This is a genomic window from Mesorhizobium koreense, assembly GCF_031656215.1.
Taxonomy (GTDB): domain Bacteria; phylum Pseudomonadota; class Alphaproteobacteria; order Rhizobiales; family Rhizobiaceae; genus Mesorhizobium_L; species Mesorhizobium_L koreense.
Genome location: NZ_CP134228.1, coordinates 3,566,012 through 3,623,682, shown reverse-complemented (window position 1 = coordinate 3,623,682; position 57,671 = coordinate 3,566,012). Strand labels below are relative to the sequence as shown.

Here is a 57,671-nt window from a genome sequence, read left to right as displayed (position 1 = left end):
GTGGAACCGCAACGTGACAACGACAGGAAATGAGCAGGAGGATGATCTGATGAGTGCGAAAGACAATCTGCGCAAGCTGATATCGGAAGAACTTCCGGAAGTGTCGCAGATAGAGGACGAGACGCTCCGTCGACAGGTGATCGATGCGTGGGAACTGGCGTTGCAGCGAAGCAGCTTCAATTCAATCCGCGAGATCCAGCCGGCCGGGAATCCAAACTCCATGGTTCTGATAAGGGGCGATCAGACGGACCATATCCGTGGTGTCACCCGTTTAGCGATTGTCATGGCCGACGAGATTATCGCCTCGAACCCGGATATAAAGGTCCGGCGCGACATCGTCGTCGCTGGCGGCCTGTGTCATGATATCGGCAAGGCCTGGGAATTCGATCCCGTCAACCAGAAGCGCTGGAGAGAGCAGCCTCGTGCCACCGGCTTGCCGTCATTGCGCCATAGCGTATACGGCGCGCATATATGCCTGACCGCCGGCCTGCCGGAAGAAGTGGCGCACATCGCCGCGGCCCATTCAGGGGAGGGCGAATTGCTGGTGCGAAGCCTGGAAAACACGATCGTCCATTTTGCCGATATAGGCTACTGGAGCATTATGCTCGCCGGCGGTGTAATCGACCCGGCCACGGTTGCCGGGAAATACAAGCGACCGATTTCCCTGTGAGACTCGACTTGCATCCATTCAGGGGACGCGATCGTGTCAGGCCCTCGGAGAAATTTCGGGCGAGCGATGGCTGTTCGGTGTCCTTGACGAAGACAGTTCTCGAAGAAATGTGTCCTCCTCGATCATCGGAAGGCATCTATTGGGTGTCCTTAATCGTCGTTCCACTTGGCATGGGATTTGCGACGGTCGAGGCAGCTTGAGAGGAGGGGTGGTTGCGTGGGAGAAGAGAGTGCAGCAACTGACCGCCAACCTGCGTGAAACCCGGACCAATTAAGTGTTGCGCCTCACCTAGTTCTGTATACAGTATCCAGGATTGGGAAGGCGCGGAGCCGCTGGGAGCTTGGCCGGGGCGGTCCGAAAATCGAAGCTGGCCAACAACGGGAGAGAGACATGAAATTGGCATTGATGAGAGAAAGCGCCATTGCGCTGGTTCTGGCGGCGTCGACCATTTGTGCGACCGTATCGGTCGCCAGCGCAGAGGTTGACCAGATCCGCATCGCTCAACAATACGGGCTCGGCTTTTTGCCTCTGATGATAATGAAGGCCAATAGCCTCTTCGAGAAGCATGCCAAGGAAGAAAATCTGAATTCAAAGGCGGAATGGCTGACGCTCGGTGGCCCGGCGGCGGCAAACGACGCTCTGCTCTCCGGCAATGTCGACGTCATCTCGAATGGTCCGCCCTCTTTCATCATCATGTGGGGCAGGACGCACAATACGCCTCTGTCGGTAAGCGGGATTGGTCCCGTGTCCATGCTGCCGATGTGGCTCAACACGAAGGACCCGAACGTCCATTCCCTTGAGGACTTCACCGACAAGGACCGCATTGCCGTCACGGCGGTGAAGACTTCCATTCCTGCCATCATCATGCAGATGTGGGCAGCTAAGAAGTGGGGTGAGGACAACTACGGCAAGCTTGATCCGCTCACGACGTCGCTTCCGCATCCCGACGGCATGGCCGCTTTGCTTTCAGGCACCGAGATCACCGCTCACTTCACCTCTCCGCCCTACCAGTATCTCGAAGTGAAGCACGAGGGCATTCATAGGGTCGCAACGTCTTATGAACTGATGGGGCAGCCGGCGACTTTCACGCTTCTATTCGGGAAGGATTCCTTCATCAAGGATAATCCCAAGACGGTTAAAGCACTTCGCGCGGCACTCAAGGACGCGCAAGACTTCATCAAGAAGAATCCGGAAGAAGCTGCCGATATATACATGAAGCTCGGCAGTGAAGGCGGTGTGACGAAACAGGATGTCCTCGATATTCTGAAGGATCCGGACGTCCAGTTCACCGATGCTCCGGCTGGCCTCATGGCATATGTCAAGTTCCTCGCGGGAGTCGGCACTATAAAAAACGTCCCGAAGGACTGGAAAGAACTCTTTGTGGAGGATGTGCATGGCCTCTCGGGAAACTAGGCCAGGCGTCGGCCCCGGCGCGTCGCTACTGAATGTCAATGGCGTCACTCTACGGTACAAGACGCCTGAGCATCTGGTGACGGCGACCTATCGGGTCAGCTTCGAGGTTTACGAGGCCGAGCGCTTCGTAATCCTCGGCCCTTCCGGCTGCGGGAAGTCGACGATGCTGAAAGCCATCGGCGGCTTTCTTCCTGCCGTCGAAGGCGAGATCCGGCTGCGCGACAAGGTCGTGCGCGCGCCCGGGCCCGACCGGATGATGGTCTTCCAGGAGTTCGAACAGCTCATGCCTTGGAAGACCGTTCTTCAGAACGTCACCTTCCCGATGAGGGTCACCAAGCGCTTCGGCAAGAAGGAAGCGAGGGAAAGAGCGCTGTCGGCCCTGGACAAGGTCAACCTTTCCAAGTTCGCGGACGTCTATCCGCACATGTTGTCCGGCGGCATGAAAATGCGTGTCGCGATCGCCCGCGCGATGGCAATGGAGCCGGAGGTGCTTTTGATGGACGAGCCCTTTGCGGCCCTCGACGCGTTGACGCGCCGCAAGATGCAGGAGGAACTCCTTGGCCTTTGGGAACAGCTGCGCTTCACGGTGCTGTTCGTGACCCATTCGATCGAGGAAGCCATCATCGTCGGTTCCCGCATCCTCGTGCTTTCTCCCCATCCGGGTCGGGTGAGGGCCGAACTGAATTCGAGCGCCACGCTTGACGGGCCAAGCCGCGACGCCTTGTCCGACCGCATCCATCACCTGCTCTTCGAGGAAGCGGTGGAACCTGAACCCGAGAAAGCGCTCGCATGATACAGGCCGTAGAAGCAGGCGGGCGGGTTCCCCCGGTACGCCCGGAAATAGATCAGGAGCCGGTGAACACCAGCGGCATCGGCGTCGTCGAGCGACCGCTCGGCATCGGCGAGCGTTTGATGGCCAGTGATGCTTTCCGTCGCGCCGTCATCCTCGTTGTTCTTGCCCTCCTGTGGGAAGGATACGCCCGCTTCATCCACAATCCGCTGCTCTTTCCGTCGTTTCTCGATACGATCTCCGCGTTCTGGACGGATCTGGCGAATGGCACGCTAATTCAGCGCACCTACACGTCTCTTCAGGTTCTGCTCCTCGGTTACGGGATCGGCCTCGTTGCCGCGGCGGTGTTCACGACATTGGCCGTTTCCACCAGGATCGGCACCGACATTCTCACGACCCTGACGGCGATGTTCAACCCGCTTCCCGCGATCGCGATGCTGCCTCTTGCATTGCTGTGGTTCGGTCTCGGCGTCTCTTCGATCGCCTTCGTTATCGTGCACTCCGTGTTGTGGGCCGTGTCGCTGAATATCCTTACCGGTTTCCGCTCGGTCCCGGAGACATTGCGTATGTCGGGACGAAACTACGGCCTGACCGGCATCCGTTACGTCACGAAGATCCTGATGCCCGCCGCCTTCCCCTCGATACTGGCCGGTTTGAAGATCGGCTGGGCCTTCGCATGGCGTACTTTGATCGCGGCGGAACTCGTCTTCGGCGTGTCGTCGCGTGCCGGCGGCCTGGGCTGGTACATTTTCGAAGCGCGTGCCGAACTCTACACCTCGAAGGTGTTCGCGGGTCTCCTGGCGGTGATCATCATCGGTCTGGTCGTCGAATCGGTGATCTTCAGGCTTATCGAGATCCGTACCGTTCAGCGATGGGGCATGCAGCGCTAGTGCGGTGATGCCATGAACCTGATGCACAAAACCACTCGGAAGAGATCGCCGATGAGCGGCAATGCGCGATATGTCGTCTCGTCGACAGGTGAATCGTTCGGCACTGAAGAAGCGATGTGGTGTGCGCCGGATGGAGCCCACCTCAACCTTTCGCCCGGCCAGGGTCTTGATCGTGCCTCCATCGTTCGGGACGACCGCTCCCTCTGGCGCTACCGCTCGGCGATCCGTGTGGACGCTGATAATCGCATCTCTCTCGGCGAAGGGTGGACGCCGCTCGTCCAACGTTCCTGGAACGGCTCCGAAATAGAGTTCAAGCTGGAATATCTGGCTCCGACCGGTTCCTTTAAGGATCGGGGCATGGCGGTCATGATCACCTACCTGCACAATGTGGGGCTCAAGGCGATCCTCGAAGATTCGTCCGGCAATGCCGGCGCCTCGATGTCGGCCTATTCGGCGGCGGCCGGTATTTCATGCCGGATCCTGGTTCCGGCGGCGGCGCCCAGGGGAAAGATCGTCCAGATTGCTTCGATGGGCGCAGATGTCTCGCTGGTGCCGGGCACGCGTCAGGATGTTGCGGACCAGGCGCTGAAAGAAGCGAAGAAAATATTCTACGCCAGTCACAACTGGCAGCCCTTCTTCCTCGAAGGCACGAAGACCCTGGCGTTCGAAATCTGGGAGCAACAGGGATTCAGCGTGCCGGACGCGGTTGTTGTTCCACTGGGCTACGGGAGCAACGTCCTCGGTCTCTGGCTCGGCTTCCACGAATTGATGAGCACCGGGGAGGTTGAAAGGCTGCCGCGCATCTATGCGGTGCAGGCCGCAAACTGCGCCCCTTTCGCCGCCGCCTTGCGACAAGGCGCGGATCATGCCGTACCGTTCACTCCGTCCCCGACCGTCGCCGATGGGATCGCCTCCGTCCACCCAGTCCGGGTCAAGGAGGTTCTCTCCGCGATATCCGAGAGCGGCGGCGCTCTGGTCACCGTCTCGGAGGAAGAAATCAAGGATGGGTTGCGAGGGCTTTTGTCGAACGGATTATTCGTCGAGCCGACCTCGGCGAGCGTCGGCGCGGCCTTGACGAAGCTGCAAGCCGGAGGAGCGCTTACGGCGGGCGAGCGTATCATCGCGGTCCTGACCGGCAGCGGGCTCAAGGCTGCGGACCGGATCGGCGAACTGGTCGGAAACGCCCAGGGAAACGACTAGATCGGAACGGGTAGACAGGGACATTGAAATGAACGTGCGAGCCACCACCGAAGCGGTCGATTTCGAAGAACTCAAAGGGATCAGCCGTCGTTTCTGCGAGGCGGTGGCCGGGATTCGGTACGAGGACATACCCGACGATGTGATCCTGACTGTGAAGCTGTTCATCATCGATACGCTGGGTGTGATCGGCGGCGCCGCGCGGGCACCAGGTATCGCTGAAATCGGAGCCCAGCTTTCCAGGTGGGAGAAGGATGGGTCGGCGACGAGCCTGGTGACGAAGAAACGCCTGTCGCCTCCTCACGCCGCGATGATCAATGGCGCGGCCGCGCATGGGCTCGATTTCGACGATATGCACGACTCGGCGCGCATCCATAGCTTCTGCGTCGTCTTGCCGGCCCTTCTTGCCGCCGCCGAAGACATCGGGAATGTCGACGGGCGGAAGTTTCTCCTCGCGCTGACTGTCGCGGCGGAGATGCACGCGCGGCTTGGCTTCACCTGCTACAATTCGCTTGGAAAAGGATGGCATCCGACGATGACGCTCGGCGTTCTCGCCGCCTCGCTCGGGATAGGCAGGCTCCTCGACCAGGATGCCGAAACCCTGCTGAACACTTTCGGTCTGGCCTCCCACCAGGCCTGCGGCAGCGCGCAGAGCATGCTGGACGGTGTGTTGAGCAAGCGGCTTGGTGCGGGCTTCGCCGCTCGCGGAGCGGTAACGGCCGCATTCCTCGCCACGGGCGGGATAACCGGGCCGTTCCAGCCGCTCGAAGGCAATGCCGGGCTCTTCAAACTGCAGGAGCGCGGCGAAGTGCGCCCCGACGAGTTGATGGAGGGGATGGGAAAGGAGTGGCGGACACGAGGCTACTCCTTCAAGCCCTATCCGTGCTGCCGCTGCAACCACACCAGCATCTCGCTTGCGATCCGGCTGCGCGAACAGGGATTGCGGCCGGAAAATGTGGAGGCGGTCGAGATAAGACTGCCACAGGTGAACTATCAGACCGTCGGCCAGCCATACGATGTGACACGGGATTCCATCGTCCATGCCCAGTTCAACGCCGCCTATAGCTTTGCCCGCGCATTGACCGACGGCCATGTGGATCTGCGCACCTACACAAGGCCGAACATAACGGATCCCGACGTCGCGGCGCTGGCCGCCCGTATCGTGGTCAAGCCCGATCCGAATGAATCTCCCACCGCAATGGGGCCGTCCCATATCGCGGTGAAGCTCAAGGACGGATCGGCTACTGAAATCCATGAAACCATGACGCCCGGCAGCCCTGAATTGCCGATGACCGAGGAAGAGGTCTTCGCGAAGTTCCGATTGTGCATGGATTTTGGCCTGGGTCTGAGCGCCGAACAGGTGGAGCCCGTCATCCAGACCATCCTGCGTCTGGAAGAACTCGGCGACATCCGGGAACTGGTTGCGCTGATGCCGTCGGCCGACCTCTGATCTTCAACTTCGGCGCATCGAGATCGGCGCCGGACCAACACGCAAGGGAGACTTAAGAATGTACGGATGGCGAGGAAGGATCGGCCTGCTTGTTCCATCGATCAACACGACGATGGAGACTGAATTCTGGGGCATCGCGCCCAAGGGTGTTTCCGTGCACACAGCCCGTATCGCCGGCGGTCGCCATGGGACACCGGAGGAACTGCGCAACATGGAAAAGGAAGCCCGCGCGGCGGCCTCGCGCGTGGCCAATGTCGAGCCTGACGTGGTGGTCTATGGATGCACTTCCGGCAGCTTCTTCGAGGGGCCGGCATGGAACAAGATGATCTGCGACGAACTGACGAAGATCACCGGTGCTCCGACCGTCACCACGGCGGGCGGCATGGCGGAATGCCTCACGCGCAACGGTCATCGCAGGGTCGACGTCGTCACGCCCTATGTCGACCTGACCAATGAGCGCCTCAAGCAGTTCCTGCGGGAGCATGATGTCGAAGTCGGAAAGCTAGGGACCTTCGACATGCTCGACATGTTCAACCACGCCAAGATCCAGCCGGAGGAAATCTACGCGAAGGTGAAGGAAGCGGCGACCAAGGAATCCACGGCCGTGTTCGTCGCCTGCACGCAACTGCGGGCGCTGGAAGTTCTGGACCTGCTCGAGCGGGATCTGGGCAAGCCCGTCTATTCCGCCGTCCAGGCTTCGGCGTGGCTGACCTACGAGGCGCTTGGGATCGATCCGGAGATCACCAATTGCGGCAGCCTTCTTCGCTCGCTGAGCGACAGGCCCCAGACTGGAGCCAGAACACTCCGTAAGAGCGCGTAGAACGGACAATCGGCCGGGGCGATATGTCCCCGGCCACTTTATCGGGCTTCTAGCGAAAAGTCCAGGATAACTGATTGAATCCATTGGCCTACCGGCCATTCGGACTGATGGGGTCACATAGGTGTCGGCGGCTTGTCGCTGCCCAAATTCAGGTATGCACCGTCGAAGCCAGCGAACCTCTTCAGGCGCTCGACGTTATGAACGAAGACCTTGCCGCCCTTTACGGTCACCAGGTTGGCTTCACGAAGTTCCCTAAGGCTCCGGTTGACATGGATCGAAGTGAGGCCGAGCGTATCCCCGAGGTCCTGCTGCGTGAGCGGCAACTCATAGGTGCTGCTTTCGACGAATCCGACGCGCTCCAGTCGAACCATCAACTCGCACAAGAGATGCGCCAGGCGCTCATCGGACTTGCGTAGAGCCAAATTGACGATCCACTCACGCAACACCACTTCGACAGCGAGGGACTGCCACCACAATGCCTTTGCGACCGCGTGATGCTCCTCGATGACAGAGAGAAGGGCTTGCGGCCGCATGTCGGCAACTATGCAATCCGTGAGGGCGACGATGTCATAGTCCATCCGCCGTGCGATAAAGACGTTGAGGCCCGCAACATCGCCGGGAAGTAGATATCCAAATATCTGCCGATCCCCGGATGACAAAACCCGAGAGCGACAAAGAAACCCGTTTAGTATGACGTGAACGGTATTGGATACGTCGCCTTCACGGAGGAGATAAGAGCGGCGCTGCACTGGCCTTTTATTCACAATAAGCGCATCGAGAGCGGCCTTCTCCTCGGCGCTAAACTGCACGAACCGTTCAAGCTTGGTTCTAAGAGCGTTATGCATAGGGCGAAATGGTAATGCGGGAGTTTTGCGCTTGTGGTAACAAGTCCGTGATCATTCCCCGTCTGCCCAAGTCACCCTCCGGACTATCTTCATTTTAACCAGTCGGCGCACCTTCACGCGCTCCCTATCCATCCCCGTCAATGACACATAAGCGGCCTCGGCGGACAACGTAGCGGCACTTCTGGCACCGCATGGCTGCCGCCAAGTCGCCCGTGCCCGACATCCCCGAACGACATCAACGACGATCTTGAACACAACGACATGCAGGGCATCGAAAGAGGCCTTCAAGGCATCGTGTTTTCCAGCCGAATCCCGGAAATATGAATGAATCGCTCGCCCCTTTTTGAGGAGAGGCACTAAGTCAATAGGTGTAAATGGCAATTATTCTAGAATCGTTGGCAAGCGGATAACATAATATACTTCTAATATTTATATAGTGTGCGCAGAAGCACAAGAGGCGTCGGTATGCGCAGGAGCGTATTCGTCTTGTGTTGCTTGGTCGCAATTGCGCAGCCGCTTCGTGCGGCCGAGCAGATTGGTGTGACGGTCGATGCGAGATTGCGTGTGGTGTCAGCCGGTCAGGGTGGCGGCAAGCTGCTCGTAACGTCGGCTCCGGTGTTTCGAAACGATCGACTCATCGCGAACGCCAGCGGCCTTGCTCAGATCAGGCTCGCTGATGACACCAAGCTCGTGGTGGGACCTTACTCGAACATCATACTCGACAAGTTCGTATTCTCGGGCGTGTCAACTGCGAAAAGCGTTTCTGTCGCCCTGGCTAAAGGGGCGTTCCGGTTCATAAGCGGGCACAGCGGTTCGCAAGCCTACTCGATCAATACGCCGGTCGGTACCATCGGTGTGAGGGGCACGGCTTTCGATGTTAGCTATCGTAACGGCGCGGCAAGTGTTCTTCTTCTGCGTGGTCAGGTGAGGGTATGCCCGCGAAATGGTAAGTGCGAGATGGTGCGCTCTCCATGCCAGTACGTAACCTTCAACAGCCGCGGTTTTCTGCGGAGAGGCAGTGTGGCCGGTTTGACGGAGCAACGGCGGAACCTGTTTCCCCTTCTCTCCCGATCAAGGGACATCCTTCCTTCGTTCAAAGGCAATTCGGCCGGCTGCAACAGTTCAACTCCGGACCCAGGCCTGGAGCGCACAGACCGAAGCTTCGCTCCTCCGGCGCCCGGACAACCGGTCGCACCGGCACCGAGCAATCCCGGTAACATGCGAGGCAATCCCGGCAACACCAAAGGCGTCGGAAACGCGGGTCAAAATCCAAGCGGACGGGGGTTTGGGAATCCAGGACGTGGGCGCAGCGATGCCGGCATCAACGGTCTCGCAGCTTCGGTCGCGGGCGGCTTTTCGGTGGGCAGCACTTCTGTCGGAGCATCGTCCGGTTCAGGTGGGCACGGTGGCGGCGGGGGAGCCAATGGAAATGGCAATGGCGGCGGCAACGGCGCAAGCGCAAGCGGCGGGAACGGTAACGGCGCTGGAAACGGCAATGGTAATGGCGGCGGAAACGGTAATGGCAATGGCGGAGGAAACGGCAACGGTTCAGGAAAATGAGGCAATCGAGGTGGTTGCCTTGTCAGCAGATTGATCCTCTTCGCCTCTTGTCAAACCAACGGGTCGAACGAACTATTCGGTTCACGGCTCGGTCAGTGGCCGTTTCCGTCCGCCATGAGATTTCTCGATCGCGCCATCGTTTTTTCCGTCCTTTGGAAATCCTTCCTGGCCATGTTCGAGAGGCAGAAATTCTCTGCACCTCGTGCATCCAACCCGCTGCCATGGCTCGAGTCGTGGCGGGGCGGATTCGACCTGGATTGGTACGAGTCCGTACCGTCTTAGGTCGGACACAACAAGGATCGGACGCTTATGGATTTGGCTGCGTCAGTGTAGCGTTGAGGAAACCAGAGGAATGACACACACAATCATTTTCACGGCTTTGACTGCGAGCTTTACGATGGGGTTCCTGCTCGGGGATGGCCGTGCGGTACGCCGCTTCAATGCCGTGCTGGATGAACACATTCGGGACTTAGAAAAGGAAATTTTGAAGGCGGATCAGCCGCAAGCTGTCGAGCCCGATGATATCCAGGAGTGTAGCACGGTGCACTGAGATCTGCTGACGCGTTCGAAAGATGGGTTTTCAGTGCCAGGCACCAGCGGCCCGGCCGACTTCCACAACCGCCATGACAACCGTGGCCGCCGTCGCCAACGTCGCCAGCCACCGCTCGTAACCGGCGAGCTTTTTCTCGGTGACAAGCTTTCGCCCTTCCCAATAGAGCTCATTGGTGGCGGGTTCTATGCCCAGCAAAGCGAGACCTTCGAGGCTTATCGACTGCACGCCGGTCGGCCAGTCTGCTGGCGGAGTTTCCGTAGAGTATCTGTGCGCCCTGGTGTGCTCCCAGTCGTCGGCCATGATCTTCATTCTCCTCGAAATTAGATGGTGACGCACGGCGTACGCCGTCCAATCGCGTTAGCAAAGCCGGAGCGCGTGAGACGCATTGCCATCCAGGGCCAAGGATTGCCGAAGGGATACCCGGAAAGCGGCAAGGATTGAGCGGGGCAACGAAATATGTCGATTGTTGCCCAAATGAAAAACCGCCCGAAGGCGGTTTGCGTAAATCTCGTTAAGTACTTGGAAAAATTGGCTCCCCGGGACGGATTCGAACCATCGACCAACCGGTTAACAGCCGGTTGCTCTACCGCTGAGCTACCGGGGAACTCTGTGCAGGCGCGCAGCGTATAGCAAACCAGATCGGGCATTGCAAAGGCACAATGCGTAATTTTGCAGCGCAGTAAACGAAAGGCGATGAACGCTGGTTTTCAAGGCTTTCGTATCCCATATGGTGCGTCCTGAGCTTGTTTCCCAGCCAAGGACGCCACGCCGATCATGACCGATGCGAAAGATCGTCACGCAACACGAAGCCCCGAGGGGGGTCGGGCGATCCATCTATTGGGCAGGACCATCCGCCTGCCTCGTTCCCGGGCGCTTCGGATCGCCATCGGCGTCGTGCTAGTGATTCTCGGTATCTTCGGATTTCTGCCGATCCTGGGCTTCTGGATGATCCCGCTTGGCCTGCTCGTTCTGTCCTACGAGTTTGCGACGGTGAGACGCTGGCGTCGGAAGCTGGAGGTGAGCTGGGGCCGGTGGCGCAACGGAAGAGCTTGATGGCGGAGCGAGCCCGCCATCCTCATCAGAGGGTTTAGCGATAAGGGGAGGGCGTCTAGTCCAGGCGCCGGCAACGCGGGTCCCACCGATCGAATGTCACGCTCACGCGCTCACCCTCGGAGCGACCGCGAACCTCGATGCTGCGGCGTCCCATACGCTCGATGCGAGCGCGGTGGATGCCCATCCTTCGTGCTTTCTCGATCGCGCGTTCAGGAGAACATTCTCCGCGCTCTTCGCGACGGTCTCGCCGGTAATCGTCACGGTCACGACAGCGCTCGTATCGTGGATCGCAATCGTCGCGCATAATGATCCTGGGACCCTGGTTACCCAGATGAAGTTCCATATCCTGAGCGGACGCTGAACCTAAGGGAATACTTACAAGAGCAAGAGCGAACGCAAAGGCGGTTGACGACAGCACTACTCGCATTGCCAGAACTCCGTTGAGCCCCTGAGCCATAACGCGGCGATGGCCCCACGGTTCAAATCAGTTTCGGTTGCCGACAAGATACAATCGGTGAGAGGCGGGCTTCCACGCTTCCAGCCCGGTAATCCGCCCGACCCATTTTCAGGAGCGCAGAGCTGTCTGCTACGGCAAATCGTAGGTCGTGACGATCGGCACGGTGCCATATTCGGCACGTATGGTCGCTCGTTGAAGCGCTTGGCGTCTCGTGGTGATCGAAAGACCTCTCGCCCCTGCCAGGAATGATCCTGAAGCTCGGTACTCACCGCATTCGGGGCAATCGAAATGCTGATAATCGCCATATGTTAGCGTCTTCAGTCTGGCCGGCTTTCTGCAGATCGCGCACGGAATCTTAGCTTTCGCCATGGCTCCTCTCCTTCTCCCAGATGAAGGTAGTCAGACGGAGCGTCGAGTGGCAAGTATCATCCTCGCAACGCCGAGGCCGAACGGTACCGTGCTCTCTATCGCGACCTCGCTGGTGCGGCCCGCACGGCATCTGCAAGCAGGCATTCCCTCGGGACGTGTCGAGACAAGCTGCAAGGGCTGCCACGACACGCTGATCCAGCGTGACGAGGCGAGAGGCTACGTCATCGGGTGCGACGAGGCGGGCAGGCCATTGGCGCCGGACCGCCTCTGGAACCGGACGTGATTACATTTCGTCGTTGTACGGTTCCTGGCTAGGCGGGCCGAGCCATGGCGTCTCCGTTCTATTTGGAGCGGGTCGTGGGGGACGGCGCCTCGTCTGTCTGCGATGAGGTCGACCGGGCTGTCTTCGCGGCAAGAGCCGCCTCTAGTGCTTCAAGCGCGTGGGGAGAAGCCGGCGTCGTCGAGACCACGGCGATAGCGTGGGCGAGCCCCGTCATGCTTTTGTCCTTTGCCGCGGTGGAGGTTGCCAGGCCATGGCCGGCATGACCCATGCCTGCTCCTACTCCGGCCCCGTTCCCGCCACCATTGCCGGCGCCATTACCGTTTCCGCCTCCATTCCCGCCGCCATTGCCATTTCCACCGCCGTTACCATTTCCGCCACCGTTGCCTCCTCCCGCCGCAAGGGCTGAAGCTATCATGGAGTGTGGCAGCAGCATGGATGCAGGGCCAGCGAGCAAGGCGATGAGAGAACAGGATGTGATGAGCCGATAGGCGCGTTTCATTTGGATAGCTCCTCAGTTGCGGATCCCGCCGTACGATCTGAATTTACCGGTAGTTTGGCGATAAAAGGCCATTGGGACGGATGCGCGTTGAGCATCCGGCTAAAGTCCATGCCTCAAATGCCAAAAGTCCCAGCCGCCTCTTTTCGCTGGCCGTGGCGTCTCTGTGTTTCAGGCTGCGCGGTCCCGATGGTCGCTGCCGAACCAGCCACGCTTCTTTGCCATGAGGCTCATCGAAAAAGCCCACTTTGCCATTCCCTCGTGCGTGCGGAGCACTTTAAAGCACAGTCTCGCTGGAACAGAGGCCGTGGACCGATGCGGACCTATCCTATTTCACCAGTGTGACCACGCGTCCGGCATAAGCCTCTCGGCCACCAAGTTCGGCTGAGCAATCTGATTTGACCGCGGAATTCCCGTTCATCTCGACAGTGTCGCCGACAACTCTGAGGCACTCGCCGGACGCGGTCATGTCCGAATTGCCCGTGTAGGTGATGGGCGCGTCTGGTGCATAGATGAAGCCGCTGATTTGGGAGCCGGATGTACCGTTGATGGTCAGCGGCGATGTGTTCCCATGGTCCTGAAAGATCGTGATACCGGCATAATCGCCGCTGGCGGGCGGGGACAGCTTCACGACATTGTTGGCATTGGCGGTGAACTGCGCTCCTTCCATGAGGAAGATCGTGACGCCTGATCCCGTAAGGCTGGCATTGCCCCCGAGCTTGATGTCGATGCCCCGAAGAATATAGACCCCTGGATTGAGCGTAATGTTTCCGCCCCAGTCCTTGTTGCAGTAGGTACCGGGAGACAGCGTGACGGACTTGCCGCCGGGGATCAGCTGGCATGCCGTATACGCGGGGGGCGTGACGTCTTCGAGAGGGTCGAAAGATGGATATTGATGCTCGAGCGGGGCTCCGCACTCGAGGTCGGTTCCGCTACCGAACCCGACAGTGCCGCCGCTTGAAACCAGGCATGCCGCCTTTACGGTGGCTGATCCACCGCGATAGGCGGAATCTGACGCTTTCGAATTCGACGCGATGACGCAGCCCGGCATGGAGACATCGGTGGAGCCCTGAATCTTGATCGCATCGGATGCTGTTGCGTCGAGGGCCAGGACGCACGCCTGCTGGCCGGGGGCTACCTTTACATAGGACGATCGATGAGCGGTCCAGTTCAGCCCACCGACGATCCCCACATGATGGATGCTTGACGCCACGGAAATGAAACGTGCCTCGCCGTCGTTGCTCGCGGACACGTCGAGGCCCGGCATTGTGTCGACGTCCGTAATCTGCAGGTCCTGGGTTGTCGGGATGAGCATGTTGGCCGCAAAGAACTGTTCCCCCAATTGGTGAAGTTCAGTTTGCGTCATGCCGGAATAGTATTTGGTACCAATGGCCAGCCCGGTTGCATCGAGTGCATTCTGCAGCTTTGCCGCATCGTTTCCTGTACCTGTGAAATCGACAACTCCGGCAACCGCCGCCATCAGCGGGATCATGGTAACGGCCGTGATCATCGCGTAATTGCCGCGTTCGCACGCAAGGAAGCGCTTCAACATGTTCAGCCCCTGCCAAACGTTGTTGAAGGAAACCGTATGTTGAACTTCGCTAACGCGACTTATCCAAGATCGTTAAAATACTGTTTTTAACCGTGAATTTATGAACGAACGAGAATTGCCACCGGACTACGGATTGAAACGGACCTCAAAAATGCACGGCTTTCCAGCCAGGCGACCTGGCTTGGGGCTAGCCGCCAGTTGCGCTTTGTAGCCTCTCGTATCAGTCCGATACAGTTTGTGGCTGGAACGAAACCCCGCCTTGGACGATTTACCAGTGAACCAGTAATGGAGGATTTGCCATGAAAGCGCTTCTTCTAGCGGCAGTTCTTGCTATCGGCGGCATTACCGCATCGAGTGCGATGGCTCAATCCGTCGGCGTCACGATCGACAATGGCGGACATCACCACGGATACCACGACCGCGAGGGTTGGGGTCACCGAGATCGAGATGATTGGGATCGCAGGGATAATGGCCTTCATCGAGGCTGGTATGTCGGCAATCATTACGGTTGGCGCAGGCATCACCAACGGTGCTGGACCGAAGTTCGCCGGCACTGGCACCATCATCGGATGATCGTTGAACGTGAGCAGGTTTGCCGAGACTGACCGCTAAGGTCATCCGGGTGTGTTGGCGCAGGCAGCGGAAGACCTACGGATTTTGGACACTGTGGATGAAAGGCGCGTCATCACCCGCAGAAATACAAAAGGCCGACGCGTGCCACCCCTTAGCCCCAGCGTCGGCCCCGCATTTCCGTTATTGGCGGCGCGCATGAAGTCCTTGCTCGTATTCGGATTGAATAGCAAGTGGGCTGAAATCGGTGCCTAGCGAATTACCGGGAGTGTGGCCGGCGCGATACATTGTCTGAGGAGGTGCATTGGATCATTTTGTAACGGGCTCCGATACAATTCGTTTGTCGACAGTCCTGTTGCCGAGCCTTAGATGTCAGCGGCGGCAGACCTTCGGGCGAGCTTGCGGGCGGGCGGCTTCAGGCAATGCTCCTTCGGGAGCGCCCGCCTAATCTTGTCCTTCCTGAAAATGGAACTACGCGATGGCGGTCAGGAGTATTACTCCGGCCAAAGCGATGCGAGCCGGTCAATGCCTCGCATTCATGCGATCGAGGAGGCTCTCCAGTTCCGTGCGGATCCGTTGTAGTTCCTTGAGGTGGACTGTCGACAGATCGGCCAGGCAGCGTTCGCCGCTCGCGGTTAGGCAAAGCAGTACGCGCCGGCGATCGGTGACGTCCTGTTTGCGCGCCACCAACCCAGCGGCTTCAAGCCGATTGACCAACTCCACCGTGCTGTTGTGATGCAGGATCAGGAAGGTGGCGAGCTGGGACATGCTCGCCATGTTCTCAATGGACGCCGCCTTGATGCCGAGCAGCGCCTGATGCTGACGTGGCGTCAATCCGACGGCGCGGGCCGCTGTTTCACTGAACGACAGGAAACCACGAAGGGCAAAGCGGAACGCAGCGAGTGTCCGATAATCGTATGCCGACAACTCGGCCTCGGCTATGCGCATCTCTTTCCCCATGTCTCCCTCTTTGGTTTTTTGCTTTGATATGGCTGGGAGAATGGATGTCCTCTCCCTATCGCCTGCCAAATACTGATTCTTCCGGCCGTTGAAATTTTGACGTGCCGGGCTCATTCGACCGCGCCGTGGAGGGCGCCGGCCCGGCGATAATAGGCGCCGCGACGTATTAAACCCGAGAGTGAATTTCAGCGACCAGATGACGCAGCGCGGTGCTCTTGCCATTGTTTGCCGCCACGGATTCGCAGTGATATGTCGCATGGCGATGCAACTGGCCGACCGCGCCGACCGCATTGTCTTCGGAGTCTCATAATCTAGTGCAAAAACTTCCCTCTCACCTGTCTACGCCAGGTGGTTCCCCTCTCACGTTCATTCGCAACCTTGGGGACTTTACAGCCGACCGTCGCGTCCTCGTCATCATGGGTATTGCCGCCCTTGCCGCCGTCTGCATCTCGATCGTCGGCGTGCTCATGTTCCGGCTGATCGAGTTGATCACAAATCTCTGCTATTTCGGGAAATTCAGCTTCGACTATGTTCCTTTCAGCGAGTCGCCGCTTGGTTGGTATGCCGTATTCGTGCCGATCGGCGGCTCGATCATCGTAGGCTTGATGGCGCGCTACGGCACCGAACAGATCCGTGGCCATGGCCTGCCGGAAGCGATCGAGGCGATCCTGCTCGGCCGCTCGCGGCTGAACCTGAAGGTGGCGATCCTCAAGCCGACGTCGTCGTCCATCGTCATCGGCACCGGCGGCCCATTCGGTGCGGAGGGGCCGATCATCATGACCGGTGGCGCGATCGGTTCGCTCATCGCCCAATGGTTGCCGGTGAGCGACGTGGAACGTAAGACGCTTCTCGTTGCGGGTGCCTGTGCCGGCATGACCATCGTGTTCGGCACACCGGTCGCGGCGATCATGCTCGCGCTTGAACTGCTTCTGTTCGAATGGACGCCGCGCAGCCTTTTGCCTGTCGCCACCGCCTGTGTCGTCGCCGATATATTGCGCAGTTATACCGGGCTTGCCGATCCCCTGTTTCCGTTCGTTGGCACCGTCACCGTTTCCTTCTTCCAGGCGGGAGCATGGGTGCTCGTCGGCATATGTTCCGGCCTGCTGTCGGGTTTCCTCACCCGGCTTGTCTATGCGCTGGAAGACGGTTTCCACCGCCTGCCGATCCACTGGATGTGGTGGCCCGCGCTCGGAGCCGTCGTCGTCGGCATAGGCGGGCTGATCGATCCCAATGTGCTGGGCCTCGGCTACGCCAATATCGAGGCCCTGCTGCGCGGCGATGTCGATCCCGGGCAGGGATTGAGCCTCCTCGTTGTCAAGACGATCGTCTGGAGCGTGGCGCTCGGTTCGGGCACGTCCGGCGGCACGCTGGCGCCGCTGATGATGATCGGCGGTGCCATGGCCGCCGCGGCGGTCAGCCTGCTTCCGGCGGCAAGCCCGGGCTTCTGGCCGCTTTTGGCTATGTCGGCGACGCTGGGGGGAACGCTGCGCCTCCCGCTCACCGCCACTTTTTTCGCCCTTGGCGTCACCGGCAACATTCACGCGCTCCTGCCGTTGATCGTATGCTGCTTTACGGCACACACGGTGACGGTGCTCCTGATGCGTCGCGACATCCTGACCGAAAAGGTGGCGCGCCGCGGCCATCACGTGACCCGCGAATGGCACGCCGACCCGTTTGCCCTGGCGCAGGTAAAGGACATCATGGTCAGGGAGGTGGAGACCGTGCCGGCGACGATGACGCTCCACGCCGCCACCAGCTTCCTTACCAAGCCGACCACGAAGCATCCGAGCTTTCCCGTCGTCGATGCCGAAAACCATGTGCTCGGCATCCTCAACCCGCCGACCGTGCTGGCGTGGCGGCGTGCCGGCAAGCACCGCACTGCCACCCTGGCCGAGTTGCTGGCCGAGCAACGGACCCCTCCGGTCGCTTATCCGGACTGGTATCTCGAAAATCTGGTGGAGCAGATGACCAAGGCCAACATTGCCCATGTGCCCGTGGTCTCACGCGAGGACCAGCGCCTCGTCGGCTATATCGCCTGGAAGGACGTCCTGAACGTGCGTTCGAGGAGGCACGAGGCGGAGAACCGTCGCGTGGCGTTCCATGGTGTACGCAACCTCAGCACACCCTCGTAGCATGATCATCCGGCTTGAGAGCTATCCCAGATCCTAGCCGGATCGGCGGCGATCAACTCTGGTGCTTTCGGTCGAGCCCGTCGGCGCGATCGAGCAGAAAAGTCGGCAGCGGAGAAAGCCGGACCGGTTTGCGCCCGGCCCGGGAACGGATTGTCGCCTAGCCGCCCCGATCGAGCGCCTTTTTACGACGCCGTTCCCACCAGCGTAAAAGCCCATAGGCAAGGCGAGCCTTTTCGGTATCGACGGGCATGTCCGGTCGCACCCGCATCCAGGACGATTTGGAGTAAGCCAGACGCTGTTCGGGATAGATACTGCGGTGACCGATCACCAGATAGGCGGCGATCGCCGCACCTGCGATATACAGGGTTCCGATCGAACCGCCGAACAGTTCCACTCCCATCAGGACCGCCGCAACCGGCGTGTTCGAAGCCGACGCCACGACACCGACCAGACCGATGGCTGCTCCCAGCATCGGGCCGATGCCGAAGAAGTGCGCAAAAGCATTCCCGGCCAGCGCGCCGATGACGAATTGCGGCGTCACGATGCCACCATAGAAGCCGGAGCCGATGGTGACGGCGACGAGCAGGATTTTCCATACAAAGCCCAGATACGGCATGGGCTCGCCCGCGAGCGCGTGATCCATCAGGGGCAGGCTCAGGCCGAGATAATCAGTCGGAATGACCAGGATCATGAGCGACAGCAGGATACCGCCGCTCAGGGGCATGAGCGGAGGCCACGCACGGATGCGGATTTGCACATAGGCGAAGAGCCGCGCCACACGGTGCACCGCTTCCACGAAGAGTAGTGCAACGATCCCGCTGACAACACCAAGCATCGCTGTCTTGAAGAACATGATCTCGGAAAATTCAGGGAGGGTATCAAAATGATAATAGACGTAGGGAACGTTCCAAAACTTGCTCACTTGGAACGAAGCGACCCCAGCCACGATAGCGGGGAACAGGAAATCGTGGCGCAGACGCCCGATTGCGAGCACCTCAACGCCATAGATAGCGCCGGCGATCGGCGTGCCGAAGACGCTCGCGAAACCGGCGCTGACCCCGCAGGCCACGATGCGCAGGCGCAACTCGCTGTTGAGATGCAGTACCTGTCCGATCGCGGCCGCGAGCGAGGCGCCGATATGCGAGCACGGCCCTTCCTTGCCCGCCGATCCGCCGCTTGCAAGTGTGATGATGGCGGCAACCGGCTTGATGAGGACGGTCCGGAACGGCATGCGCCCAGCCTGCGTATTCACTGCCGAGAAGAGCGTATCCTTCAAGTCCGTCGTGTTGACCCGATACCCATAGTAGAGCAGCAGTCCGTTGAGCAGACCACCAGCGGGCAGCAGCACCATCTGCAACCATAGGGGGATCGAAGCCGTTCGATCCGTCATGAAGAAGAGCCCGTGCAGAAACAGGCTCGTGCCACTTCCCACGACCGCGCCTGTGATTGTTGCCAGGACGAGCCACTGCACAACAGTGGCCAGCATGATAAGAAATTCGATGAAATCGAAGCGGCGCATTATTGTGTGACAGCGTAGCTGGAGATCGTGAGGGCATAGTTGAGGGCGTCGGGTCGGGCAAGAGATGTACTGTTTCTCATGGAGAAGATTCCGTGCGTTACAGCGACACCGATGAACGACAAATCGAAGAAACCCAATGGACGGCCGAAAAGAACGCAATGCGCCTGACGGAAGCCGCAGACGTATCGCCGAAGCAAGCGAGGACCTGATAAAAAAACACGGCTAGGGTAGCCCCAAAGTCGAGAGGGCAGCCAGGAACTTCAAGGCGAAGGGCTGACCTGGATCGGCACCCGGGTGAGGGCCTAGATCGGATGACCGGTCGAGGCATTTTCTTGTTTACGACTGGTACAACGCGTTCCGATTGCCTGCCGTGTTGCACAGGTTTAGGCCGTCAACACGGAGACAATGACCATGTTGAGAGAACATCGTTCCGACGATTGGCATTCGGCCATCGGCGGGTGGATCGTGCTGGCGGTTCTGCTGGCCGGATTGGCGGTAGTCGCCGTCGTCGTCTAGGCGAATAATCGGGAAATCGTTATGGCGTCGGCACGTTGCAAACGTCGCGGTAGCCCTTCGGCTCGAGCGGTTTTCAGCTTGGTTGCGGATGCCGCGTTGCGACATCTGGGAACCAAACGACGTTCCTCTGATCGCGCACGATTTCGGCCGTGGTTACAGCAACGATCAACAAGTCCAGTGCTTCAGTCGCCTCCTCGCTGACCTTGTCTCTGCCTTGGAGGCAGAGACGCGCGCTCCTCAGGTGAACCTGTGCGGCGGTAAAGTCGCTTTCCACGATCTTTCTCCCCTGTGTGCCGCTAGAATCGATCTCTTCGCGCATCCGTAAAAGGTACCTGAACGGATGGTCCAATCGCCATTTGGAGGTAAGCGTCTGTAACGACGGCCCGCCGCGGTGCAGCGGTGAGCAATCAGATCACTGCCGCAACTGCAACTGCGAGCTAATCCAACCCGGTGGCCGTTGTTGAAAAACCCGCTAAGCCCGTCCCGGTCCGCTGGGGCGGGCTTTCTTGTCGCATCTCATGTCGCACGGAGTTACCGTCGCCCTGTGGAAACCCTTGGAAATCAAGGGAAGCCGGCTGCGATACGACGCAACGTGAATTTCGCCATTCGGCAGGATACTTTCTTTCCTATCTCACTGATTCCATTAGAAAGAAAGTCTGGAGGCCTCGCCCGGAATCGAACCGGGGTGCAAGGATTTGCAGTCCTCTGCGTAACCACTCCGCCACGAGGCCGCGCGGCGAGATACCGGCGTCGAGCCTCAATATTGGGAGAGGTATTGGGCGTCAAGTGCCGGAGGCCCGTTCCGGGCCCGTATCCCTTCCGAATTGCTATCATGGAGGTCACGGTGCCGGCTTTCCCGCTTCGCCGCCGGACGCCGCGCCTGTCCGAACCGCGCGTTCGACGATGGGGTATTTCTGCAACAGCAAGAAGAATGCCGTAAGCGTCTCGGTCAGTCATTGATTGACCGCCAGGGTTAATTTTGTCACACCGCACGCGATGATCGTCGCGATTTGGGCGGGCCGGTCTACGGAGCGTTCTCGGCGCTCCTATTCCAACAATGCCTCCGTGCCGCTATAATCAGAGCGGTGCGGCAAGGCGCCAGGGGACGAGCCGAAAGAGCATGACAGCCGAATATGCGCATCTGCGGGTCAAGATGGTGGACGGCCAATTGCGCACCACCGGCATAACCGATGCGCGCATCCTCTCGGCCATGGGCTCTATCCCGCGCGAGGCATTCCTTCCCGCCATACGCCGTCCGCTGGCCTATCTGGACGAGGATATCGACATCCCGACAGCCTCCGGCCACCCGCGCTACCTGATGGAGCCGGCGCCGTTCGCCAAACTGGTGCAGCTTGCCGTCATCGGCCCCGCGGATCGTGTGCTCGATGTCGGCTGCGGCACCGGATACTCATCCGCCGTGCTTTCCCAACTCGCCGGCTCGGTCGACGGGCTCGAATGCGAGGCTGGTCTCGCCGAGTCTGCGCGTGTTACGCTCGCCAAACTCGGATTCGGCAATGTGGCGGTCTTCGAGGGCGCACTTGAGGGTGGTTATCCACAAAATGCTCCTTATGACGTAATTGTGGTCGGCGGCGCTGTGGACGAGGTTCCAGAGGCGCTTTTCGGACAGTTGGACGAGGGCGGGCGGTTGGTTGCCGTCATCGGCGAGGGCAATGCCGGCATTGCGCGCATTTGCGTGAAGGAGGGCGGTGTGGTTTCGTGCCGCCGCGCCTTCAATGCGGCGATCCGGCCGCTTCCTGGATTCCGGCGCGCGCCGGCGTTCGAGTTTTGATGGTTGGGGAGTTGAAGGGGTAGCGTATCGAGTAGCCGAAGCGTATCCGGCGGAATATCGGGGACGCACAGCTTTCGAAATTTTAATCAAGTCCCGTTATTTTCCAATCGGAATTTGATCGGGCGGGACTTCAGTGCGGCATTCGTGCCAAACGGACATGAGGTAGGTTGTGTCGCTTGCTCGCTACAGTATAGCCGCCGCCATTCTTCTTTCGGTCAGCGGAACCGGGATTTCGGCCGCGTCGGCCGAAACGATCTTCGGCGCGCTGACGAAGGCCTATCAATATAACTCGACGCTCAATTCGGGCAGGGCCGGCGTTCGCGTCACGGATGAGGGCGTGGCGATCGCCAAGTCCGGCTGGCGTCCCGTCATCGCGGGCTCGAGCGATATCAATTACGCCTCCCAGAGCGGCGTCGGCGTGCAGGCCGGCACCCGCCTGACGACGGGGGGCTTCGGCGTCACCATCCAGCAGACGCTTTTTGACGGGTTCCAGACGCTGAACAACGTCCGCGCCGCCAAGGCGCAGGTGCGGGCGCAGCGCGAGAATTTGCGCAATACGGAAGAGACGACCCTTTTCAATGCCGCCAGCGCCTATATGGACGTGATCCTGAACCGCCAGATCGCGAAATTCCGGGAGCGCAACCTCGCCTTCCTGAACGAGCAGGTACGAGCGGCGAAATCCAGACTGGATGTCGGCGAGGGCACGCGCACCGACGTCGCCCAGGCGCAGGCGAGCCAGGCGCTCGCCATCGCGCAGTTGAGCGCCGCGCGCGCGCAGGTCCTGTCGAGCGCTGCCATTTATCATCAGATCGTCGGCGACGAGCCGGGCAAACTGCAGCCGGCCGGGCCGGTCACGAAGCTGCTTCCGTCGAGTCTTCCGGCGGCGTTCGCTGTCGCCGCCACCGAGCATCCGGCCATTCGCGCCACCGAGGCGCTGGTCGATGCGTCCGAATTCTCCGTGAAGTCCGCGGAAGGCACGCTCCTGCCGAGCATCGCCGCGCAGGCCGGGCTGAACCGCGACTACACCCATCGTTCTCCTGACAGCACGATCAGCCCGAACGGCTGGAATAACTCCGCCAGCATCGGGTTGTCGCTGACCGTACCGATTTATCAGGGAGGCCGGGCGTCGGCCGAGGTCCGCCAGGCGAAGGAATCGCTCGGGCAGGCGCGTATCCAGGTCGATGTCAGCCGCGACCAGGTTCGCGCTGCCGTCGCCGCAGCGTGGGCGCAATATCAGGCCGCGAAGGAATCGTCCCGCGCCAATGCCGAAGCGGTAAAGGCGGCTCAACTCGCGCTCGACGGTGTTATCGAGGAGCGCAATGTCGGCCAGCGGACAACGCTGGACGTCCTGAACTCCCAGGCGGATCTCATCGACGCGCAGATCAACCAGGTGAATGCCGAGCGTGATCTGGTGGTGGCGAGTTACGCCATTCTGTCGGCAACCGGCAGGCTTTCGGCCGGCCGGCTCGGGCTGCAGGTCGCCGAGTACCAGCCTGAGGAGCACTACAACGCCGTCAAGGACAAGTGGTACGGCCTGCGCACGCCGGACGGGCGTTGAGAGACCGATTGAAGTCCGTCAGGCCTAGCTGCAGATGGCGTTGGGCTGCGCTCCGGTGCACACATACCTGAAATACGCTCCGCTTCGGTGCTCGCCAGACACCGTTTTCGCTACAGTCTGACCGATTTCAATCTCTCCGGTCTTCAATCCCGGAACTCCCCACAGAAGCTATTCTCTGTGACAAAGACGGCCCGGCCGGCGGCAGGGGATTCTCACGCGCGCGTCGGTCGGTTACGCTGTTGCCGGTGATTCGGGGCCGCGATCCGTGGCCCGGCATCGTGGGAAACGGTCACAAGGGGCGGCTAAGGTGACGATGGCTCAAGCGAACAACAACGCACAGCGCGAACCTTCGATGGAAGAGATTCTCGCATCCATCCGCAGGATCATCGAGGACAGCGACACCCAGCGGCAGCAGACGGACGAAACCGTGGCGGCAACGGCGGAAGAGCCGGTGCCTGCCCGACCGGGAAGCGTGATCGAGGTGGAAAGCTTCCGGGCCGACCTTCGCGCGAGCGCCGAGGCGCGTGAGGCCGAGAAGGCCAGATCGGTGTCGCCGGTTTCCCTTGCCGACATCCAGGCAGAGGTCCGCTCGGCATCGCCCTCTTTTGCCGGGGAGGTAAAATCCGAAGCCGTCGAACCGGCTTTTCCGAAGGCGGAAATATCCGCAATCGAGGAAGCGCTGGCGGAGGCTGCGGACGAGGGCGGCCTCGATCAGGAAGAAATGATCGCTGAGTTGAGCGAGGAGCTCGGGTCGCTGAAGACCTTCGGGCGGAAGGAAGAGAAGACGCCGGAGGTAAAGCCCGCCATTATTTCGGAACAGGCCGGGCGGCAGGTCGCGGCGGCCTTCGGGGAACTCAACGAGGCGTTTTCGGCCAACCGCCGCCGTAGCTTCGAGGAAATCGCCGAGGAGATGATGCGGCCCATGCTGCAGGACTGGCTGGACAACAACCTTCCCGTTCTGGTCGAACGGCTGGTGCGCGAGGAGATTGAGCGGGTCGCGCGCGGTTAGACAAGGACGATACGCGCCCTATCTGGCTTTGCGGGGAAGGCCGATGAAGAAACTTGTTTTCACGGCGTGCGCATTGATCGCGGCGATCGGATTGCCGATCACCGCTTCGGCCATGGGCTTGAGTTTGGCCTGGGGGCCGACGAAAAAATGCTTCGACCCTAAATCCCCGCCGATGACGGTTTCGGCCGCACCCACCGGGACGAAAAAGCTGCGCTTCAACATGACCGATCTCGATGCGCCTGACTATCCGCATGGCGGCGGTACCGTCGTCTATACGGGCAACGGCAAGCTTCCCTATGGCGCCTTTCGCTACCGCGGTCCGTGCCCGCCTTCGCCGCATATCTACCGCATGACGGTCGAGGCGCTCGACGGCTCCGGCAAGGTGCTTGCCATGGCGGCGGCCAAAAGGCGCTTCCCCTAGCGGCTCGGCGCATCCGGATTGAGTGGGCGGACCCGCCGCAGTTGACTTGCGGCGGTGCATCCGGTTTACACCCGGCCTTGAACAGTCCGGAAAATCTGGAACTTTCCCGATGCTTGAGAAGAATTACGACGCGGCCGGCGTGGAGCCGAAGATCGCCGCCCGCTGGGAAGAGGCCGACGCGTTCCGTGCCGGCGCGGGCGCGGAAGAGGGCGCTGAGCCCTTTACGATCGTCATTCCGCCGCCGAATGTCACCGGCTCGCTCCACATGGGTCACGCGCTCAATAATACACTCCAGGACATCATGGTCCGCTTCGAGCGTATGCGCGGCAAAAACGTGCTGTGGCAGCCGGGCATGGACCATGCCGGCATCGCCACCCAGATGGTGGTCGAGCGCCGTCTGATGGAACAGCAAATCCATCGGCGCGAACTTGGCCGCGAAGCCTTCATCGAAAAAGTCTGGGAATGGAAGGCCGAGTCCGGCGGCCAGATCGTCAACCAGTTGAAGCGGCTCGGCGCGTCCTGCGATTGGGGCAGGGAACGCTTCACCATGGACGAGGGGCTTTCGAAGGCCGTCATCGAGGTCTTCGTCACGCTCTATCGCGAAGGCCTGATCTATCGCGGCAAGCGGCTGGTCAACTGGGATCCGAAGTTCGAGACCGCCATCTCCGACCTCGAAGTGGAGAACCGCGAAGTCGACGGCCATATGTGGCATTTCAAATATCCGCTGGCCGGCGGCGAGACCTATACCTATGTCGAGAAGGATGCCGACGGCAACGTCACCTTCCAGGAAGAACGCGACTATATCTCCATCGCGACGACCCGCCCCGAAACCATGCTCGGCGACGGCGCGGTCGCGGTCCACCCCTCGGACGAGCGCTACCGACCGATCGTCGGCAAGCTGTGCGAGATTCCGGTTGGGCCGAAGGAGCACCGCCGGCTCATCCCGATCATCACCGACGAATATCCCGATCCGGATTTCGGCTCTGGCGCGGTCAAGATCACCGGCGCGCATGATTTCAACGACTACCAGGTCGCCCGCCGCAACGGGATTCCGCTCTACCGTCTCATGAACGGTACGGCGACGATGCGCGACGACGGCGAGCCCTATGCCGAATGCGCCGCTCGCGCAGCCGAGATCGTCCGTACCGGCGAATTGCCGGGTGAGGCGGACGTCGATGCCATCAACCTCGTGCCTGACGAATATCGCGGCCTCGACCGCTATGAAGCACGCAGGCGCATCGTCGATGCCATCAACGCCGAAGGCCTGGCGGTCACGGTCAAGGACTCCGATGGCAACGCCATCCCCTATGTCGAAGCGAAGAAGATCATGCAGCCCTTCGGCGATCGCTCTGGCGTGGTGATCGAGCCGATGCTGACCGACCAGTGGTTTGCCGACGCCGAGACGCTTGCCAAGCCGGCGATCGCCTCGGTTCGCGAAGGCCGCACGAATTTCGTGCCGAAGAGCTGGGAAAAGACCTATTTCGACTGGATGGAGAACATCCAGCCCTGGTGCATCTCGCGCCAGCTCTGGTGGGGCCACCAGATTCCGGCCTGGTATGGGCCGGACGGGCATATCTTCGTGGCCAAGTCCGAGGAAGAAGTGCTCGACGTTGCCGTCGAGCACTATCTTGCCCTTGAAGGGCCATGGAAGGCCTGGGTGCAGGATAGGCTTGAAAACTTTGCGCCGGGAGAGATCCTGACCCGCGACGAGGATGTGCTGGACACCTGGTTCTCCTCGGCGCTCTGGCCTTTCTCGACGCTCGGCTGGCCGGACAAGACGCCGGAATTGAAGACCTATTATCCGACCTCGGTGCTCGTCACCGGCTTCGACATCATCTTCTTCTGGGTCGCCCGCATGATGATGATGGGGCTCCATTTCACGGACGAGGAGCCGTTCCACACCGTCTATGTCCATGCGCTGGTCCGCGACAAGAACGGCGCCAAGATGTCGAAGTCGAAGGGCAACGTCATCGACCCGCTCGTCCTGATCGACGAGTATGGCGCCGATGCGCTGCGCTTCACGCTCGCCATCATGGCTGCGCAGGGGCGCGACGTGAAGCTCGACCCGGCGCGCGTCGCCGGCTACCGCAATTTCGGCACTAAGCTCTGGAACGCGACCCGTTTCGCCGGGATGAACGGCGTTGCGCGCAACGACGATTTCGTGCTGCACGAGGCGAAACTCACACTCAATCGCTGGATACTGACCGAGCTTTCGGATACCGCGCGCCAGATCACCGACGCCATCACTTCCTACCGCTTCAATGACGCGGCGAGTGCGGCCTATCGCTTCGTCTGGAACACATTCTGCGACTGGTATCTGGAGCTTCTGAAGCCTGTCTTCATGGGCGACGACGAGGCTGCCAAGGCAGAAAGCCAGGCGGTCGCGGCTTTCGCGCTGGACGAGATCTACAAGCTCCTCCACCCCTTCATGCCCTTCATGACGGAGGAGCTTTGGGCGGAGACCGGCAATGGCGAGCGGCGGTCGCTTCTCTGCCACGCCGCATGGCCCGCGCCCGAATTCGAGGACAAGGCGGCCGCCGACGAAATGAACTGGCTGGTTGAGCTCATCTCCGGCATCCGCTCCGTGCGCGCCGAGATGAACGTGCCGCCTTCGGCCATGGCGCCGCTGGTCATGGTCGGGGCAGGGGAGGCGACCCGCGAAAGGCTCTCCCGCCATGAGGCGGCGATCGGCCGGCTAGCGCGCATTTCCGGCATTTCATTCGCCGACGCGGCGTTGAAGGCATCGGCGCAACTCGTCATCGGCGAGGCCACCGCCTGCCTGCCGCTCGGCGATCTGATCGACCTTGCCGCCGAGGCGGCGAGGTTACGCAAGGAGATCGCCAAGGCATCCGGCGAGATCGCGCGGATCGGGAAGAAGCTGTCGAACGAGAAATTCGTCGCCAACGCGCCTGAAGAGATCGTCGCGGCCGAACGGGAGAAGCTGGAAGAATACCGCGCCACGGCTGAGCGGTTGGAAACAGCCCTGTCGCGGGTATCGGGAGAGTAATCCGGCGTAGCTTGGTGGGCTAAGGAGTATACTGCCCTAAGCTTCGCCCGGCGCCGACTCGACCATCACCGCTTGCTCGGCAAGCGCGAGATGATCCTTGTGGTCCTGCGCCTCGATATAGACGCGCCGTACGTCGGGGAAGCGCGTCCGGATTTGCCGTTCCAGATTGCTCACCGTCGCTTCGACCTGTTCCGACGGAATGCCGCTCCCGAAATCGAGGCTGACGACGGCGAGGATTTCGTGCGGACCGAGATGCACGGTCCTCAGCTCGTTAACAGCTTCGACGTCCGGGTGATCCTGTAGCATCCGGCGAATCCCCGCCGAAAGCTCGGGATTCGCGGCCTCGCCTATCAAAAGGTCCTTCGTTTCGTAGGCCAGTACATAGGCGGTCACGCCGAGTACGATCCCGATGGCAATCGAGCCTGCCGCATCGTAGCGCGTGTCGCCGGTCCACAGGCTGAGCGCGAGGCTTGCCGCGGCGATCAGGACGCCGACGCAGGCGGCGCTGTCTTCCATCAGGACGATGAAAACGGCGGGATCCTTGTGCGCCCGGAAATGCTGGAAAAAGCTGCGTCCGCCGCGCGTTGCGTTGAACTCGCGATAGGCGACCGTCCAGGAAATGCCTTCGAAGACGAAGGCGGCGGCGAGCACGACAAAGGCCACGATGGGTGACTCCACCTCGTGCCCCGCTCCGAACGCCAGGATGCCCTCATAGATCGAGACTCCGGAGCCAAGCGCGAAGATCAGCATCGCCACGACGAAGGACCAGAAATAGAGTTCGACGCCGTAACCGAACGGATGGCGCTTGTCCGGCAAGCGGCGGGAACGGTTGATGCCGAGGAGAAGCAAAGCCTCGTTCGCCGTGTCGACGAGCGAGTGGACGCCTTCCGAGAGCATGGACGACGAGCCGGTGAAGAAAGCCGCGATGAACTTGACCACTGCGATCGCGCCGTTTGCGCCGATGGCGGCAATTACCGTGAAGCGGCTACCGCTTGCATCGTGGCGCGTGGTTGCCATCCGGCCGTTCTCCAGAGTTGCGGTCGAGCCGTACTATATGGATCGGATACGGAAATGCGACAGGCCGGTAATCGCTAGGCGGCGATCAGGGCCTTTACGCCGTCGGCCACGAATTGCACGGCAAGCGCCGCCAGGATGACGCCGAGAAGGCGGGTCAGGATGGAGCGTCCGGTCTGTCCAAGGAAGCGGTCGATCCGCTCGGCAAGGATGAAGACCAGCCAGGCGATGAACAGGCAAAGGAGAATGATCGCCGCGAGCGCAAACTGCGCGGTGACGCCACGGAACCCGCCGGAAAGCAGTACTGTCGCCGATATGGCGCCGGGGCCGGCGATCAGCGGTATGGCGAGGGGAAAGGCGGCGATGTTGTGGATCAGGTCCTTCGTGATGGCCACCTCTGCGCTTTTCTCTTTCCGGTCCTGTCGCTGCTCGAAGATCATCTCGAACGAGATGTAGAAGAGGAGCAGGCCGCCGGCGATGCGGAAGGCAGGAAGCGTGATGCCGAACATGTCGAGGATCGCTGTCCCGGCGACAGCGAAAAGCACGAGCACCACGAAGCCGATAATGCTTGCCCGTAGCGCCACCTGCCCGCGCTGCGCCCGATCCATTCCAGCGGTGAGGGCAAGGAAGAGCGGTGCCAGGCCGGGCGGGTCGATGGTCACCAGGATGGTGACGAAAGCATTGAACAGGCTGTCGTAGCTCGGCACGATTGCCCCCGAGATCTGGTCTGGAAGCTCCGGGGACGCGCCCGCCTGCCTCCGACCCCCACTGTCATAGACCATGGCGAGCCGACGCGGTAGCCGGGGCTTGACGGCGATGCCCGCTTCATGTCCTTCATGGCCCGTGAGGGGGTTCGGTTGGAGCCGGATCCGTCGGGGATTTGCGTTCGATGCGTCGGGCGGCCTTTATCTTGGCTTAATGTGACGGGATGCAACTGGGCGCGCCTCGGCCGTGGGGGCGCGTGCGGATTGCCTCCGTTTGAAAAAGATTGTGGTTCGACATTGATGGCTTATGCCATAGGTTCTACGGCAAGCCGCCGGGGCATCCCGGCTGATCGGATATGCCTGTTTGATGAACGTAGAGAACAAGACGGCCCCGCTGCCCGATACCCTCCATCCGATGCCGGCGGATGCGGATTTGCCGATCCGCTCCACCTATCTCCACGAGGAAGCGCTTAGGGACCTGGGCACGCGGCTTGCCGGCGGCGGCCCGGTCATCGATCCTGCGCTTGACGGGCTCAATTTTCATGAGCGCCTCGATGCCATCGCGGACACGATCCTCAAAGTGTACCGTGTCACCGATGCGGCGCAGAGCGCCGGCGAGACCGTAACGCCCGCCGCCCAATGGCTTCTCGATAATCACTATCTGATCGAAGAGGCGATCTATCAGGTCAAGCGCAACCTGCCGCCGCGCTTCTATCGGCAATTGCCGACGGTGAAGACGCCGGGCGGGCGCCGCATACCGCGTGTGCTCGCCATCACGTGGCTCTACGTGTCGCATACCGACAGCACCGTGATGCTTCAAAGCTTGCGCGCCATGGTGCAGGGCTTCCAGTCCGTCGAACCGCTCAGGATCGGCGAATTATGGGCGCTGCCGACGCTGTTGCGCTTCGTGCTTACGGAGAATCTTCGCCGTCTGGCCCTGCGCGTGAACCGCTCGCGCGAGTTGCGCCAGATGGCGAACGAGGTGGCCGACCGCGTCCTTGCCACGGATGACGAGGCGGCGCGCGAACGGTTTCTCGCCGCCTATACGCGTCATGCGCGCGATACCACCTTCGCCACCCAGCTTCTCTACAGGCTGCGCGACGGCTCGCAGAATTCCGGGCGGGCGCTGAGCTGGCTCGAGGCGGAGCTGGAAAAATCCGGCACCGACGCCGAGGAATCGATCGTCGCCGAACACCAGACGCTCTCCAGCGGCAACGTGACGATGGGCAACATCGTCCGCGGCCTCAGGATGGTCAACGACACCGACTGGACGACCTGGTTCGAAGGCGTCAGCCAGATCGACTCGCTGCTTCGCGACAACACCAATTTCTCCGATCTCGATTTCCAGTCGCGCGACCAGTATCGCAACACCATCGAGAAACTGGCCCGCCGCTCCGACCAGACCGAATACGTGGTGGCCAAGAAGGCGATCGAGCTTGCCGCTTCCGCCGGCACCGATCCGGCCGACGGCTCATCGGGGGAAAGCACGCCGCTCGATATCGGCTTCTTCCTCACCGGGTCGCGACGGCCGGAACTGGAGAAGGCCATCGGTTATCGGCCGCGATTCGGCCAGTTTTTCCTGCGCCTCTACCGGAAGGCTGGATGGCTCGGGCTTGCGGTGCCGGTCGTCGTACTGACCGCTTTCTTCCTGTGGCTGGCGGCGATCGCGCTGGCCGATGCTGGCCTTTCGGACGCCTCGCTCACCTTTTTGCTCGTCATCCTCGCGATCCCGGCGGCGGACGGTGCGGTCGGCCTGTTCAATACGATTGCGCTGCTGTTCCTCAAGCCGGCCACGCTGATCGGCTATGATTTCAAGGATGGGCTGCCCGCGGACGCCAAGACGCTCGTTGTCATCCCGTCCCTCATCGGCTCGCGCGAGGACGTGGAGGAGATCGTCCGCAATCTCGAAGTGCACTATCTCGCCAATGTCCGCGGCGAGATCTATTTTGCCGTGCTCTCCGACTGGCCGGACAGCCAGATGGAGCAGAGCGAGGCGGACCTCGAGATCCTCGCCCATGCTGCCAGGAAGATCGCCGAACTCAATGCGCGCCACCCCAAGGAAGGCGTACCGCGCTTCCACCTCCTGCATCGCCGCCGGCTCTACAATGAGGGCGAGCATTGCTGGATGGGCTGGGAGCGCAAGCGCGGCAAGCTGCACGAACTGAACCTGCTTTTGCGCGGTGATGCCGACACGACCTTCTTCACGCCGGATGCGCCGCTGCCGGAAGGCGTCGTCTATGTCATGACGCTCGACGTCGATACGCGCACGACGCGCGACGTGGTCAAGCGGCTCGCAGGCAAGCTGGCGCATCCGCTGAACAGGCCTGTCTTCGATGCCGCGCGCGGCATCGTGTGCTCCGGCTACGGCATCCTGCAGCCGCGCGTCACGGCGTCGCTGACGACGGGCGACGAGGCGTCCTTCTTCCAGCGGGTGTTTTCGGCGAACCGGGGCATGGATCCCTATGTGTTTGCGGTGTCGGACGTCTACCAGGACATCTATGGCGAGGGCACGTTCACCGGCAAAGGCCTATACCATGTCGACGCCATGGAGGCGGCACTTGCCGGGCGCATAGCTGAGAATTCCGTCCTCAGCCACGATCTGCTCGAAGGCTCGCTCGCCCGCGCGGCTCTCGTCAGCGACGTGGAGGTCGTCGAGGATTATCCGACACGCTATTCAGTCGACGCTTCGCGCCATCACCGGTGGGCAAGGGGAGATTGGCAGCTTCTGCCCTTCATCTTCGGCTCGGCGAGCCGCGTGCCGGCGGTCTCACGCTGGAAGATGATCGACAATCTGCGCCGCACGCTGACGCCCATCTTCTGGGTCGCTTCCTCGATCGCGGCATGGACGCTCCTGCCTTTCGCGCTTGCCGCGCAGTGGCAGCTCTTCCTGATCCTGATCCTCTTCGTCGCCCCGACCTTCGACATCGTCGCCGGCATCCTGCCGGAACGCGCCAACGTCACCTTGCGCGGCCATTTCCATACATTCGGCCATGACGTTGCATTCGGCACGGCGCAGGTGGCGCTCAGGATGGTGCTGATCGCGCACTCGGCCTGGCTGATGGGCGACGCCATCATCCGCACGCTCTACCGGCTTTTCGTCAGTCATGAGCATCTTCTGGAGTGGCGCACCGCGCTTCAGGCACAGCGCGGCGACAACGATCTACCCTCCTACTATCGCCAGATGGGCGGCGCGCTCGTCATCGCGGTGATCGGCTTCGCCATTCCCTTCGTGGCGGGCTCCAGCGGCATGCTGGTCGCCCTGATCTTCTCCATTTTCTGGTTCGTTTCGCCGGCATTCGCGTGGCTGGTCAGCCGCTCGGCCGAGACCGAGGATCGGCTTGTCGTCGCTCCGGAGGACCGGCAGGCGCTCAGGGTGGCGGCGCGGCGTACATGGCTTTTCTTCGAGACTTTCGTGACGGAAGGCGACCACTGGCTGCCGCCGGACAATTTCCAGGAAACGCCGCACCCGATCGTCGCGCACAGGACCTCGCCGACCAATATCAGCGTCTACCTGCTCTCGACCGTTGCGGCCCGCGACTTCGGCTGGATCGGCATGGGCGAGGCGATCGGCCGGATCGAACACACGCTCGATACGATCGACAAGCTCGATACGTTCCGTGGCCATATCTTCAACTGGTATGACACGCAAACGCTGCAACCGCTTCACCCGCGCTATATTTCCGCCGTCGATAACGGTAATTTCGCCGGCCACCTCGTGGCCATCGCGGCGGCCTGCGACGAATGGGCGACGGCGCCCGCCGCCTATATGGAAGGCGATTTCGACGGGCTGATCGACGTCGTCACTGTCCTCGACGAAGCGCTCGACATGCTGCCGGACGACCGCCGGCCGCTCCGTCCGCTCAGGCAGCGGCTGCGCGACCGCATTGGAGGCATGCGCCGTGCGGTCGAGGCGATCAAGCGCGAGCCGGAGATGGCCGCCGTCCGCACGATCAACCTGGCGGTGATGGCCGCCGAAATCCGCAAGCTTGCCGCCGCCGTCAACCAGGAGACGGAATCCGCCGCAAGCGCCGACCTGTCGCTTTGGGCGGACAAGCTTGCCGCCGCTTGCGATGCCCATGTCGATGACGCCCATACCGACGAGGCTAGGATCGAGGATTTCCGTGCGAGGCTGAAAGCGTTGGCCAAGCGTTGCCGCGCAATTGCCTTCGGCATGGATTTCTCCTTCCTCCTGCGCGAGGACCGGAAGCTGCTCTCGATCGGCTACCGTATGGCCGATCACCAGCTCGATGAGGCTTGCTACGACCTGCTTGCCTCGGAAGCGCGGCTTGCCAGCCTCTTTGCCATCGCCAAGGGCGATATCCCGACCGATCACTGGTTCCATCTCGGACGGCCGATCGTGGAGATCGGTTTCCGCGGCGCGTTGATGTCGTGGTCGGGCTCGATGTTCGAGTATCTGATGCCGCCGCTGGTGATGAAGGAGCCGCAGGGCGGCCTTCTCAACCAGACCCACCATCTCATCATCAAGCGGCAGATGCAGTACGGCCACGAGAAACGGATCCCGTGGGGCATTTCCGAAGCGGCCTTCAACGCCCGCGACCGCGACATGAACTACCAGTACACCAATTTCGGTGTGCCGGGGCTCGGCCTGAAGCGCGGGCTGGCGCTCAATACGGTGGTCGCGCCCTATGCGACGCTGCTCGCCAGCCAGTTCATGCCGCGTGAGGCGGTGCAGAACCTCAAGCGGCTGAACGGACTCGGCGCGCTCGGGCGCTACGGTTATCACGACGCCGTCGATTTCACCCCGCAACGCGTGCCGGAAGGCACCGACCACGCGGTCGTCTACAATTATTTCGCCCACCATTCCGGCATGTCGATCGCGGCGGTCGCCAACGTCGTCTTCGAGGGGCGCATGCGCGACCGCTTCCACAGCGATCCGGTGATCGAATCGGCCGAGCTTCTGCTTCAGGAAAAGGCGCCCCGCAACATCCCGACGGCGACACTCAAGACCGAAGCGGCGGAGCGCGCCAAGGGCGATACGCCGGCGGAGCTGCCGGATACACGGCTGGTGCTCAATCCGCTGGAGGCGATACCGGCGACGAACCTCGTCTCCAACGGCCGTTATTCGGTCATGGTGACGGCGGCGGGCTCCGGTTACAGCCGCTATGGCGATCTCGCCGTCACCCGCTGGCAAGCCGACCCGGTCGAGGACAGGCTGGGCACCTATCTTTTCCTGAGGGATGTCGAGACGAGCGAATGGTGGTCGGCCACCGCGGAGCCGAAGCAGGTTGCCGGCGAGACCACCTATACGCTGATGTCCGACGACAAGACCTCCTTCGTGAAGACGGTCGGCACGTTGCGCTCCGAGGTCGAATGCATCGTCGTGTCCGAGGGCAATGGCGAGGGCCGCCGCATCACCATCTCGAACGACGGCGCCAGCGAGCGCATCGTCGAGGTGACCTCCTATGCCGAGCTGGTGCTGGCGCCTGAAGCCACCGACAACGCCCATCCAGCCTTCTCCAAGATGTTCGTCGAGACCGAAATCGGCAGGCAGAACGGCGCGATCTTCGCGACGCGCCGCAAGCGCGACAAGAACGAAGCCGACATCGCGCTCGCCCATTTCGTCACCGATAGTTCCGGGTCGCAGCGCGAGGGTGAGGCAGAGACGGACCGCCGCAACTTCATCGGTCGTGGCCGGACGCTTTCGGATGCCGCCGCTTTCGATCCTGATGCCCGGCTGGCTGGCGGCCAGGGTTTCGTGCTTGACCCGATCATCGCGCTCAGGCGGCGGGTGCGCGTTGCGCCCAACAAGAAGGTGGTCTTGACTTTCTGGACCGTTGTCGGCGCCCACCGGGAAGAGGTCGAGGGCACGATGAGCCGGATCGACCATTCCGACAGCTTCGCCCGACAGGCCATGCTTTCCTGGACGCGCTCGCAGGTGCAGACGCACCATGTGGGATTGACGCTCGCAGAGGCGGCAAACGTCCAGAAGCTGGCGCGCTATCTGATCTATCCGGACAAGTGGATGCGCAGGCCGGCCGAGGCAATCGCGTCCGGCCTCTCCACACAGGCGGCGCTGTGGCCGCTCGGCATATCCGGCGATTTTCCGATCTTTGCGATCCGGATCGGCGATCAGGCCGATTTGGAGATCGTCGCCAACGCACTCAGGATGCAGGAATATCTGCGTGCGCGGGGGCTGGTGATCGACCTCGTGGTGGTGAACGAGCAGGCCTCCACCTACGTGCAGGACTTACAGCACGCGATCGAGGCGCTGTGTGAGAACAGTCGGGTGAGGGGACGCGAGCACGGTCCGCGCGAGCATATTTTCGCGATCCGCCGCGACCTCATCGACAAGAAGTCATACCGCACGGTGGTGACGGTCGCCCGCGTCGTCGTCCACACCCGCAACGGCACCATTTTCGACCAGATCGAGCGCGCAGAAGCGATCGAGATGCAGGCGAAGGGGATCACGCCGCCCTCCGGCGAGATCGCGCTGCCGGAACTGGTCGAGCAGAAGCGCTCGGCGGAACCCGACATCCTTCCGGTTGCCGCCGAACCACCCTCGGGCGATGGCCTGCAATTCTGGAACGGCTTCGGCGGCTTCGACGGGGAAAGCGGCGACTATGTCGTACGGCTCACCGGCACGCGCGCGACGCCGCATCCCTGGATCAACGTCGTCGCCAATGAGGGCTTCGGCTTCCATACTTCCGCCGAGGGCGCGTCCTTCACCTGGAGCCGAAACAGCCGCGACTTCCAGCTCACGCCATGGTCGAACGATCCGGTGAGCAACCGCCCGGGCGAGGCGATCTATATCCACGATTTCGCGAACGGCAAGGCGTTCTCGCCCTTCGCAGCCGTGGCTCGTGACCCCGCGGCGACATACGAAGTCCGTCACGGCCGTGGCTTCAGCGCCTTCCACACGATACGGGACAAGCTCGCCATGGAAGTGACGCAGCTTGTCGACCCGAAGGATCCGGTCAAGATTTCGCGGCTCGTCATCCGGAATGGCGGTTTCGAGCCGGCGAAACTGCGCATCTACACCTATGCCGAATGGGTGCTGGGCACCAACCACTCGAAAACGGGGCCGTCGATCATCCCCTCGCGCGACGCGGCAGCGGGTATTCTGATGGCGCGCAACGCCTACAGCCTGGACTTTGCCGAGCGCACGGCCTTCATGGCCGCCGACAGGCCGGCGGATTCAGTATCGGCCGACCGCCTCGAATTCCTGGGCCGCAAGGGGAGTTCCGTCCTGCCGCAGGCCGTGCTTTCCGGCTCCGTCTTGTCCGGTACGGTCGAGGCGGGTGGCGATCCATGCGCGGCCATGGCCTACGATGTCGAGATCGCGCCCGGCGAGGAAGCGACGCTTCTCTGGCTGATGGGCGACGCCGGTTCGCCGGAGGAAGCCGCCGAACTGGTGAAGCGCCATGCCGATCGCGATTTCGACGAGCGGCTTCAAGAAGCGAAGAAGGCGTGGGACGGCTTCCTCGACACGGTGCAGGTCGATACGCCGGACAAGGCGCTTGACCTCATGGTCAACCGCTGGCTGCCCTATCAGGCGCTTGCCTGCCGCATCCGCGCGCGCACCGCGTTCTATCAGGCGAGCGGCGCTTATGGATTCCGCGACCAGCTCCAGGATACGCTGGCGATGCTGACGCATGATCCCTCGCTTGCCGCCGCCCAGATCGAGAACGCGGCGGGGCGGCAGTTCCCGGGAGGCGATTTCCAACACTGGTGGCTGCCGCGCACGGGTGCGGGCGTGCGTACGACGATCTCCGACGACGCGGTATGGCTGGCCTATGGCGCCGCGCACTACATGAAGGTGACCGGCGACCGCTCCATCCTGGACAGAAAAGTTCCCTTCATCACTGGCGAGGCGCTGAAGGAAGGCGAACATGACTCCTTCTTTACGCCCACCGTCTCGGAGGAGAAGGCGTCCATCTACGAGCATGCCGCGCGCGGACTCGATCTGGCCATCAAACGCACCGGAGCAACCGGCTTGCCGCTGATCCTCGGCGGCGACTGGAATGACGGCATGAACCGCGTCGGCGAGGGCGGCAAGGGCGAGAGCGTGTGGCTCGGCTGGTTCCTCCTGAAGACACTCGACGACTTCATCCCGGTTGCCCGTGAAAAGAAGGACGACAAGCGTGCAAGCCGCTGGGCGGCGCATTCGGAGAAGCTGGCAAAGACGCTCGATGGGTCGGCATGGGACGGCGAATGGTACCGGCGCGGCTCCTACGACGACGGCACGCCGCTTGGCTCGCACCTCTCCGACGAGTGCCGGATCGATTCCATCGCCCAGTCATGGAGCGTCCTCTCCGGCCGGGGGGATCCGAAGCATGCCGCGCAGGCGATGGATTCGGCGACAAGGCTACTGGTCGACGACGAATTCGACATCGTTCGGCTGTTCACCCCGGCTTTCGACAAGACCTCGAAGGAGCCGGGCTACATCAAGAGCTATCCGCCCGGCGTTCGCGAAAACGGCGGGCAGTATACGCATGCGGCGACCTGGTTCGTCATCGCGCTCGCCGAACTCGGCCGCGCGGATGAGGCGTGGCACGCCTTCCGCAAGCTCAATCCCGTCGAACATTCCCTTGAGGAGGCGTCCGCCGTGCGCTACCGCGTCGAGCCTTACGTGGTCGCCGCCGACATCTACGGCAGTGATGACAAGGGCGGTCGTGGCGGCTGGACCTGGTATACTGGCTCCGCCGGCTGGCTTTACCGCGCGGCGGTCGAGGGTATTCTCGGCATCCGCAAGGAAGCGGACCGGCTGGTCGTGGCGCCGGCGCTGCCCGCCGATTGGGAAGGTTTCTCCGCCGTGCTTCGCCCTGGAAAGGCGGTTTATCGCATTCGGGTGACCCGCGGCGGCACGGCCACGGTGGAAATCAATGGCGAAAAGAGCGGGGGTAATTCCTTCGCGATCGCCGACAAGGGCGAGTTCGATGTTGAGGTCACGGTGACGGGCCGGCGCGCAACCGCCGCGCGCGCGAAGAAGGGGCAGCGCGCCAACGCCGCAGAGTGATTTCTGAAGGATCTACCCGAAAATGGTGCCGTACATGGCATGCGCGGCGCCGGCGACGAGCGCGATGACCAGGAAGGCGATCACGCCGACGATGAGGCCGGCGAACAGGCAAAGTCCGTCGCGTTCCGATAGCGCCAGCGACAGCAGGAAGATGGAAAAGGCCGGCAGCCAGTTGCCGAGGGGGATCGGCAGCGTCACCGCGATGGCGAAGACGAGCGCCACCGCGCCGATCACGCGATCGGCGGACCGCTCGTTGCGGAATGGCCAGTAGCGAGGCTGGATCAGCCTTTCCAGCCAAAGAAGCCGTGGCATCGCCTTTGCCGTCATCCTGCGGAATTTGTCCGCCGGGATCGAACGGTCGAGGATGGAGCGTGGCAGCCATACCCTGGCATGGCCGAGCACCATCTGCACTGCGATGATGATGAGTGGCGGTCCGAGGACGACCGTCGTGCCAGGCGGCAACGGCAAAAGGTTGATGGCGGCGAAGAAAGCCAGCAACGCGGCAAGGCTACGGTCGCCAAGCGCATCCCGCACACGCCAGATGGTGATCGGTTCGGATGCGTCGTGTGACAGTTCCTCGAAGACGACCGACATCCGACGCGGTGCGCGAGGGCCGTACGTGCCGGCCGCGGGCGCCTGGTCGGACTCCATCATTTCCTGTCTCAATGTCACGCCTCGTGGGCCGTGCCTCGCCGGACCGACCTTCGCCCGTTCGCCCATCATTCGAGATGGCTGTTAAAGATTGATTGTGGCGCAAGCAACCGTTCTGTCGTCGGTGGCCTTCAACTTTGCGCGGCGGCGCGCGCAAGGCCCGGCTCGAGGTCCCCATAGCCCGTGCGCCGCTTCTCGTATCCAAGCCCCAGCATCCTGGCGGCGTCGATCGCCACCTTCTCCAGTTCCGGGTCGTCGGTCTGGGCGAGGTAGATCACCTTTTCGTAATTGCCGAAAAAGTCCCTGGCGAGCTCGGGATGCTTGTCGAGGCCGAGCGGCTTGATGAAGAATGCCTCGAACTGGCGGCACAGGAAATCCGTCATATAGAAGGACATCATGTCGTCTTCGCCGATCTTCGCGAAGGCGTCCATGCCCTGATAGAAGGCGAAGCAGTGCGGGCCGGGCATCCGCTCTACGCCGTGTTTTTCAAGCACCTTGTCGAGCATGCCGCCTGTGCCGCAATCGGCATAGCCGGCGAAGATATGCTTGTAGCCTTCCGCCCGCGCCTTCTCGATGGCCGCATCCATCGCCGGCGCGATGCGATCCGGGTAGTAGTGGAACTCGGCAGGGAGGCAGGTGAGTTCCAGATGGTCGAGCCCCAGGCGTTCCTTGACCGCAAGCACCTCGCGGGCGATCATTCCGCAGGCGATCACGAGAACCTTTTCGGCATCAGGGCGTTTCATGATCGCCTATATAGCATTCTGCCGCCGAAACCGCGGCATATCCGGAGGACAAGCATGAAGAATTCGATTGTGTCGCGGCTCATCATCATCGTGGCGCTGGCCGCATTCGCGGCCGGTTGCGCCAATACGATCCGTGGCGTCGGCAAGGACGTCAAGAGCAGCGCCAACGCCGTGGAGGATGCCGTCAACTGACGATGCCCTGTATCGGCCGCAGCCAGATCCGAGCCCGTCAGCTCGCGGCGCGGAGATTGTGCTTGCGCTTCATGAAGTCCTTGGCGGTTTCCACCGCCACCGCCGCGTCGCGGCAATAGGCGTCGGCGCCGACGGCCTTGCCGAATTCCTCGTTGAGCGGCGCGCCGCCGACGAGCACGACATAGTCGTCGCGCATACCTTTTTCCTTCAGCGTGTCCACAACGACCTTCATGTAGGGCATGGTCGTGGTCAGAAGCGCCGACATTCCGAGGATGTCAGGCTGGTGCTCCTCGATCGCCGCGAGGTACTTCTCGACCGAGTTGTTGATGCCGAGATCGATCACGTCGAAGCCGGCGCCCTCCATCATCATACCGACGAGGTTCTTGCCGATATCGTGGATGTCGCCCTTGACCGTGCCGATCACGAGCTTGCCCTGCTTCGGCGCGCCGGTCTCGGCCAGAAGCGGCCGCAGGATGAACATCCCCGCCTTCATGGCGTTTGCGGAAAGCAATACCTCCGGCACGAAAAGGATGCCGTCGCGGAAGTCCTCGCCGACGATGCGCATGCCTTCGACCAGCGCTTCGGTCAGCACCTTGTAGGGCATCCAGCCGCGATCGAGCAGGATGTGCGTTCCTTCCTCGATCTCCTCCTTCAGTCCGTCATAAAGATCGTCGTGCATCTGCTGCACGAGTTCCTCGTCGGAAAGTTCGGAAAGGATGATCTCGTCGTCGGACATGGGACTGCTCCTTCGATCGCGGCCCGCCTGGCAGGCCCCCGGACATGCGGGCCATTCATATTCTTCTCTTCACCCCGGCATATAGCCGATTTGCGACGCCATGCAAAAATAAAGCGACTGAAATTAAAGTAGTTTTCCGGCCGCGTTTCTTTGGCGCTTTTGCGACAGACGCTGGCGCTTGCTGAACGTTTCCGGCAAGGTGCATCGCTACGATCCCGGCAGGAGCGGCCGGCACAAGCCGAGAGCCGCCGATTGCACAACATCTGATCGAGGAATGGGTTCATGGACGAGAACCTGGCAAGCGAACACGAAGCAGCCGGTGGAAGGCGCGCGCGCGCCGACAGGGGAGGCGGCGCGGCGGCAAGGCGCGCGGCCCGTTCGGGAGGCGGCCCGGGCGTCCAGCAGCCCTATATCAACCGCAAGATCAAGGTCTACGAGGTTCTCGACGAAGAAGGCCTCGCCCTTATCGAGAAGAACGCCGACACGGTTCTGGAAGAAGTCGGCATCATCTTCCGCGATGACGAGGAGGCGCTGAAGCTCTGGAAGGATGCGGGCGCGGACGTTCGCGGCGAGCGTGTGCATTTCCCCAAAGGTCTCTGCCGCTCGTTGCTGACGACCGCGCCCGAGACCTTCACGCAGCATGCGCGCAATCCCGAACGCTCGGTCCAGATCGGCGGCAAGGCGACCGTCTTCGCGCCGGTCTACGGCCCACCCTTCGTGCGCGACCTCGACGGCAACCGCCGCTATGCGACGATCGAGGATTTCCGCAATTTCGTGAAGCTCTCCTATCTGGCGCCGTCCATGCACCATTCCGGCGGCACCGTCTGCGAGCCGGTCGACATCCCTGTCAACAAGCGCCATCTCGACATGGTGTTTGCGCATATGCGCTATTCCGACAAGCCGTTCATGGGCTCGGTCACGGCGCCGGAGCGTGCCGAGGACACGGTCGCGATGGCGAAGATACTCTTCGGCGAAAAGTTCGTCGATGAGAACACCGTCATCATCAACCTGATCAATGCCAACTCGCCGATGGTCTTCGACGAGACGATGCTCGGCGCTGCCAAGGTCTACGCCCGCAACAACCAGGCGACGATCATCACGCCCTTCATCCTCGCCGGTGCCATGAGCCCGGTAACGGTGGCCGGCACGCTGACGCAGATCCTGGCCGAGGTGCTGGCCGGCGCCTCGTTCACGCAATTGATCCGGCCGGGCGCGCCGGTCCTGTTCGGCACCTTCGCCTCGTCGATCTCCATGCAATCGGGGGCGCCTACCTTCGGCACGCCCGAGCCGTCGCTCGTCTCCTATGGTGCGGCGCAGCTTGCGCGGCGGCTGAAGCTGCCGTTCCGCACCGGCGGCTCGCTTTGTGGCTCCAAGATCGCCGACGCGCAGGCCGCCTATGAGAGCGCCAACACGCTGAATTCGACGTTGCTGTGCGGTGCCAATTTCGTGCTGCACGCCGCAGGCTGGCTGGAGGGCGGTCTGGTCTCGGGCTACGAGAAATTCATCATGGATGCCGACCAGCTCGGCATGCAACAGAGGTTCGCCGAGGGCGTCGACCTGTCCGAGAACGGCCAGGCCATGGACGCCATCCGCGAGGTCGGACCGGGCAGCCACTATCTCGGCTGCGCGCATACGCAGGCGAATTTCCAGACGGCCTTCTACCGCTCGACCATCGCAGACAACAATTCCTACGAGCAATGGCTGGCGGAGGGCGAGAAGCGCGCCGACCAGCGCGCCAACGAGCTTTGCCGGCGCTGGCTGGACAGCTACGAGGCGCCGTTCCTCGACCCGGGCATCGAGGAGGGGCTGAAAGACTTCATCGCCGAGAAGAAGGGGTCGATGCCCGACGCCTTCACTTGAAAGGAGCCCGTGTCAGGCCGGGCTAAAGTGGCCGACATCATTCATAAGGAAGTCTGGCGCAGCGCCTTTCGCGAGCCGGAGTGAGGGATGTCTGTGTCAGCCGGGTTGCCTGATTATACAAGAATTGATATAAGTAACGGCTGATGAAGCGTGTGGAATTTCTTGGAGATTCGCTTGCTGAAATTCGGCGATTCCCGGAAGTCGCGCGGAAGGAAGCCGGGGTCCAGTTGCATAAGATCCAACTTGGGTTCGATCCGAGCGACTGGAAACCGATGAGTTCGGTCGGACCCGGTGTACGAGAAATTCGCATTCGGGATGAGGCGGGGGCGTTCCGGGTTTTCTATGTAGCGAACCGGGGCGACGCGCTCTACGTCCTGCACGCGTTCCAGAAGAAGACACAGCGAACGGCAAAGCACGATCTGGACATGGCAATTTCGCGCTTGAAGCAAATCTGAGAGGCTTCATGGACAGGCAAAGTTTTGAGAACGTATGGGATGCGCTGGAGGACACTCCGTCGGATGCGGCAAACATGTCCATGCGATCCAACCTGCTGATCGCTATCGAACGGCAGGTGCGCGGCTGGAACGTTACGCAGGCCGAGGCGGCACGGAGACTTGGCATTACGCAGCCTCGCCTCAACGATCTCCTGCGAGGTCGGATCACAAACTTCAGCCTGGATGCGCTGATCAATCTCGCCAGCGCGGCGGGCTTGACCGTGCGATTGCAAATCGCGGACGCGGCGTGACGATTGGACTACCGATCGGACCCCAAGGCGACGGGAGGCGATCGATCAATGTTACCGAGATCTCCGCTGCCCTGTCGCCTAGCGGCCTCATCCTGCGCGGTGGCATCAATTTCGACGCCGGTGAAGATACGCCGCCCGGGCCTACGGGCGCTCCCGCGAAAGCCGTGCTTCTCGTGGGGCAGGGCGGAGCGGCGCCATGGCCGCATTTCGAGGCGTGGCGGAAAAGGCAGCCGGCCGACCTCGCGAACCCGCTCGACACATGGTCCTCGGAGATCATCGGTGCGGTGGCGCAGCAATTCGGAGCGAGGCCGGTGTCGCCGTCGGATCGGCCGTTTCTGCCGTTCCAGCAATGGGCGATGCGTGCCGAGGGTCTGAAAACCTCGCCGCTCGGCATCCTGATGCATCCCGAATACGGATTGTGGCACGCCTATCGTGGCGCGCTCCTTTTCGACAAGGCGATCGGGATTCAGCACCGCGAGGCCGGCATGCATCCCTGCGACGATTGCATTTCCAGGCCCTGTCTTTCGACCTGTCCGGTCGGCGCATTCACCGTCGATGGCTTCGCCTTCGATCGTTGCATTGGCCATCTGCATTCGCCCGAGGGCGTGGCCTGCCTCGAAAAAGGCTGCCGGGCACGGAACGCCTGCCCGGTCGGCACGGCCTATCGCTACCCCGCGGAGGTACAGGCCTTCCACATGGCCAAATTCGTCTGCTAACGCATTTTTGTTTCGTCGCCATCTTGCATGCTGAAATCGCCCGCGCCAAGTTCAATGAACGTTGAATGAAGGGTGGTCAAGGCAATGCGTGATATCGAGATCAGGACAAAGGACGGAACGGCGAAGGCGGCGTTTGTGCCGCCGGCATCGCCGACAGCCAGGGCGGGCGTTATCTTCTACATGGATGCGTTCGGCCCACGCGCTTCCCTCTATACGATGGCCGAGCGCCTGGCCGGACAGGGCTACGCCGTGCTGGTGCCGGATCTTTTCTATCGCTTCGGCGCCTACGGCCCCTTCGATGCGAAGACCGCTTTCGCCAATGAGGTGACCGGGCCGCAGATCAGGAAGATGCTAGCCGAGACGACGCAGGAAATGACCATGTGCGACAGTGGCGCCTTCCTCGACGCCTTGCACGAGAATGGGGCGACCGGGCCTATCGGCGCCGTCGGCTATTGCATGGGTGGCGCGCGTGCGTTGAACGCCGCCGGCGCCTGGCCGGACCGCATCGTTGCGGCGGCGAGCTTCCATGGCGGCAATCTCGCTTCCGACGCGCCGGATAGTCCCGCCAACCGGGCCGCATCCATCAAGGCGAGGGTCTATGTCGGTTCCGCCGAAGTGGACAACAGCTTCCCGCCGGCGCAGTCCGCCCGTCTTGCCGAGGCGCTGAGGACGGATGGGGTCGATCACATCATCGAGAATTATGCCGGGATGCAGCACGGCTGGTGCGTGCCGGACCATCGGGCCTACGATGAAAAGGGAGCCGAGCGGCACTGGAGGCGGCTGCTGGAATTCCTCGCCGACACACTGGACGGCTAGCGTTCGAATATACGCCTGCGGTGCCGACCTTTCTCGAAGGACACCTGATCAGCATCGGCTCGAAGCCTCGGCCCTTCCGCCTGCCATCGGCGGCATCCTGCCGGCGCGGCGTTCGGCGACGGAGGAGAGAAGGGCAATGCCCGCGCCGACGATCATCGCCGCGACACCGACGAGCGGCAGGCTGCGGTAGCCGTAGCCACCGTCGAGCAGCATCGCTCCGATCGATGCGGCGAGCGCGATACCGACATTGAAGCCGGAGGGGATGAGCGAGGAGGCGAGGTTCGGCGCGTCGGCCGTCCAGGCGAGGATGCGCGTCTGCACCGCCGTGCCGATCGAGAAGTTGAGCGCTCCCCAAATGGTAAGCGCAATTGCCATCGGCAGCGCATAGGGGCTGACCAGATGGACCACAAGCAGCACCAGCGCCTGAACGAGCAGGGTTGTGACAAGCCCGCGCATCATGTTGCGGTCGGCTAGCCTGCCGCCGGCGAATACGCCCAGCGTCGAACCCAGGCCGATCAGGAGCAGCATCCACGGCACGGCATCCTCGCCGAGATGCGTAACGTTGCGAAGCATCGGCGCGATATAGGTGAAGGGAATGAACTGGGCCATCATCAGCATCAGCATGATGATGAGCGAGGTCCATACCTGCTGGCGGGCGAGCACGCGCACCTCCGTTCCAAGGCCGGCCGGCCGGGAAGAAGCACCGGCGGAGCGCGGCAGGAGGGTAACCGCCGCCGCAATCGCCACGATGCCAAGCGCGAACATTGCCCAGAAGGTTGCGCGCCAGCCCCAGACATTGCCGATCGCCGTGCCGATCGGAACGCCCACGATGTTGGATATGGTGAGGCCGGCAAGCACGATCGCCACTGCCCGGCCGCGCCCTGCTGGCGGCACGAGGCTGACGGCGACCACCATTGCGACCCCGAAGAAGCAGCCATGCGCGATCGCGGTGGCGAAGCGGAAGGCCAGCATGGAGCCGAAGTCCGGGGCCAGTGCGCAAGCCGCCTGTCCGACGACGAAGGCGACGGTGAGCGCGACGATCAGCATGCGGCGCGACACGCGGGCGGTGGCGATGGTGAGAAGCGGCCCGCCGATGGCGATGCCGAGCGCGTAGGCGGAGACAAGATAGCCGGCGGCCGGCACGCTGACGTTCAGTCCATCGGCGACCTCCGGCAGTACGCCGGCGATGACGAATTCGGTCGTGCCGAAGGCGAAGGCTGCGATGAAGAGGGCGACTAAGGGAAGCGACATGAAAAGATTCGGCCGGATTTCGAAAAGCCTTCAGACAACACGTGTCTGCGTTGAGCGACAAGCCAGAAATCCTTATCGGATGATCAATTTCGTTGTCGATTCAACCGGGCGGCTTGCACTCAGCGCTGTGAAGAGCGGGTATGATGCGATTCCCTGGTCGCGAGGCGGCATACTGCCGTCTATATGAAACCAAAGGAGCTATCTTTCGGCAATGCGCTTTCCTGATTCCTTCCTCGACGAGATACGCGACCGCGTGCCGATTTCGGCCGTGATCGGGCAGCGCGTCGCCTGGGAACGGAAGAAGACCAATGCCTCCAAGGGCGACTGGTGGGCCTGCTGCCCGTTCCACGGCGAGAAGACGCCGAGTTTCCATTGCGAGGACAGGAAGGGCCGTTACCACTGCTTCGGTTGCGGCGTGTCCGGGGACCATTTCCGCTTTCTCACCGAGCTTGACGGGATGAGCTTCCCGGAAGCCGTCGAGCGCATCGCCGAAATGGCCGGCGTGCCGATGCCGGCGCGCGACCCGGAGGCGGAAAAGCGCGAGGAACAGCGCGCCAGCCTTTATGATGTGATGGAATTGGCGACGAAATTCTTCGAGGAGAAGCTGCAGGCGGCGGAAGGCGCGCGGGCGCGAGCCTATCTGCGCGAGCGCGGCTTGACACTGGCCACGCAGCGGGAATTCCGTCTTGGCTACGCACCGGAAAGCCGCAACGCGCTGAAGGAGTTCCTGGCCGGGAAGGGGGTGGCGAAGGAACAGATCGAAGCCTGTGGCCTTGTCCGTCACGGGCCGGACATCCCCGTCTCCTATGACTGGTTCCGCGACCGGGTGATGTTCCCGATCCCCAATTCCAAGGGGCGCATCATCGCTTTCGGCGGCCGTGCGCTTTCGCCGGACCAGCCGGCCAAATACATGAACTCGCCCGATACGGAACTCTTCCACAAGGGCAACGTGCTCTACAATTTCGCCCGCGCGCGGAAGGCGCAGGGCAGGGACGGCACGGTCATCGCCGTCGAGGGCTACATGGACGTCATCGCGCTGTCGCAGGCCGGCTTCGGCAACGCGGTAGCGCCGCTCGGCACGGCGCTCACCGAGAACCAGGTGGAGCTCCTGTGGCGCATGACGGGCGAGCCGGTGCTCTGCTTCGACGGGGACCAGGCGGGCTTGAGGGCGGCCTGGCGGGCGGCGGACCTGATCCTTCCCGCTATCCAGCCCGGCCGCACGGCGCGCTTCGCGCTCCTGCCGGAAGGGCAGGATCCCGACGACCTGGTGCGTGCCTCGGGGCCGGAAGCCTTCCGCAAGGTGCTGGAGGAGGCGCTGCCGCTCGCCGATCTTTTGTGGACGCGCGAAACGCAGGGCGGCGTGTTCGACACGCCTGAGCGGCGCGCGGAACTGGAAAAGCGCCTGCGCGACCTGACCGGCCGCATCCGCGACGAGGCGGTTCGCCGTCATTACAACCAGGCCATGCGCGAGCGGGCCTACGAGTTCTTCGCGCCCGCCGACAGGCGCGGCAAGTGGAGGCAAGGAGGTGGCGAGCGCAAGGGTTTTCGCCGCGAAACGGTGCACGAAACGCCGGGGCTGGCGCGCTGGCGGCAGTCCCGGCCGGCCGACGCGCCGCTGAAGCGCGAGCGACTGATCGTGGCGCTGGCCGCCAACCATCCCGAGTTGCTCGACGAGTTCCACGATGTGTTCGAGCGTCTGGCGCTCAGCGGGCCGGAGGAGCAGCGGCTGCGCGCGGCCGTTCTGCACTTTCTGGGCGAAGCGACAGAGGCGGACAAGGCGGAATTGAGGGCACATATCCTCGCCAGTGATCTCGGCGATTATTTCGGGCGCATCGAGTATGAACTGGTGGCGCTCGGCGACTGGCAGGTGAAGCCCGACGCCGATATTCTCGATGTACGCGACGCCTTCCTCAACATCCTCGACCTGCACAATGAATTCGGCCTCCGCAACGGCAATGTCGAGAATATGCAGGAACTCTGGCTGCGGCTGATCGAGGAGGGCGACGAGGAGACTGCCGAGCGACTGATGCGCGCGCAGACGGCCGAAACCGCTGGACGCCACCCGCCGCAGGCAGGTGACGAGAACACCGGCCGGGCGAGCGGGCGCAAGGCGCGGAACTGACATTCGCCATGCCGTACTTTATCGAAACGGCGCGTTTCGTCGCGCTTGCGCATCTTGCAGCCGGCAAAAGGCACGCCATATAAGCCCAAAATGCCGCTTCAGGGCGGATTTGCGGTGGTTTGGCTCATGGATGGCTTCGAAACGCGTTTCGGGGCTCAATTGATTCGCTTTTTTTAAGCGAATCATGTCAGAGCCGCTTGACCTTCCGCCTTAATGACGGAATCAGGACGATTCGGTTCGGTGCGCTTCATTATCCAATTGAGGAGCGCTTGGGCAACAGCGGGCGATATGCCCGAAAGGATGGCTGCTTTGGACGGGAAGGGGACCCGCCCTATCTATCCGGATCAATCGGTTCCTGAACCGGCGGCGCCGAAGCGCTGAAACGGTAAAAAAACACTTTGCGCCCTACCATGGGTGAGACGGGCGCACAGGCCGAACGGCCCTTGGAGATACAAAGCATGGCAACAAAGGAAAAGGAAGAGGTCGAAACCGAACGCGAGGCGGCAACCGATGGCCCCCTGCTCGACCTTTCCGACGATGCAGTCAAGAAGATGATCAAGGCTGCCAAGAAGCGCGGCTATGTCACGATGGACGAACTGAATTCCGTGCTGCCTTCCGAAGAGGTCACGTCCGAGCAGATCGAGGACACGATGGCGATGCTCTCCGACATGGGCATCAATGTCGTCGAGGACGACGAGGCCGCCGAAGAGCCTGAGGCCGACGCCTCCGAAAGCGAGGAAGACGCCAAGGAGATCGCCGAGCAGAACGGCACCGCGGTCGCCGCCACCCCGGCGAAGAAAGAGCCCACCGACCGCACGGACGATCCGGTCCGGATGTATCTGCGCGAGATGGGCTCGGTCGAACTTCTTTCACGCGAGGGCGAGATCGCCATCGCCAAGCGCATCGAGGCCGGTCGCGAGACCATGATCGCGGGCCTTTGCGAAAGCCCACTGACCTTCCAGGCCATCATCATCTGGCGCGACGAATTGAACGAGGCGAAGATCCTGCTGCGCGAGATCATCGATCTCGAGGCGACCTATGCCGGCCCGGAGGCCAAGCAGGCGCCGGTCGTCGTGCGCCCGGACGAGGCCAACGGCAAGCCGCAGGAAGAGGAGACGCGCAACGGCCGTCGCCCGATGAGCCGGGACGACGACGACATCACCAATGTCGGCGGCGAAACCCGCACCGAGGAAGACGACGAGGAAGAGGACGAGGCCAATCTGTCGCTGGCCGCCATGGAAGCGGAACTGCGCCCGCAGGTCATGGAGACGCTGGACGTCATCGCCGACACCTACAAACGGCTGCGCAAACTGCAGGACCAGCAGGTCGAGAACCGTCTCGCCGCCGCCGGAACGCTGTCGCCAAGCCAGGAGCGCCGCTACAAGGAGTTGAAGGACCAACTTATCAAGGCGGTGAAGTCGCTGTCGCTCAACAATGCCCGCATCGAGGCGCTGGTCGAGCAGCTTTACGACATCAACAAGCGCCTCGTGCAGAACGAAGGCAAGCTCCTGCGGCTGGCCGAAAGCTACGGCGTGCGCCGCGACAATTTCCTCGAAGTCTATCAGGGCTCGGAACTCGATCCCAACTGGATGAAATCGGTCTCCAACCTGTCCGCTCGCGGCTGGAAGGAATTCACCAAGGGTGAAAAGGAGAAGATCCGCGACATCCGCTCCGAGATCCAGAACCTCGCCACCGAAACCGGCATCTCGATCGCGGAGTTCCGCAAGATCGTCAACCAGGTGCAGAAGGGCGAGCGCGAGGCGGCGATCGCCAAGAAGGAGATGGTCGAGGCCAATTTGCGTCTCGTCATTTCCATCGCCAAGAAATACACGAACCGCGGCCTGCAATTCCTTGATCTCATTCAGGAAGGCAATATCGGCCTCATGAAGGCCGTGGACAAATTCGAATATCGCCGCGGCTACAAGTTCTCCACCTACGCGACGTGGTGGATCCGGCAGGCGATCACCCGCTCGATCGCCGACCAGGCGCGCACCATCCGCATCCCGGTTCATATGATCGAGACGATCAACAAGATCGTCCGCACCTCGCGCCAGATGCTCCACGAGATCGGCCGCGAGCCGACGCCGGAGGAACTCGCCGAAAAGCTCGCCATGCCGCTGGAAAAGGTGCGCAAGGTGCTGAAGATCGCCAAGGAGCCGATCAGTCTCGAAACGCCGGTCGGCGACGAGGAAGATTCGCATCTCGGCGATTTCATCGAGGACAAGGGCGCGGTGCTGCCGATCGACGCCGCCATCCAGGCCAATCTGCGCGAGACGACGACGCGGGTGCTGGCCTCGCTTACGCCGCGCGAGGAGCGTGTGCTCCGGATGCGCTTCGGTATCGGTATGAACACCGACCACACGCTGGAGGAAGTCGGCCAGCAATTCTCGGTGACGCGCGAGCGCATCCGCCAGATCGAAGCCAAGGCGCTGAGGAAGCTCAAGCACCCGAGCCGTTCGAGGAAGCTCAGGAGCTTCCTGGACAGCTGAGGCATATAGGCATCGCACCAATGAAAGTCCGGCTTCGGCCGGATTTTTCTTGTGCATGCCGATTGTCCGCTACCGATGCTGAACAAGGCGCAGAGCGAGCTACGCCTATAGGCTGACTCGCGCTTCCAGATCCGCCGTGGAATTCGGGCCTCGCGAGGTTCATACTGAGAGAGGGGCTATTGCCCGGCGCCGCACAAAGCGGTTCCTTCCGCGTCACGGCGCCGGAGGGAGGTGACGCATGACCACATACATCATGCTTCTGAACTGGACCGACCTTGGCATCAAAAACGTGCGCGACTCGCCGCAGCGACTGGATACAGCCAAGAAGCAACTCGCCGAGATGGGTGGCGCCTTCAAGGAGTTCTACCTGACCATGGGAGATTACGACATGGTGGCGGTGTGCGAGGCGCCTGACGACGCCGTGGCGGCGCGTTTCGCGTTGCAGATCGGCATGGCCGGGAATGTCCGCTCGCGCACGCTGAAGGCATTCCCCGAGAGTGCATATCGTGAGGTCATCGCCTCGCTCGGGTAAGCGCGGCAGCGACGCGTTGAACACCTGATTCAACGCGTCGCCCGATTCCATTGATCTGGCCGTGATTCTGGCGTTTGCACGGCGAGCGCCTCATGTTTCACTTCGCATTCGCCGGAAAGGCGGGCAGGGAATCCGCATGGGTGGGCGCGCCGTGGTGGCTTCGGTATGCGGTCACGCCTGGTCACGACCGGTGCCAGCAGCTTTTTCAGAGCGTGGTTTATTGTTCTGCCGTCTCTTTCGCCGCCGTGGCGCTTTCCGATTTGCCTGACCGTTCGGCTTCGCGTGCGGCCTCGTCGCGGCGAATGCGCTCGCCCGCCACGAGCACGACAGGCGCGGTGCATGCGGCAAGGACCGCGCCCGCGGTTTCACCGAAAAACAGATCGTCGCCTGAGCGCTGCGATACGCCCATGATCACCAGCGCTGCGCCTTTCGCCGCCTCGCGGTTGATGGCGTCGGCCGGCGCGCCCTGGGCGCGCATCGCCGTTTCGATGGCCACGCCGTAGCGCTCCGCGAGATCGGCGATGTCCTTCAGCGCGGCTTCTTCGCGCCGGTGGGAGAGGGAAGCGCGGCTGCCGGCTCCGCGAGCCCGCGGCGACACGTAAAGCGCCCTGACGCGGGCCCGCTGCGGGCGGGCGATCGCGAGCGCCACATCGGCGGCGCGGCGTGCCGTTTCGGTGCCGTTGACCGGCACCAGAATGGTGGCGCCGGGGGCCAGAACGGGTGCTTTCTCCCTGTCGCCGCCCTTGACGACTACGCAGAGCGGACCGTCGAAGCCGCGCGTGACGTCGTTCACCTTGCGCGTGAACGCGCCTTTTTGCGTCAGCGAGCGGCCGATCCCGACAAGAAGCAGGTCGTAGCCCTTCCTAGCCTCTTCCGCGACGCTCTTCCCGGGCTCGCCCGAGGCGGTGCGCGCGGTAAGCCGTACCTTATCGACAGAGGTCTGTTCGGCTTTTTCCACGGCGCTGGCGCTGGCTCGCGCACCCTTCTTCAACGCGGCGAGGTGCTTTTCCTCGGCTTTCGATCTAGTCTCCTCTTCGCTGTCCTTTTCCAGTCTCAGCACCGTCGTCGGCATACCGCTCGACCCTCCGATCAGCCCGCCCAGATAGGCGGTGAACCGGCCGTTGGCGCTGTCGTCGACCGCCAGAAGCAGGCGCTCCAGTCGCGAGACGAAGCCGCGTTCGTCGAGCGCCTCGCGGTCGACGCGTTCCTTTTCCTTTTCGCCCATGGGCAGGCGCCTCAGCGCCCAGCGCAGCATCGGCGGCATGGCGAGCGTCGTCAGCACTGCCATGGTCACGATCATGGTGAAGAGGTTGTGCGAGAGGATGTTCATGGACAGGCCGATCGAGGCGACGATGACCTCGGTCGAGCCGCGCGCATTCATGGCGCAGCCGACGGCGGTGGCCTCCTTGCGATGCATACCGGCGAGTTCGCCGCCGATGAAAGCACCGCCGAACTTTCCGACGCTGGCGATCAGCACGAGGCCGACCGTCAGGAGCGCAAGCGTCGGATCGGCCAGAACGGTAAGATCGGCCTCGAGACCGGCCATGCCGAAGAAGACAGGCATGAAGAGCGCGGTGATGATGCCGCGCAACTGCGCTTCGATATGGTCGGAGAGGATCGGGGATTCCCCGACGAGAATGCCCGCGACGAAGGCTCCGAGCACGGTATGCACGCCGATTAGGTTGGTAGTGAGCGCCATCAGCCCCATGATGATGAGAATGACCGTGATGACGGCGAATTCGCTGCGGAACGTGTCGTTCGTCCAGCGGATGAGCTCGAAGACGATACGGCGGCCTATGGTAAAGCTGAAGATCATGAAGGCGGCGACCTCGATGACGGTCAGCGCCAGCGGCATCAACTGCAGGCTGCCATTGGTGGCGATGCCGAAGGTCACGGCCATGATGAGCCAGCCCACCGTGTCCTCGATGATCGCGGAGGAGACAATGATCTGACCGAGATCGCGGCGCATGAAGCCCATCTCGCGGATGATGATGGCCACGATCTTCACCGAGGAGATGGAAAGCGCCGTGCCGAGGAAAAGACCGGCGACGATGCGTTCGGACGGTTCCGGAAGCAGCGATTCCGGCAGGAATTGCGCCAGCGCGAAGCCGCACACGAACGGAACCGCGATGCCGGCCGCGGAGATCGAGAAACAGGCGGCGCCAACGCGGCGCACCAGCCTGAGATCGGTTTCCATGCCGGTAAGCAGCAGGAGAAGCAGGATGCCGAGCTGCGAGACCGCCTCGATCATGCTTTTCTGCTCGGGATCGGAAGGGAAGATCATGTGCTGGGCGGATGGCCACAGCCAGCCGAACAGCGAGGGGCCGAGCAGGATGCCGCCGATCAACTGGCCCATGACCGCCGGCTGGCCGATGCGTTCCAGCAATTCGCCGAGACCGCGCCCGACGACGAGCAGAAGTACGATCTCTGCGACGAAAATACCTTCGCCGGAACCGCCCATGCCGGCCGGCCCGGCCGATCCGGCGGCGAGCGCGGGCATCGCCGCCGCGACGAGCATCAGGCAGAAGGCAAGAAGGAGATTGAAGCGTTGCCGCGCATGAGTGCCTGGATTCATGTGATCCCGCCCGGTCGAAGAATACACACGCGAAACGCACGGAGGGCTGTTCCGTTGCGCGGACTGGTGTGCACTATCGCGCGTTTCCGGGCACGGTGGTTGAACCGGAGCATAGGTCGCATCATCATGGCGGGCAGGATAATGATCGGAAGCAACGTTTTCCATGCCCCAGAGGATCCTTGAAATCCCGACCTCCGGACAAGGGCTCTACGAGTTCACGGATCGTGCCGAACGGTTTGTGGCGGAAAGCGCCGCCGGAACCGGATTGCTGACGGTCTTCGTTCGGCACACTTCCTGCTCGCTCCTGGTTCAGGAGAACGCCGACCCGGATGTCCAGCGCGACCTGCAGGCGTTCTTCCGCCGGCTGGTGCCGCCGGCCGACGATCCGGCGATGGCTTATCTCGTCCACCGCGCCGAAGGCCCGGACGACATGCCGGCGCATATCAAGGCGGCGCTGACGGCCGTATCGCTCTCGATACCGATCATGGACGGGCGGTTGGCGCTCGGCACCTGGCAGGGCATTTATCTCTTCGAACACCGCACACAGCCGCATCGCCGGCAGGTCGTGCTCCATATCCATTGACGGGCGATGGCATCGCCCGTCGGCGGCGTCTATACTGATCTTCAGTGTCACGAAAGCCGCTTCGCTTGCGAAGTTCAGTCCAGCCGAAGGGAACGAGGGTCATGTCATTTCTGAAGAAGCTTTTCGGCGGCGGCTCGACGGACACCGGCGGGGAAGCGCAACCGGTCGCCGGCAAGGAAATCGAGCACAAGGGCTTCACCATCCGCGCCACGCCCTTCAAGGCCGAGGGCCAGTACCAGTGCTGCGGCCTCGTCATCAAGGAGATCGACGGCGTCGTGAGGGAACACAAATTCATCCGCGCCGACCGTTTTGCATCGATCGACGACGCGGCCGACATCGCGCTGCGCAAGGGACAGCAGCTTGTCGACGAACAGGGCGAGCACATCTTCGGGTGAAAATTCCGTGGGGCCGGCCTGACGGAATTTTCAACCTTCTGCGCGACCCACTGATCGTGCCGTTGCGTCAGGCGGCAATCACCTCGACAAGTTCGATGTCGAAGACGAGATCGCGGCCGGCGAGGGGATGGTTGGCGTCCACCGTCACCGAACTATCGTCGAGATCGACGACGGTCAGGTTGACCGGCTGGCCGTCCGGCGTGTTCGCCTGGAGCCTCGTGCCGACATCGACCGCCACATCTTCGGGAATGGCGGTGCGCGGGATTGCCTGCACGCGCGCGTCGTCATGCGGGCCATAGGCTTCTTCCGCAGGCACCGTTACCGTCTGCTTCTCGCCGACTTCCATGTTGGAGACGTTATGCTCGATGCCGGGGATGATCTGGCCGGCGCCGAACTTGAATTCCAGCGGCTCGCGCCCTGCCGAACTGTCGAACTCGGTGCCGTCGGTCAATCTTCCAGTGTAGTGGATGCGCACGACATCCCCGTTCTTTATCTCGGTCATGTCCGGATCCCTGTCCTTGTGCTTGAAGATCGTGGCGCGGGCATCGCCCTACGCCGGCGAAACGAGCGGCGCGGCGGGCCGCTCTCGCCTCAACGTAGGGTCGGGAGGGGCGATGTAAAGGCGACGGCCGGTCTTTTCGGACCAGCTATATGCCTTCAACGCGTGGCCGAAATCCGGTTCTGGTAGACCATCAGATTGGTGAAGGCGGCGCCTAGCAGCGGCAGGTCGAGTCCAGCCTTCCTGCCGCGCGCCAGAAGATCGCCGACGATCTGCTCCGCCTCTACCGCGTTCCCGGCCTGAAGGTCGCGATACATGGAGGAGGTCAAGGGCGAGCCCTTCGCGGTCAGCGTGGTCCTTGCGGTGTCGAGGAAGGCTTCGCTCGGTTCGACGCCGGCGGCGCGCGTGACCGATACGGCCTCGCCGAGAAGCCGCAGCGCGAGGTGGGTGCCGCCGGGCGCCGCCTCGATTTCGCCGATCGAACCTCGCGCCAGCGCGTTTGAGCTGCCGAGCGTGGCGAGCAGGATCCATTTCTCCCACATCCGCCGCCTGATGTGGCGCGACAGGCGCGTGCCGAAAGCGCCTGTCTTCATGAAGGCGTCGAGCGCCTCGATCCTCGGCGTGACCGAGCCGTCGAGTTCGCCATAGGTAATCTCCTGCAACCGGTTGTGCTGGACGATGCGGCCCTTCTCGTCGATGGAAGCGAATATATGACAGGTGCAGCCGACAAGCGTGCCGGCTCCGAAGCGCTCCGCCAGCACGTCCATGTGCCGCATGCCGTTCAGGAAGGGCATGATCATGGTGCCCTTGCCGACAGCGGCGGCGAAATCCTTCATCGCCGCGTCGAGCGAGTAGGCTTTCACGGTCAGGAGCACCACGTCGTACGGACCGTCGATCTCGGTGGCGGTGATAAGCTTCGGCTTCAGTGATGCGTTGCCGAAGGGGCTGACGATGTCGAGCCCGTCGGCCTGTAGACGTGCCTTTCGCGCGGCTCGCACCAGAAAGGTCACGTCGCGTCCGGCCTCGATAAGGCGGCCGCCGAAATAGCCGCCGGTCGAACCGGCCCCGACGACGAGCATGCGCATATTGGTCTCCTGCGTGGTATCGGCGGCGCGACGACCGCTTTAGTGCGCCATGAACACCGGGATTTCGGCGTTCTCCAATATATGGCGCGTGGCGCCGCCGAAGATGATCTGGCGCAGCCGGCTCTGCGTGAAGGCGCCCTTGACGAGCAGGTCGCATTCGAGCGCGGCTGCTTCTTCCAGGATCGTTTCGCCCGCCGTCCGCTTGCCGGGCGTGATGGTGACGGCGCGCGCCTTGATGCCGCGCGCGCCGAGATAATCGGCCAGTTCCTGCCCGTCCGGACCGGGCACGCCCGACCCTTCCACCGTGAGCACCGTGATATTGCGCGCGGCCTCCAGAACGGGGAGCGCGAGCGCCACGCAGCGCGCCGTCTCCGTACTGCGGTTCCAGGCGATCACCACGTTGGAGCCGATCGACGCGGGCGCGACTGGTGGCGCGATCAGAACCGGGCGGCCGCTGTCGAAGAGCGCCGCATCCATGGTGAGCAGGCGTGGGCCCGAAACGCGCTGTTCTGGCCGGCCGGCCACGGTGATGTCGAAGACGCGCCCGAGATAGCCGACCATGTGGTCGCCCGGCGCGACGCTGTCGCGCCAGTCCCAGGCGATCTTGTGTTCGGTCATGAACTTCTCGAACAGATTGCGCGAGGCGGCCGCGCTCTGTTCCGTCTGCTCGGTCAGCGGCTCGTAGAGGATGGAGGCGCCGACGACATCGGCGGCGAGAAAGGGCGTCGTCGCCGGCGACAAGGCGAAGCCGGTGACGTGGCTACTAAAAAGCCGCGCGAACAGGGCCGCGGTCGACAGGATGGCTTCCATCCGGTCGTGGTCTTCAACAGGAACCAGAATTGATTTCATGTCGGTTATCCCCGGTTGGCCTTCGGTCGTATGCCCGATGCCGCTATTTTGCGACAGGGAGGATAAGCCTGTACAGAGCAGACGTGATAATTTCTCGATGGGTGGCGCGACATCATCGCACCGTCATCCCGGGACCCGTTCCGTAACGGAGCGGCAGCGCGGTGGCCTCCTTCCACTTCGTCATCCTTGGCCAAGCCCGAGCGAAGCGAAGGGTGCGAGCCAAGAATCCATGCCGGAGCATCGCGGGCATAGCCGGCG

General features: G+C 62.2%; 49 protein-coding genes and 2 tRNA genes (1 of these 51 cut by a window edge). 32 read left to right on the top strand and 19 right to left on the bottom strand.

Going from position 1 to position 57,671, the window contains the following annotated elements; all coding sequences use genetic code 11:
* From RBH77_RS17225 to RBH77_RS17190, 8 genes are all read left to right on the top strand, one after another.
* Positions 1-33: the 3' portion of a RidA family protein gene (locus tag RBH77_RS17225; RefSeq protein WP_311028809.1), read on the top strand. Its footprint begins 369 nt before the window's first position; 33 of the gene's 402 nt are visible here — the last part of the coding sequence; its start codon lies beyond the left edge, outside the window; the stop codon is at positions 31-33.
* 16 nt (positions 34-49) lie between these two features.
* Complete coding sequence (locus tag RBH77_RS17220) at positions 50-670, top strand: HD domain-containing protein (protein WP_311028808.1); 621 nt, start codon at positions 50-52, stop codon at positions 668-670.
* A 390-nt stretch (positions 671-1,060) separates the two neighbouring features.
* A complete protein-coding gene (locus tag RBH77_RS17215; RefSeq protein ID WP_311028807.1) occupies positions 1,061-2,083 on the top strand; it encodes an ABC transporter substrate-binding protein in 1,023 nt (340 codons plus the stop codon).
* Positions 2,064-2,876: an ABC transporter ATP-binding protein gene (locus RBH77_RS17210; protein ID WP_311028806.1), complete on the top strand. Its 813-nt coding sequence runs from the start codon at positions 2,064-2,066 to the stop codon at positions 2,874-2,876. The genes RBH77_RS17215 and RBH77_RS17210 overlap by 20 nt, the downstream gene beginning before the upstream one ends.
* Positions 2,873-3,763: an ABC transporter permease gene (locus tag RBH77_RS17205; RefSeq protein WP_311028805.1), complete on the top strand. Its 891-nt coding sequence runs from the start codon at positions 2,873-2,875 to the stop codon at positions 3,761-3,763. The genes RBH77_RS17210 and RBH77_RS17205 overlap by 4 nt, the downstream gene beginning before the upstream one ends.
* Positions 3,764-3,814: 51 nt before the next feature.
* A complete protein-coding gene (locus RBH77_RS17200; protein WP_311028804.1) occupies positions 3,815-4,963 on the top strand; it encodes a threonine synthase in 1,149 nt (382 codons plus the stop codon).
* A gap of 28 nt (positions 4,964-4,991) precedes the next feature.
* Positions 4,992-6,410 (top strand): MmgE/PrpD family protein, encoded by a 1,419-nt coding sequence (locus tag RBH77_RS17195; protein ID WP_311028803.1) that lies wholly within the window; start codon positions 4,992-4,994, stop codon positions 6,408-6,410.
* Between the two features lie 58 nt (positions 6,411-6,468).
* Positions 6,469-7,230: a maleate cis-trans isomerase family protein gene (locus tag RBH77_RS17190; RefSeq protein ID WP_311028802.1), complete on the top strand. Its 762-nt coding sequence runs from the start codon at positions 6,469-6,471 to the stop codon at positions 7,228-7,230.
* Positions 7,231-7,343: 113 nt separating this feature from the next.
* Here RBH77_RS17190 and RBH77_RS17185 read toward each other — a convergent pair whose 3' ends face one another.
* Positions 7,344-8,039, bottom strand: a complete 696-nt coding sequence (locus RBH77_RS17185) for a Crp/Fnr family transcriptional regulator (RefSeq protein ID WP_311028801.1) — start codon at positions 8,037-8,039, stop codon at positions 7,344-7,346.
* Positions 8,040-8,540: 501 nt separating this feature from the next.
* Between RBH77_RS17185 and RBH77_RS17180 the strand changes: the two genes are divergently transcribed.
* Entirely contained in the window at positions 8,541-9,635 is a 1,095-nt protein-coding gene (locus RBH77_RS17180) for a FecR family protein (protein ID WP_311028800.1), read from the top strand.
* Positions 9,636-9,987: 352 nt separating this feature from the next.
* Positions 9,988-10,185, top strand: coding sequence for a hypothetical protein (locus RBH77_RS17175; RefSeq protein ID WP_311028799.1), 198 nt, complete (start codon positions 9,988-9,990; stop codon positions 10,183-10,185).
* A 30-nt stretch (positions 10,186-10,215) separates the two neighbouring features.
* Here RBH77_RS17175 and RBH77_RS17170 read toward each other — a convergent pair whose 3' ends face one another.
* Positions 10,216-10,488: a hypothetical protein gene (locus tag RBH77_RS17170; RefSeq protein ID WP_311028798.1), complete on the bottom strand. Its 273-nt coding sequence runs from the start codon at positions 10,486-10,488 to the stop codon at positions 10,216-10,218.
* Between the two features lie 229 nt (positions 10,489-10,717).
* Positions 10,718-10,792, bottom strand: a tRNA-Asn gene (locus tag RBH77_RS17165).
* 170 nt (positions 10,793-10,962) lie between these two features.
* On the opposite strand from RBH77_RS17165, the gene RBH77_RS17160 reads away from it, so the two are divergent.
* From RBH77_RS17160 to RBH77_RS17150, 3 genes are all read left to right on the top strand, one after another.
* Positions 10,963-11,241, top strand: a complete 279-nt coding sequence (locus tag RBH77_RS17160; protein WP_311028797.1) for a PGPGW domain-containing protein — start codon at positions 10,963-10,965, stop codon at positions 11,239-11,241.
* Between the two features lie 872 nt (positions 11,242-12,113).
* Positions 12,114-12,350, top strand: coding sequence for a hypothetical protein (locus RBH77_RS17155; RefSeq protein WP_311028796.1), 237 nt, complete (start codon positions 12,114-12,116; stop codon positions 12,348-12,350).
* Positions 12,351-12,600: 250 nt separating this feature from the next.
* Positions 12,601-12,756, top strand: coding sequence for a hypothetical protein (locus RBH77_RS17150; RefSeq protein ID WP_311028795.1), 156 nt, complete (start codon positions 12,601-12,603; stop codon positions 12,754-12,756).
* A 418-nt stretch (positions 12,757-13,174) separates the two neighbouring features.
* On the opposite strand, the gene RBH77_RS17145 is transcribed toward RBH77_RS17150, so the two are convergent.
* Entirely contained in the window at positions 13,175-14,398 is a 1,224-nt protein-coding gene (locus RBH77_RS17145; RefSeq protein ID WP_311028794.1) for a TadE/TadG family type IV pilus assembly protein, read from the bottom strand.
* Positions 14,399-14,788: 390 nt separating this feature from the next.
* On the opposite strand from RBH77_RS17145, the gene RBH77_RS17140 reads away from it, so the two are divergent.
* Positions 14,789-14,971, top strand: coding sequence for a hypothetical protein (locus RBH77_RS17140; RefSeq protein ID WP_311028793.1), 183 nt, complete (start codon positions 14,789-14,791; stop codon positions 14,969-14,971).
* A gap of 519 nt (positions 14,972-15,490) precedes the next feature.
* On the opposite strand, the gene RBH77_RS17135 is transcribed toward RBH77_RS17140, so the two are convergent.
* A complete protein-coding gene (locus RBH77_RS17135) occupies positions 15,491-16,042 on the bottom strand; it encodes a MarR family winged helix-turn-helix transcriptional regulator (protein ID WP_311028792.1) in 552 nt (183 codons plus the stop codon).
* A 302-nt stretch (positions 16,043-16,344) separates the two neighbouring features.
* Here RBH77_RS17135 and RBH77_RS17130 point away from each other — a divergent pair, with 302 nt between their 5' ends.
* Complete coding sequence (locus tag RBH77_RS17130; RefSeq protein WP_311028791.1) at positions 16,345-18,060, top strand: chloride channel protein; 1,716 nt, start codon at positions 16,345-16,347, stop codon at positions 18,058-18,060.
* Positions 18,061-18,217: 157 nt separating this feature from the next.
* Here RBH77_RS17130 and RBH77_RS17125 read toward each other — a convergent pair whose 3' ends face one another.
* The 3 genes from RBH77_RS17125 to RBH77_RS17115 form a co-directional block, all read right to left on the bottom strand.
* Positions 18,218-19,738 carry a chloride channel protein gene (locus RBH77_RS17125; RefSeq protein WP_311028790.1) on the bottom strand — a complete coding sequence of 507 codons (1,521 nt, stop codon included), beginning with the start codon at positions 19,736-19,738 and terminating at the stop codon, positions 18,218-18,220.
* A gap of 430 nt (positions 19,739-20,168) precedes the next feature.
* Positions 20,169-20,414: a hypothetical protein gene (locus RBH77_RS17120; RefSeq protein WP_311028789.1), complete on the bottom strand. Its 246-nt coding sequence runs from the start codon at positions 20,412-20,414 to the stop codon at positions 20,169-20,171.
* 338 nt (positions 20,415-20,752) lie between these two features.
* A tRNA-Cys gene (locus RBH77_RS17115) sits at positions 20,753-20,826 on the bottom strand.
* Between the two features lie 389 nt (positions 20,827-21,215).
* Here RBH77_RS17115 and RBH77_RS17110 point away from each other — a divergent pair.
* The 3 genes from RBH77_RS17110 to RBH77_RS17100 all read left to right on the top strand — a co-directional run bounded on the left by RBH77_RS17110 (position 21,216) and on the right by RBH77_RS17100 (position 24,451).
* On the top strand, positions 21,216-21,884 hold the full coding sequence (locus tag RBH77_RS17110; protein WP_311028788.1) for a protein-L-isoaspartate O-methyltransferase family protein: 669 nt from the start codon (positions 21,216-21,218) through the stop codon (positions 21,882-21,884).
* 169 nt (positions 21,885-22,053) lie between these two features.
* Positions 22,054-23,442, top strand: a complete 1,389-nt coding sequence (locus RBH77_RS17105) for a TolC family outer membrane protein (protein ID WP_311028787.1) — start codon at positions 22,054-22,056, stop codon at positions 23,440-23,442.
* A 352-nt stretch (positions 23,443-23,794) separates the two neighbouring features.
* Complete coding sequence (locus tag RBH77_RS17100) at positions 23,795-24,451, top strand: PopZ family protein (RefSeq protein ID WP_311028786.1); 657 nt, start codon at positions 23,795-23,797, stop codon at positions 24,449-24,451.
* Between the two features lie 18 nt (positions 24,452-24,469).
* Here RBH77_RS17100 and RBH77_RS17095 read toward each other — a convergent pair whose 3' ends face one another.
* Positions 24,470-24,673, bottom strand: coding sequence for a hypothetical protein (locus RBH77_RS17095; protein ID WP_311028785.1), 204 nt, complete (start codon positions 24,671-24,673; stop codon positions 24,470-24,472).
* Here RBH77_RS17095 and RBH77_RS17090 point away from each other — a divergent pair.
* Both RBH77_RS17090 and RBH77_RS17085 read left to right on the top strand, forming a co-directional pair.
* The gene (locus tag RBH77_RS17090) at positions 24,672-24,872 is read left to right on the top strand and encodes a hypothetical protein (protein ID WP_311028784.1); all 201 of its coding nucleotides are present in this window, start codon (positions 24,672-24,674) and stop codon (positions 24,870-24,872) included. The two genes, RBH77_RS17095 and RBH77_RS17090, sit on opposite strands and share 2 nt — an antisense overlap.
* Before the next feature lie 109 nt (positions 24,873-24,981).
* Positions 24,982-27,879: a valine--tRNA ligase gene (locus RBH77_RS17085; protein WP_311028783.1), complete on the top strand. Its 2,898-nt coding sequence runs from the start codon at positions 24,982-24,984 to the stop codon at positions 27,877-27,879.
* 36 nt (positions 27,880-27,915) lie between these two features.
* Here RBH77_RS17085 and RBH77_RS17080 read toward each other — a convergent pair whose 3' ends face one another.
* Together RBH77_RS17080 and RBH77_RS17075 are read right to left on the bottom strand one after the other, a co-directional pair.
* Entirely contained in the window at positions 27,916-28,896 is a 981-nt protein-coding gene (locus RBH77_RS17080; RefSeq protein ID WP_311028782.1) for a cation diffusion facilitator family transporter, read from the bottom strand.
* Between the two features lie 74 nt (positions 28,897-28,970).
* Entirely contained in the window at positions 28,971-29,600 is a 630-nt protein-coding gene (locus RBH77_RS17075; protein WP_311028780.1) for a MarC family protein, read from the bottom strand.
* A gap of 364 nt (positions 29,601-29,964) precedes the next feature.
* Between RBH77_RS17075 and RBH77_RS17070 the strand changes: the two genes are divergently transcribed.
* Positions 29,965-38,574, top strand: a complete 8,610-nt coding sequence (locus tag RBH77_RS17070; protein ID WP_311028779.1) for a glycoside hydrolase family 94 protein — start codon at positions 29,965-29,967, stop codon at positions 38,572-38,574.
* Between the two features lie 12 nt (positions 38,575-38,586).
* On the opposite strand, the gene RBH77_RS17065 is transcribed toward RBH77_RS17070, so the two are convergent.
* Positions 38,587-39,228, bottom strand: coding sequence for an exopolysaccharide biosynthesis protein (locus RBH77_RS17065; RefSeq protein WP_311028778.1), 642 nt, complete (start codon positions 39,226-39,228; stop codon positions 38,587-38,589).
* Positions 39,229-39,356: 128 nt separating this feature from the next.
* Positions 39,357-39,968 (bottom strand): DUF1638 domain-containing protein, encoded by a 612-nt coding sequence (locus RBH77_RS17060; RefSeq protein ID WP_311028777.1) that lies wholly within the window; start codon positions 39,966-39,968, stop codon positions 39,357-39,359.
* Positions 39,969-40,022: 54 nt separating this feature from the next.
* On the opposite strand from RBH77_RS17060, the gene RBH77_RS17055 reads away from it, so the two are divergent.
* Complete coding sequence (locus RBH77_RS17055) at positions 40,023-40,160, top strand: EncA/B family entericidin (protein ID WP_311028776.1); 138 nt, start codon at positions 40,023-40,025, stop codon at positions 40,158-40,160.
* Between the two features lie 37 nt (positions 40,161-40,197).
* Here the strand turns inward: RBH77_RS17055 and RBH77_RS17050 are convergent, their stop codons facing one another.
* Entirely contained in the window at positions 40,198-40,896 is a 699-nt protein-coding gene (locus tag RBH77_RS17050) for a cobalamin B12-binding domain-containing protein (RefSeq protein ID WP_311028775.1), read from the bottom strand.
* A 282-nt stretch (positions 40,897-41,178) separates the two neighbouring features.
* Here RBH77_RS17050 and RBH77_RS17045 point away from each other — a divergent pair, with 282 nt between their 5' ends.
* The 5 genes from RBH77_RS17045 (at position 41,179) to RBH77_RS17025 (ending at position 45,033) form a co-directional block, all read left to right on the top strand.
* Positions 41,179-42,756 (top strand): trimethylamine methyltransferase family protein, encoded by a 1,578-nt coding sequence (locus RBH77_RS17045; RefSeq protein ID WP_311028774.1) that lies wholly within the window; start codon positions 41,179-41,181, stop codon positions 42,754-42,756.
* 143 nt (positions 42,757-42,899) lie between these two features.
* On the top strand, positions 42,900-43,211 hold the full coding sequence (locus tag RBH77_RS17040; protein WP_311028773.1) for a type II toxin-antitoxin system RelE/ParE family toxin: 312 nt from the start codon (positions 42,900-42,902) through the stop codon (positions 43,209-43,211).
* A gap of 8 nt (positions 43,212-43,219) precedes the next feature.
* The gene (locus RBH77_RS17035) at positions 43,220-43,501 is read left to right on the top strand and encodes a helix-turn-helix domain-containing protein (RefSeq protein ID WP_311028772.1); all 282 of its coding nucleotides are present in this window, start codon (positions 43,220-43,222) and stop codon (positions 43,499-43,501) included.
* A 2-nt stretch (positions 43,502-43,503) separates the two neighbouring features.
* Entirely contained in the window at positions 43,504-44,217 is a 714-nt protein-coding gene (locus RBH77_RS17030; RefSeq protein ID WP_311032585.1) for a hypothetical protein, read from the top strand.
* Positions 44,218-44,301: 84 nt separating this feature from the next.
* Positions 44,302-45,033 (top strand): dienelactone hydrolase family protein, encoded by a 732-nt coding sequence (locus tag RBH77_RS17025; RefSeq protein WP_311028771.1) that lies wholly within the window; start codon positions 44,302-44,304, stop codon positions 45,031-45,033.
* Positions 45,034-45,081: 48 nt separating this feature from the next.
* Here the strand turns inward: RBH77_RS17025 and RBH77_RS17020 are convergent, their stop codons facing one another.
* Positions 45,082-46,284 carry an MFS transporter gene (locus RBH77_RS17020; RefSeq protein WP_311028770.1) on the bottom strand — a complete coding sequence of 401 codons (1,203 nt, stop codon included), beginning with the start codon at positions 46,282-46,284 and terminating at the stop codon, positions 45,082-45,084.
* A gap of 211 nt (positions 46,285-46,495) precedes the next feature.
* On the opposite strand from RBH77_RS17020, the gene dnaG reads away from it, so the two are divergent.
* The 3 genes from dnaG (at position 46,496) to RBH77_RS17005 (ending at position 51,427) form a co-directional block, all read left to right on the top strand.
* Positions 46,496-48,406, top strand: a complete 1,911-nt coding sequence (dnaG, locus tag RBH77_RS17015; protein ID WP_311028769.1) for a DNA primase — start codon at positions 46,496-46,498, stop codon at positions 48,404-48,406.
* Positions 48,407-48,864: 458 nt separating this feature from the next.
* On the top strand, positions 48,865-50,895 hold the full coding sequence (gene rpoD, locus RBH77_RS17010) for an RNA polymerase sigma factor RpoD (protein WP_311028768.1): 2,031 nt from the start codon (positions 48,865-48,867) through the stop codon (positions 50,893-50,895).
* 238 nt (positions 50,896-51,133) lie between these two features.
* Positions 51,134-51,427 carry a GYD domain-containing protein gene (locus RBH77_RS17005; RefSeq protein ID WP_311028767.1) on the top strand — a complete coding sequence of 98 codons (294 nt, stop codon included), beginning with the start codon at positions 51,134-51,136 and terminating at the stop codon, positions 51,425-51,427.
* A gap of 217 nt (positions 51,428-51,644) precedes the next feature.
* Here the strand turns inward: RBH77_RS17005 and RBH77_RS17000 are convergent, their stop codons facing one another.
* On the bottom strand, positions 51,645-54,002 hold the full coding sequence (locus RBH77_RS17000; protein WP_311028766.1) for a cation:proton antiporter domain-containing protein: 2,358 nt from the start codon (positions 54,000-54,002) through the stop codon (positions 51,645-51,647).
* Between the two features lie 163 nt (positions 54,003-54,165).
* Here RBH77_RS17000 and RBH77_RS16995 point away from each other — a divergent pair, with 163 nt between their 5' ends.
* Complete coding sequence (locus RBH77_RS16995) at positions 54,166-54,585, top strand: secondary thiamine-phosphate synthase enzyme YjbQ (RefSeq protein WP_311028765.1); 420 nt, start codon at positions 54,166-54,168, stop codon at positions 54,583-54,585.
* Between the two features lie 101 nt (positions 54,586-54,686).
* Positions 54,687-54,980, top strand: coding sequence for an HlyU family transcriptional regulator (locus RBH77_RS16990; protein ID WP_311028764.1), 294 nt, complete (start codon positions 54,687-54,689; stop codon positions 54,978-54,980).
* Positions 54,981-55,047: 67 nt separating this feature from the next.
* On the opposite strand, the gene RBH77_RS16985 is transcribed toward RBH77_RS16990, so the two are convergent.
* From RBH77_RS16985 to RBH77_RS16975, 3 genes are all read right to left on the bottom strand, one after another.
* Positions 55,048-55,482, bottom strand: coding sequence for an FKBP-type peptidyl-prolyl cis-trans isomerase (locus RBH77_RS16985; protein WP_311028763.1), 435 nt, complete (start codon positions 55,480-55,482; stop codon positions 55,048-55,050).
* A gap of 155 nt (positions 55,483-55,637) precedes the next feature.
* Positions 55,638-56,564, bottom strand: a complete 927-nt coding sequence (locus tag RBH77_RS16980; RefSeq protein WP_311028762.1) for a ketopantoate reductase family protein — start codon at positions 56,562-56,564, stop codon at positions 55,638-55,640.
* Between the two features lie 39 nt (positions 56,565-56,603).
* Entirely contained in the window at positions 56,604-57,413 is an 810-nt protein-coding gene (locus tag RBH77_RS16975; RefSeq protein ID WP_311028761.1) for a universal stress protein, read from the bottom strand.
* Positions 57,414-57,671: the final 258 nt, after the last annotated feature.

What these genes read in the sequence shown, in the direction of transcription:
- RBH77_RS17070 (WP_311028779.1), top strand. Translation starts at nt 29,965, where the DNA reads ATGAACGTAGAGAACAAGACGGCCCCGCTGCCCGATACCCTCCATCCG.
- RBH77_RS17095 (WP_311028785.1), bottom strand. Translation starts at nt 24,673, where the DNA reads ATGTTGAAGCGCAGCTTTTTCGTCCCGGTGGGTGCGGCCGAAACCGTC.
- RBH77_RS16990 (WP_311028764.1), top strand. Translation starts at nt 54,687, where the DNA reads ATGTCATTTCTGAAGAAGCTTTTCGGCGGCGGCTCGACGGACACCGGC.
- RBH77_RS17190 (WP_311028802.1), top strand. Translation starts at nt 6,469, where the DNA reads ATGTACGGATGGCGAGGAAGGATCGGCCTGCTTGTTCCATCGATCAAC.
- RBH77_RS17055 (WP_311028776.1), top strand. Translation starts at nt 40,023, where the DNA reads ATGAAGAATTCGATTGTGTCGCGGCTCATCATCATCGTGGCGCTGGCC.
- RBH77_RS17175 (WP_311028799.1), top strand. Translation starts at nt 9,988, where the DNA reads ATGACACACACAATCATTTTCACGGCTTTGACTGCGAGCTTTACGATG.
- RBH77_RS17090 (WP_311028784.1), top strand. Translation starts at nt 24,672, where the DNA reads ATGACCGATCTCGATGCGCCTGACTATCCGCATGGCGGCGGTACCGTC.
- RBH77_RS17140 (WP_311028793.1), top strand. Translation starts at nt 14,789, where the DNA reads ATGGCGGACATCACCACGGATACCACGACCGCGAGGGTTGGGGTCACC.
- RBH77_RS17220 (WP_311028808.1), top strand. Translation starts at nt 50, where the DNA reads ATGAGTGCGAAAGACAATCTGCGCAAGCTGATATCGGAAGAACTTCCG.
- RBH77_RS16975 (WP_311028761.1), bottom strand. Translation starts at nt 57,413, where the DNA reads ATGAAATCAATTCTGGTTCCTGTTGAAGACCACGACCGGATGGAAGCC.
- RBH77_RS17005 (WP_311028767.1), top strand. Translation starts at nt 51,134, where the DNA reads ATGACCACATACATCATGCTTCTGAACTGGACCGACCTTGGCATCAAA.
- RBH77_RS17045 (WP_311028774.1), top strand. Translation starts at nt 41,179, where the DNA reads ATGGACGAGAACCTGGCAAGCGAACACGAAGCAGCCGGTGGAAGGCGC.
- RBH77_RS17080 (WP_311028782.1), bottom strand. Translation starts at nt 28,896, where the DNA reads ATGGCAACCACGCGCCACGATGCAAGCGGTAGCCGCTTCACGGTAATT.
- RBH77_RS16980 (WP_311028762.1), bottom strand. Translation starts at nt 56,564, where the DNA reads ATGCGCATGCTCGTCGTCGGGGCCGGTTCGACCGGCGGCTATTTCGGC.
- RBH77_RS17100 (WP_311028786.1), top strand. Translation starts at nt 23,795, where the DNA reads ATGGAAGAGATTCTCGCATCCATCCGCAGGATCATCGAGGACAGCGAC.
- RBH77_RS17020 (WP_311028770.1), bottom strand. Translation starts at nt 46,284, where the DNA reads ATGTCGCTTCCCTTAGTCGCCCTCTTCATCGCAGCCTTCGCCTTCGGC.
- RBH77_RS17035 (WP_311028772.1), top strand. Translation starts at nt 43,220, where the DNA reads ATGGACAGGCAAAGTTTTGAGAACGTATGGGATGCGCTGGAGGACACT.
- RBH77_RS17180 (WP_311028800.1), top strand. Translation starts at nt 8,541, where the DNA reads ATGCGCAGGAGCGTATTCGTCTTGTGTTGCTTGGTCGCAATTGCGCAG.
- RBH77_RS17210 (WP_311028806.1), top strand. Translation starts at nt 2,064, where the DNA reads ATGGCCTCTCGGGAAACTAGGCCAGGCGTCGGCCCCGGCGCGTCGCTA.
- RBH77_RS17060 (WP_311028777.1), bottom strand. Translation starts at nt 39,968, where the DNA reads ATGAAACGCCCTGATGCCGAAAAGGTTCTCGTGATCGCCTGCGGAATG.
- RBH77_RS17145 (WP_311028794.1), bottom strand. Translation starts at nt 14,398, where the DNA reads ATGTTGAAGCGCTTCCTTGCGTGCGAACGCGGCAATTACGCGATGATC.
- dnaG (WP_311028769.1), top strand. Translation starts at nt 46,496, where the DNA reads ATGCGCTTTCCTGATTCCTTCCTCGACGAGATACGCGACCGCGTGCCG.
- RBH77_RS16995 (WP_311028765.1), top strand. Translation starts at nt 54,166, where the DNA reads ATGCCCCAGAGGATCCTTGAAATCCCGACCTCCGGACAAGGGCTCTAC.
- RBH77_RS17025 (WP_311028771.1), top strand. Translation starts at nt 44,302, where the DNA reads ATGCGTGATATCGAGATCAGGACAAAGGACGGAACGGCGAAGGCGGCG.
- RBH77_RS17135 (WP_311028792.1), bottom strand. Translation starts at nt 16,042, where the DNA reads ATGAGCCCGGCACGTCAAAATTTCAACGGCCGGAAGAATCAGTATTTG.
- RBH77_RS17120 (WP_311028789.1), bottom strand. Translation starts at nt 20,414, where the DNA reads ATGCGCGAAGAGATCGATTCTAGCGGCACACAGGGGAGAAAGATCGTG.
- RBH77_RS17130 (WP_311028791.1), top strand. Translation starts at nt 16,345, where the DNA reads ATGGGTATTGCCGCCCTTGCCGCCGTCTGCATCTCGATCGTCGGCGTG.
- RBH77_RS17200 (WP_311028804.1), top strand. Translation starts at nt 3,815, where the DNA reads ATGAGCGGCAATGCGCGATATGTCGTCTCGTCGACAGGTGAATCGTTC.
- RBH77_RS17170 (WP_311028798.1), bottom strand. Translation starts at nt 10,488, where the DNA reads ATGGCCGACGACTGGGAGCACACCAGGGCGCACAGATACTCTACGGAA.
- RBH77_RS17040 (WP_311028773.1), top strand. Translation starts at nt 42,900, where the DNA reads ATGAAGCGTGTGGAATTTCTTGGAGATTCGCTTGCTGAAATTCGGCGA.
- RBH77_RS17205 (WP_311028805.1), top strand. Translation starts at nt 2,873, where the DNA reads ATGATACAGGCCGTAGAAGCAGGCGGGCGGGTTCCCCCGGTACGCCCG.
- RBH77_RS17000 (WP_311028766.1), bottom strand. Translation starts at nt 54,002, where the DNA reads ATGAATCCAGGCACTCATGCGCGGCAACGCTTCAATCTCCTTCTTGCC.
- RBH77_RS17110 (WP_311028788.1), top strand. Translation starts at nt 21,216, where the DNA reads ATGACAGCCGAATATGCGCATCTGCGGGTCAAGATGGTGGACGGCCAA.
- RBH77_RS17065 (WP_311028778.1), bottom strand. Translation starts at nt 39,228, where the DNA reads ATGATGGAGTCCGACCAGGCGCCCGCGGCCGGCACGTACGGCCCTCGC.
- RBH77_RS17215 (WP_311028807.1), top strand. Translation starts at nt 1,061, where the DNA reads ATGAAATTGGCATTGATGAGAGAAAGCGCCATTGCGCTGGTTCTGGCG.
- RBH77_RS17150 (WP_311028795.1), top strand. Translation starts at nt 12,601, where the DNA reads ATGGCCGGCATGACCCATGCCTGCTCCTACTCCGGCCCCGTTCCCGCC.
- RBH77_RS17195 (WP_311028803.1), top strand. Translation starts at nt 4,992, where the DNA reads ATGAACGTGCGAGCCACCACCGAAGCGGTCGATTTCGAAGAACTCAAA.
- rpoD (WP_311028768.1), top strand. Translation starts at nt 48,865, where the DNA reads ATGGCAACAAAGGAAAAGGAAGAGGTCGAAACCGAACGCGAGGCGGCA.
- RBH77_RS17050 (WP_311028775.1), bottom strand. Translation starts at nt 40,896, where the DNA reads ATGTCCGACGACGAGATCATCCTTTCCGAACTTTCCGACGAGGAACTC.
- RBH77_RS17160 (WP_311028797.1), top strand. Translation starts at nt 10,963, where the DNA reads ATGACCGATGCGAAAGATCGTCACGCAACACGAAGCCCCGAGGGGGGT.
- RBH77_RS17085 (WP_311028783.1), top strand. Translation starts at nt 24,982, where the DNA reads ATGCTTGAGAAGAATTACGACGCGGCCGGCGTGGAGCCGAAGATCGCC.
- RBH77_RS16985 (WP_311028763.1), bottom strand. Translation starts at nt 55,482, where the DNA reads ATGACCGAGATAAAGAACGGGGATGTCGTGCGCATCCACTACACTGGA.